Origin of the sequence: Streptomyces mobaraensis NBRC 13819 = DSM 40847, assembly GCF_017916255.1 — a bacterium.
GTDB classification, from domain to species: domain Bacteria; phylum Actinomycetota; class Actinomycetes; order Streptomycetales; family Streptomycetaceae; genus Streptomyces; species Streptomyces mobaraensis.
Map to the genome: position 1 here is coordinate 2,391,936 of NZ_CP072827.1, position 55,903 is coordinate 2,447,838.

Consider the following 55,903-nt stretch of genomic DNA (forward strand, 5'->3'; position numbering starts at 1 on the left):
CGGCGCTTGAGGACAACCGCGCGGAGCGCGGTTTCGGGGGTGCGGGGGCCGGCCCCCGCAAGAAACGGTGAAAGGGCGGGATCGGGGCACCAGCCGCCCGCAGGGCTAAAGCGCGGCAGCGCCCCGCTCCTGCAGCGCCTTCCCGTACTGCTGCAGCACCCACAACTCGTTCTGCACCGCAGCGAGATGATCCGGCGCCGACTGCGCGCCGAGCCGCACCAGACTCCCCTGCACCTCCTTCACCCGCCGCTCCACGGCCCGCAGCCGCACCTGGACCAGCTGCTGCCCGGCGTAGACCTCGTCCACCGTCTTGGCGTGGATCGCCTCGACGGCCAGCTCGGTGATCATGGAGCGGACGGTGTCGTCGGGGGCGGCGTCGCGGACGCGGGTGAGGTAGTCGGCGTCGGCCAGGGCGACGCCGCCGGCCTGCTCGATCGCGCGGCGGACGACGGCGTAGGGCGGGGCGGTGAACTCGTCCTCGCCGTAGGCGTCGAAGGCGGGGGCGACCAGCTCGGGCCGCTGGAGGGCGAGCTTGAGGAGCTCGCGCTCGGTGCGGTGGGCGGGGCTGCGCAGGTTGAGGGCGGGCCCGCGCGGGCCGGGGGGCGCGGCCGGTCCGGCCGGCTGGGCGGGGGCCGCCGCGCGGGGGGACGGCCGGCCCCGGCCGCCGTCGCCGCGCGACTCCCGCTCCCGCGCCCACCGCGCCAGCTGCCCCACCCGCATCACGACGAACTGCGTGTCGAGGATCCCCAGCAGCCCGGCCAGCCGCACGGCGTACTGGTGCCGGATGGAGCTGTCCTTGATGTGGGCGACGATCGGGGCGGCCTCCTCCAGGGCCGCCGCCTGGCCCTCGGGAGTGTCCACGTCGTGCCGGGCGACGACGGAGCGGAGGGCGAACTCGAAGAGGGGCGTGCTCTCCTCGATGAGCTGCCGGACCGCGTCGTCGCCCTTGTCGAGCCGGAGGTCGCAGGGGTCCATGCCGCCGGGCGAGACGGCGATGTTGGTGTGCGCGGCGAACTTCTGGTCGTCCTCGAAGGCGCGCAGGGCGGCCCGCTGCCCGGCCGCGTCCCCGTCGAAGGTGAAGATCACCTTGGCGCGGGAGTTGTCCATCAGCAGCCGGCGGAGGATCTTGACGTGCTCGCCGCCGAAGGCGGTGCCGCAGGTGGCGATGGCGGTGGTGACGCCGGCCAGGTGGCAGGCCATCACGTCGGTGTAGCCCTCGACGACGACCGCGCGGTTGCCCTTGGCGATGTCCTTCTTGGCGAGGTCGATGCCGTAGAGGACGTGGGACTTGCGGTAGATGGGCGTCTCGGGGGTGTTGAGGTACTTGGGGCCGTTGTCGTCGTCGCGGAGCTTGCGGGCGCCGAAGCCGACGACGTCGCCGGTGATGTCGCGGATGGGCCACATCAGCCGGCCGCGGAAGCGGTCGATGGGGCCGCGCCGGCCGTCCTGGGAGAGGCCGGAGAGGATCAGCTCCTTGTCGGTGAAGCCGCGGCCGCGCAGGAACCGGGTGAGGTGGTCCCAGCCGGCCGGGCTGTAGCCGACGCCGAAGTGCCGGGCCGCGGCCTGGTCGAAGCCGCGCCCGGCCAGGAAGGCCCGGCCGATCTCGGCCTCGGCGCCGTCGAGCTGCTCGGCGTAGAACTTCGCCGCGACCTTGTGCGCCTCGACCAGCCGGGTGCGCTCGCCCTGCTGGCGGCCGGGCGTGTAGCCGCCCTCCTCGTAGCGCAGGGTGATGCCGGCCTGGGCGGCGAGCCGCTCGATGGTCTCGGTGAACGACAGGTGGTCGACCTTCATCACGAAGTCGACCGTGTCCCCGCCCTCCTGGCAGCCGAAGCAGTGGTACAGCCCCTTGGACGGGCTGACGTGGAAGGACGGGGACTTCTCGTCGTGGAACGGGCAGAGGCCCTTGAGGTTGCCACCGCCCGCGTTGCGCAGCTGGAGGTATTCGGACACGACGGCGTCGATCGGGACGGCGTCCCGGACCGCCTTCACATCGTCATCGTTGATCCTGCCTGCCACGCGTGAAGTCTACTGGCGGCCGCCGACACGCCCGGCCCGCGGTCGGAAGACCGGGGAGATCTCCGGGTCGCCCCCGGGGGCAGCCCCTAGGGAACCAGCGAGTCCAGCGGCACCCCGGGGTCCGCCAGCGCCTCGGGGTCCGGGCGGGCGCCGGCCCGGATGAGCCGCTGGACGGACTCCGTGACGTCCCACACGTTGACGTTCATCCCCGCCAGCACCCGGCCCTCCCGCAGCCAGAAGGCGATGAACTCACGCTTGCCGACGTCCCCGCGGCACACCACCTGGTCGTAGGAACCGGGCGGCGCGTAGCCGGAGTACTCCATGCCGACGTCGTACTGGTCGGAGAAGAAGTAGGGGACCCGGTCGTAGACGACCTCCATGCCCAGCATGGACCGGGCCGCCGCCGGGCCGCTGTGCAGGGCGTTGGCCCAGTGCTCGACGCGCAGCCGGCCGGTCCCGTCCGGGCGGCCGATCGCGGCGACGTCGCCCGCGGCGAAGATCTCCGGGTCGGAGGTGCGCAGCGAGGCGTCGACGGCGATACCGCCACCGTCCGCGCGGTCGACGAGGGCGAGCCCGGCGGTCTCGGCGAGGGCGGTGCGCGGGGCCGCGCCGATGGCGGCGAGGACGCTGTGCGCGGGGTGCTCCTCGCCGTCGTCGGTGCGCACGGCGAGCACCATGCCGTCCTGTCCGGTGATCTCGGTGAGGCGGGCGCCGAAGTGGAAGCGGACGCCGTGCTCGGCGTGCAGGTCGGTGAAGACCTGCCCGAGCTCGGGTCCGAGGACCCGGTGCAGCGGGGTGGGCTCGGGCTCGACGACGGTCACCTCGGCGCCGTAGCCGCGGGCGGCGGCGGCCACCTCCAGGCCGATCCAGCCGGCGCCGGCGATGACCAGGTGGCCGTTGTCCCGGCCGAGGGAGGCGAGGACGGCGCGCAGCCGCTCGGCGTGGGCGAGGCGGCGCAGGTGGTGGACGCCGGCGAGGCCGGTGCCGGGGATGTCGAGGCGGCGCGGTTCGGCGCCGGTGGCGAGCAGCAGCCGGTCGTAGTGGACGCGGGTGCCGTCGCCCAGCCGGACCGTGCGGGCGGCGCGGTCGAGGTGGACGGCGGGCAGGCCGAGGTGGAGCTCGACGTCGGCGCGGGCGTACCAGGCGGGTTCGTGGACGAAGACGCTGTCCCGCTCGTCCTTCCCGATCAGGTACCCCTTGGAGAGCGGCGGGCGCTCGTAGGGGTGGTCGCGTTCGTCGCCGATGAGGATCACCCGCCCGGTGAATCCCTCCGCGCGGAGGGTCTCGGCCGCCTTCGCGCCGGCGAGCCCCCCTCCGACGATGACGAACGTCTGGTTCGCGTCCACCACTTGCTGCCTCCTCGCTCGATGAGCCACCAATTCGAGTCCCCGGTGCGTGCGCCGGAACGGCCAGTGCGAGCGTCCCGCACGCGGCGGGCCGCCGGAAGAGGGCCGCGCCGGGGACCGTCCGCGGCCCGGGCCCTCCGCTCCCTCGGGTCCGGGGTTCAGCCGGCGGACGGCGGGCGGCCTCCGGTGAGCCGGGCGTGCAGGGTGCGCGCCGAGGCGTCGGTGAGGGCGGCGATCTGGTCGACGACGGCGCGCAGCCGGCCCGCGTCGTCGGCCGCGGCCGTGTACAGGGAGCGGAACTGCGGGTCGAGGCCGTCGGGCGCGCGGGAGACCAGCGCCTCGGCCAGTTCGGCGATCACGATGCGCTGGTCGGCGCGGAGCTTCTCCTGGTCCTCGCGCTGGATGACGTACCGGTCGGCGACGGCCTTGAGGACGGCGCACTCCAGCCGGGTGCCGTGCGGGACGACGAGGCCGGCGCGGTGCCGGGTGAGCCGGCCGGGACCCCACGCCTCCCGGGTGGCGGTCTCGGCGGCGAGGCAGAACCGGCCGATGAGCTGGCTGGTGGCGTCCTTCAGCCGGGCCTGGGCGACGGCCGAGCCGTCGTAGCCGTGCGGCCACCACTCCTGGTCGAGCAGCCGGTCCAGGGCCTCGGCCAGCTCCTCGGGGTCCGCGCCGGGGGCGTAGCGGCGGGCGGCGACGGCGAAGATCTCGCGCCGCTCGGGCTCGGCGGCGAGGACGTTGGGGTCGAGGTGGCCGGCGTGCAGCCCGTCCTCGACGTCGTGGACGGAGTACGCGACGTCGTCGGCCCAGTCCATGACCTGGGCCTCGAAGCTCCTGCGGTGCGGGGGCGCGCCCTGCCGCAGCCAGTGGAAGACCGGCAGGTCGTCGGGGTAGACGCCGAACTTGGCGGAGGCCGGGTCGGTGGGGTGGCCGCCGCGCGGCCAGGGGTACTTGGTGGCGGCGTCGAGCGCGGCGCGGGTGAGGTTGAGGCCGACGCTGGCCGGTTCGCCGGTCCGGGGGTCGGTGGTGAAGCGCTTGGGCTCCAGCCGGGTCAGCAGCCGCAGGGACTGGGCGTTGCCCTCGAAACCGCCGCAGGGACCGGCGACTTCGTCGAGCGCCCGTTCCCCGTTGTGCCCGAACGGCGGGTGGCCGAGGTCGTGCGCGAGGCAGGCGGTCTCGACGAGGTCGGGGTCGCAGCCGAGGGCGGCGCCGAGCTCCCGGCCGACCTGGGCGCACTCCAGGGAGTGGGTGAGCCGGGTGCGCGGGCTGGCGTCCCACACCTGCCCGCTCACACCGGGGGTGACGACCTGTGTCTTCCCGGCGAGCCGGCGCAGCGCGGCGGAGTGCAGGACGCGGGCGCGGTCGCGCTGGAAGGCGGTGCGGCCCGGCCGCTTGTCGGGCTCGGGGGCCCAGCGCTCCAGGTCCGGGGCGTCGTAGCCGTCGAGGGCGGGCGCTTCCCCGCGGGCGGTTGCTGCTGAGCCGTTCATACCCCCGACGGTAGTCCCCGGGTCTGACAAGGGCATGGGGCCCCTCGGCCCGTTCCCGTCCCCGTCCCCGTCCCCCGTCCCCGTCCACCCGTACCCCGTCCGGTCCGCGCGGGCGTGGAACCGCGCCGCCCCGCACGGCGTTCTTTCCGTCCGGAGAGGGGGAGGCGAACGTGAGTGTGAAAAAGTGGGCGCGCCGATGGCTGCCCGCCACCCGCAAGGGCAGGCGCCGGGCCGTCCAGGCGGTGATGGCGGCCTGTGTGCTGGGCCTGCTGCCCGTCACCTGGGTGCACGCCGCCGCGGACGCGCGGCTGCGGCGGGTCGAGGACGTGCCGCCGGCGCCGGTGGCCGTCGTCTTCGGCGCGGGCCTGTGGCAGGGCAAGCCGTCCCCCTACCTGGCGCACCGGCTCGACACCGCGATCGACCTCTACCGCGCGGGCAAGGTCCGCGTCCTCCTGGTCACCGGCGACAACGGCCGCCAGCAGTACAACGAGCCGGACGCCATGCGCGCCTACCTCCACGAGCACGGCGTCCCCGACGACCGCGTGGTCGCCGACTACGCCGGCTTCGACACCTGGGACTCCTGCACCCGCGCCCGCCGCGTCTTCGGGGTGCGCAAGGCGGTGCTGGTCACCCAGGACTTCCACATCCGGCGGGCGGTGGCGCTGTGCGACGCGGCCGGGATCGACGTGTACGGGGTGGGCGTGGAGGCGAAGCGCGACCGCACCTGGTACGCGGCCGGGGCCCGGGAGATCCTGGCGGCCGGGAAGGCGGCCGTGAACGCGGCGGTGCGGCCGGGGCCGAGGTTCCTGGGCCCGCGCGAGCCGGGGGTGGACCGGGCACTGGAGGCGGCGGGGCGGTGATCCTCGGGGCGGGGCCCTCGCCGTCACCGGACTCGCGGCCACCCGCCGGCTTCCTCGGCTACCGCTTGGGTTCCCGGCCGTTTATGGCGTCGACGTACAGCCGGAAGATCTCGTCGTCGTTCAGGGGGCTGTACGACACCTGGGACGAGCGGTCGCCGTCCGGGCCGCCGCCGTTGAGCCCGCCCAGGACGCCGACCAGGTCGCCGGTCCGCGTCCGCTCGTTGAAGTGGACCAGCCAGGGGCTGCCGGAGGTGCCGGAGAAGAAGCCGTCGCACCGCATCTTCAGCTGGTTGTGGTTCTCCAGCTTGTTCGTCAGGGCGGTGCAGCGGATGGCCTCGTCGGCGGGGTCGTCGTCCGCGCTGGGATAGCCGATGACGGTCACCCGGTTGACGTAGCCGGGGGTGCGGGCCAGCCGGTTGGCGCCGGTGACCTGCTCGATCTGACGGCCCTTCGCGTCGGGCCGGACGGTGGCGAAGGCGAAGTCGAGGTCGGAGCCCTCACCGGTGTCGGTGCGTCTGGGATCGGTGAAGGTGCGGTCCACCGCCCACACGCCGTACGGCTGCTCCTTGGCGCCCGCCTGATAGTCCGGCACGAACGCGGCGTCCTCGCCGATCGAGCAGTGCCCGGCGGTGACCAGCAGGTTCCCCTTGGGGCTGTGGACGACGCTGGCCGTGCAGTGATGGCTCTTCATGTCGTCGCCGGTGTAGAAGAGGACGCCCACCGAGGGCACTCCGCCGAAGTGCCGCGCGCTGCCCGTGATGCGCTGCGCCTCGCTCCGGGCGTCGGCGTCCGCCGCGTCGTCGGACGCCGTCCCGGCGGACGGCCCGGCCGCGGACGCGGTGGGGTCGGGGCCCCAGAACCGCCGCGCCTGCTCGCTGGTCCAGCTGCGGTCCTTCCCGTGGCCGCCGGCCTGCGGGACGGCCGCCGCCAGCACGACGACATAGAGTCCCGCCAGCGTGGCCCGGCCCCATCGGGCCCGGCTCCACCGGGGAAAACGCACAGGCACCCCCACCACGTTCGGAAGGTCGTTCACAGGCTAACGGCACCATCCGGCGCGGACGGCCGCCGGACGGTTTTCCGTACCGTCGGACGACCGACGATCCGGTGTATGACCAGCGTACGAATGATCGTCAACCATCCACCACATCCGGTACGGGAAGTCTCGTCCCGCCCGCCCCGATCACACGAACGGCGTCCGCCCGGCACGGCCCATCGGTCGTACCCGGCCTACGCGGCCCACTGGTCGTAACCGAGCTTGCCGAGCAGCGCCAGCACCACGACGACCAGGACCACGCGCACGAACCCGCTCCCCCGCTTCAGCGCCATCCGGGCGCCCAGCGTCCCGCCCGCCAGGTTGAACACGGCCATCGGCAGCGCCACCGACCACAGCACCGCGCCCTGGAGCGAGAAGGTGACCAGGGCGCCGATGTTGGTGCAGACGTTGACGATTTTGGCGGTGCCGGAGGCGGCCACCAGGTCCATGTGGAGGATCCCGGCCAGCGCCAGGACGAGGAAGGTGCCGGTGCCGGGGCCGATCAGGCCGTCGTAGAAGCCGATGCCCAGACCGGCGACGAGGATCGCCGTCCACACCCGCCGCCGGCTCACCGGCCCGCCGGCCGCCGCGACGGCGCCGAAGCCCGGCCGCAGCAGGACGAAGGCCAGGACCATGACCAGGATCACCATGATCAGCGGCCGGAGCAGCGCACTGTCGATGCCGGAGGCGAACACCGCCCCGGCCAGCGACCCGCCGAGCGCGGCGAGTCCGGTGCGGAAGGCGGTGCGCAGGTCGAGGGGGGCGCGGCGGGCGTACGAGACCGCGGCCGCGGCGGTGCCCCAGATGGCGACGGCCTTGTTGGTGCCGAGCACGTGCGCGGGCGCGGCGTACGGGAGGCCGACCAGCAGGGCGGGGAGCTGGAGCAGGCCGCCCCCGCCCACGACGGCGTCGATCCAGCCGGCGGTGGCCGCGGCGAGGCAGAGCAGCAGCAGGGTGGTCAGGGATATGTCGGGGGTCACCACGGGATCGTACGGGCGGTGGACGCGCCAACTCCGCTCCCCGGGCGGGCTCCTGTCCCGGTACCGGCCGTGCGCGGGCCGTTGTCGGTGCCGTCCCCTACGCTGAGTGCGGCAAGTGGCGGTCATCCCTGATGTGCCTGGTGAGGCAGGGCGGAGGAGCAGATGACGAACGGCTGGACGCCGGACGACATGCCCGACCAGAAGGGCCGGACGGCCGTGGTGACCGGCGCCAACAGCGGCATCGGATTCGTCACCTCGCGCGAGCTGGCCCGGCGCGGCGCACGCGTGGTGCTGGCCTGCCGGGACGAGACGCGCGGCAGAGCCGCCGAGGACCTGCTGCGGCAGCAGGTGCCCGGCGCGGACGTCCGGCTGGCCCGGCTCGACCTCGCCGACCTGGCGTCGGTGCGCTCCTTCGCCGCGGAGCTGCCCGAGGAGCGGCTCGACCTGCTGATCGACAACGCCGGGGTGATGGCCCTGCCGCAGCGGCGCACGGTCGACGGCTTCGAGATGCAGTTCGGCACCAACCACCTGGGCCACTTCGCGCTGACCGGGCTGCTGCTGCCGCGGCTGCGGAACGCCGGGTACGGGGCCCGGGTGGTCGTCGTCTCCAGCTTCATGCACGTCATGGGCACGGTCGACCCGCGCGACCCACAGCTCGACCGGGGCTACCGCCGGTGGACCGCCTACGCCCGCTCCAAGAGCGCCAACCTCCTCTTCGTCCACGAACTCGCCCGCCGCCTCGCCGCCGACGGCTCCCCGGTCGTCGCCGCGGCGGCCCACCCCGGCTTCGCGGCGACCGGGCTCCAGACGGCCGCGGTGCGGATGGAGGGGCGGCAGCGCGCCGAGCGCATCGTGGCCGGCGCCACCCGGCTGGTCGCGCAGAGCGCGGAGCACGGTGCTCTGCCGACGCTGTACGCCGCGACGGCGGAGGGGATCCGGCAGGACGACTTCATCGGTCCCGGCGGCCCGCTGATGCGGGGTGCGCCCGCACGGTCGCCGCGCGCCCCCTGGACGCGGGACGCCGTGGCGTCGGCGGGGTTGTGGCGGTTGTCGGAGCGGCTGACGGGGGTGCGGTACGGGGGGCCGGCGGGGGTGTGATGCCCCGGGTTCCCCACCGGAGCGAAGGGCAACCTCCATGTGGACGTCTCCGAGCAGCCGGCCGGCCGCTACTGGACCTTCCAGTGGCTGGAGACCGCGGCCTGCACGGTGTCGGCCGGGCTGTCGGCCGCCCTGGGCTTCCGGCGGATCCGCGCCCGGCTCGCCTGACGCGGGCCTTTCCCCGGCGGGCTCCGCCGCGCGACGGGAGCGGGGCGCCCTCACTCCAACCCCGACGCCCGAAGCACCCCCCGCGCTCCCTCCCCGTCGATCCGGCTCGCCAGAGCCGCGAGCACCGGTGCGCCCTCCCGCAGCAGTCCCCGTTCCGACGCCCGTCGGGCACCGCGCTCCACCTGGTGCCAGAGCAGCGGGTTCGTCCACAGCACCCGCGGGTCGAGCTCCACCCGCCCCCCGCCCACGTCCTGGAGGACGAGCCGGGGCGCCATCCCGTCCAACTGCCGTACGCGGGTGAGCAGATCCGTCCGGACCCGCCGCTCGCGGAGGAGGCCGCGGGAGGCCAGCCAGCCGTCGCCGGCGGTGACGCGGGGTGGCCGCAGGACGGCCACCAGGGCCGTGCCGAGCGCGGCCCAGCAGCAGGCCCGTACCGCGTCGAGTTCGCCGCGCAGCAGGTCGACGAGGGTGAGGAGGCCGCCGAGCGCCATCCCCCAGCACCACGCCTCGCGGGCCTCGCGCCGCCAGCCGCGGTCCCGGGCGAGTACCCCGCCGGTGGCCGTGGCGGCGGGGCGCCCGGAGCGGGGTCCGTGTCTGCGCGTCCTTACGGTCGGTCGCCGTCCCATGGCGTGAGGTTAGGGCCGTCCGCGCGCCGATCCCGCGCCCATTGACGCCAAGCTGACGGAAACGTGTCCGAACCTGACGGCCTCCTGACGTCCTCTTGACAGAGGGGCGGTCAACATCCGTTAAAGAACCGCCAAGATGGCCACGGAAGGCGCCAAGAGACCGCCAAGGATCAGTGTCTTTCGGTCGCCTCCACCGCAGGCTGAGCCTCCCACGTCACGGAGGTACGAAGAGAGATGTCCACGCCGGCCCACACGGAAGAACGGCTCGACGGGACCGGCGAGGAACCGCCGGATACGAAGGCCGGGCACGAGGGCCTTCGGGAGGAACAGCACCGGCTCACCGCCCTCCAGGGCCTGGCCGCGCTGTCGCTCGACGCGATGGCCTCCGTCGCGTACGGCCCCGAGTCGATCGTCCTGGTGCTGGCCGCGGCCGGCGCCCACGGCCTGGGCTGCACCCTGCCCGTCACCCTCGCCATCGCGGCCCTGCTCGCCGTGCTCGTCGCCTCCTACCGGCAGGTCATCGCCGCCTTCCCGGACGGCGGCGGCTCGTACGCGGTGGCCAAGCGCCACCTCGGCCGCCGCACCTCCCTCGTCACGGCCGCCTCACTGGTCCTGGACTACGTGCTGAACGTGGCGGTCTCCGTCACCGCCGGCGTCGCCGCCCTCACCTCCGCCTTCCCCGGCCTCCACCCCCACCGGCTGTGGATCTGCCTGGGCGTCCTGGCGCTGGTCACGGGGGTGAACCTGCGGGGCATCGCGGAGTCGGCGAAGGCGTTCATCATCCCGACCGCCGTCTTCGTCGGCTCGATCCTCACCATGATCGTCGTCGGGCTGTTCCGGGACGCGCCCGCGAGCACCGAGGCCGCCGCCGGGCACGCGTCCGCGCTGGGCTCCGACGCGACCACGGTCGGCGCCCTGCTGCTGCTCAAGGCGTTCGCCGCCGGCTGCTCCGCCCTCACCGGCGTCGAGGCCGTGGCCAACGCCGTGCCCTCCTTCCGCGCCCCGCGCGCCCGCCGCGCCCAGCGCACGGAGGTGGCACTCGGCGCGCTCCTGGGCGCGATGCTGATCGGCCTGTCGGTCCTCATCGGGCGTTTCCACCTCCAGCCGGTGGAGGGCGTCACCGTGCTCGCCCAGCTGGCGGACGCCTCGCTCGGCCACAACTGGGCCTTCTACGTCGTGCAGTTCGCCACCGTCGTCCTGCTGGCGCTGGCCGCCAACACCTCCTTCGGCGGGCTGCCCGTCCTGATGAGCCTCCTCGCCCGGGACAACTACCTGCCCCACGTCTTCTCCCTCAAGGCCGACCGCCAGGTGCACCGGCACGGCGTCCTCGCGCTGGCCGCCGTCTCGGCGCTGCTGCTGGTCTTCTCCGGCGGCGACGTCAACACGCTGGTGCCGCTGTTCGCGATCGGCGTGTTCGTCGGCTTCACCGTCTGCCAGGTGGGGATGGTCCGGCACTGGCGGCTGGAACGGTCGTCCGGGTGGCGCGGCAAGGCCCTGCTGAACGGTTTCGGCGCGCTGCTCACCGGGGTGTCGGCGGTCGTCGTCACGGCGACGAAGTTCTCGGAGGGCGCCTGGCTCATCGTCCTGGCCCTCCCCCTGATGGTGCTGGTCTTCGAGGCCGTCCACCGCGCGTACACCCGGATCGGCGACGGGCTGGCGCTGGGCCGGGTGCCGGAGCCGCCCCGCCGCTGCCACTCCGTCGTCGTCGTGCCCGTCTCGTCCCTCTCGCGCCTCACCAGCAAGGCGCTGACCGCCGCCGTTTCTCTCGGCGACGAGGTCGTCGCCGTGACCGTCGCTCCGCCCGACGCGGAGGGGCGGCGTGCCGTCGAATCGCTGCGGCGCGACTGGGATCTGTGGAGGCCGGGCGTCGAGCTGGTCGAACTCCCCGCCCCGGACCGGGCGCTGGGGCGCCCTATCGTCGACTACGTTCAGGAGGTCGCCGACCGCCACCCCGACAACCGGGTCATCGTCCTCATCCCGGAGGTGGAACCGGCCCGGCTGTGGCAGCGGTTGCTGCAGAACCAGCGGGGGGCGGTGGTCGCGCACGCGGTGCGGCGGGATACGGACGCGGTGATCTGCCGGCTGCGGTTCCGGGTGGGCTGAGGCCGCCTGCGGCCGGGGCACAACCCCCGAGCGGCTACCGCCGCTTCAACCGTCCCCGCACCCCCTTCAAAAGCTCCACTCTCCCCACCCGCACCACCAACACATCCCGCCCCTCGACCACCTTCGCGTACCACGGCAACCCGAACCGCTGCCACCGCGCCGCGGCAAGCCGCCCCGGCGGGACCGGAACGGCCCACTCCCCGGCCCCGGCCGAAAGCCGCAGCTCGAAGCGCCACTCCCCCGGCGAGGCCGCGCAGTCGTACCGCACGGAGAAAGCGCCGTCCGAGCCCGGCGCGACGGGCACCGAGCGCACGGCGCCGGTCGACACCTCGGTGGCACGCAGCGTCAACGCCCCGGCCGGCCAGCCGGAAAGGGTGCAGCGGCCGGTCACGGCGAGGTCGGCCGAGCCCTCCTCGGCCCAGGACGCGCGGTCCACGGACAGGTGCGGCAGGACGCGGTGCCGCGTCTCCCCCACGTCGAGCGACAGGTTCCCGTACGGCTTGGTGGTGAAGAGGGCCGCCGCCGTGCCCTCTCCCGTCACCACCGTCACCGTCTCGGAGGTGACCGTCTCCGCGCGCCGGCTGCCGAGGCGCGCTTCCTTCCTGACGCCCTGGGCGTCCACCGCCAGGGTGAAGTCCCACAGGCCGGGGCCGAGCGGCGCCCCGCCGGCCGCCGTGGCGAGGTCCACGGTCACGTCGAAGCCCGCGTCCGGGTGGCGGAACTGCCCGCCGTCCTCGTCCGCGCCCAGGTCCGGCGTGGGAACGTGCCGCACGGGGAGGCGGTGCTCGACGGCGCTGCCGCGCTTGCGCACGAGCAGTTCGGCGGTGACCTCGCCGGCTATTCGGTGCACGTACGCGTGCCCGGCCAGCCGCAGCGTGCCGCCCTCGAACTCCGCGGTCTCCAGGAAGTGGCGGACGCGCAGTTCGGAGGTGATGTCGTAGCAGTCGTCGGGGATGTTGAGCGTGGAGTCGCGGAAGTAGGGGTACTCCGCGTACGCGCGGCCGTCCTCGGTGCGGATGTCGGGGCCCTGGGCGGCGGTGGCGGCGAGCGTGGTGATGCCGTAGCTGGCGGCGCCCCGGTCCAGCTCCCAGCGGACGACGGTGAGGAGCTCGTCGAGCAGCCCCTCACGGATGAGGTGGCAGCGCAGCCGGACCATGGCGGGCAGCCGGGCGGCCAGTCCCTCGTGGTAGTACGGCTCGATCAGCTCGCCGAGTTCCTTGAGGAGCGCGTCCTGTGTGTCGCGATAGGGCTCGCGGCAGAGCTGGAGGACGGCGTCGCGCAGCTCGACGGCGAAGTGACGGTGCATCAGGACGTCGCGCCGCTCGCCCGGTTCGGTGTGCTGTGCGACCAGCTCCGTCATCATCCGGAACAGGTCCATACGCATCCGGGTGCCGTGCGGCTGCGCGGTGATGTTGTTGCCGTCCTCGCGGGCCACCCAGTACAGGCAGTCGTAGTCGGCGACGACGGAGATCGCCGCGGCCTCCAGGTACGCGGTCGCGGTGAACGGCTGGTCCTCGCCGATCGACAGGCCGGTCTCGAAGCGCAGGCCGAGCCGGTCGATCAGCTCGCGCCGGAACAGCTTCATCGGGTTGAGCGTCCAGTAGACGCGGGACGAGAACACGTCGGTCTTCGGCTGGTTCCGGCCGAACATGGAGGTGGGCGCGCGGCGGCCGCCCTCGCCGACGATCCGGCCGAGGACGACGTCGGAGCCGTTCTTGTCGGCGGCGGCGACCATGCGTTCCAGGGCCTCAGGACCGAGGTGGTCGTCGGCGTCCAGGAAGAAGACGTGGCGGCCGGTGGCCCGGTCCAGGCCGAGGTTGCGCGGGCCGGCGGGGCCGCCGGAGTTCGGCTGGTGGATCACGCGCATGCAGGGCGCGCCGTCCGCGAGCCGGTCCAGCTCGGCGGCGGTGCCGTCGGTGGAACCGTCGTCGACGACGATCAGCTCGATCCGGTCGGCCCCCAGGGTCTGGTCGAGCACGGACGTGACACTGCGGGTCACGTACGGCATGGCGTTGTACGCGGCGATGATGACCGTGACGTCCGGGCCGGGCATGGGTGCGCGCTCCGTTCCTGCGGTCGGGGCGTGGCTCCCGGCCGGGTGGGCTGGTCGGTGCCGGCCGGGTCCCCGGCACGGGCCGTTTCAGGGTATACGAGGGTGATATCTCGAATAAGTGTCCGAAAATCGACCGCTCCCGGTGCGGGACCGGGCCGCTCCCGGTGGCCGGAACGATCGACATGCCGGTGCAACACCCCTGTCGTGATCGCACCGCATCGTTGATCGTTGACTTGTCGGGCCGCCACCCGGCCCGGCCACGGAACGGCCATCACACCGGCCGTACCACCCACCCCACCGGCCGCACCACCGCCGCGGAGCCGCACCACCGCACCGTCGCAGCGCGGGAACGCCGCAACGCCACAACTCCGCAACACCGCAACACCGCAGTACAGCCGACGCACCCAAGGGGGACAGCACCATGCCGATCACCCGCAGAAGACTCCTCGCCGCCGGCGGCGGCCTCGCGCTCGCCGGCGCGACCGCCGCCGCGTGCGGCTCCAACACCGGTCGCGGAGGCGGCGGTTCCGGCGGTGGCCTGTCGCACTGGTACCACCAGTACGGGGAGGCCGGCACCGAGCAGGCGGTCCGGCGCTACGCCGCCGCGTACAAGAAGACCCGGGTCTCCGTCCAGTGGCGGCCGGGCAACTACGACCAGCAGACCGCCGCCGCCCTGCTCTCCGGCTCCGGCCCGGACGTGTTCGAGGTCAACGGCCCGACCCTCGACCAGATCCTCGGCGGTCAGGTCGTCGACCTCACCGACCTGGTCAAGGACGTCAAGGACGACTTCCAGCAGTCCGTCCTGGCACCCAAGACGCACGGCGGCCGGATCTGGGGCATCCCGCAGACCGTCGACGCCCAGTTCCTCTACTACCGCAAGAGCCTGCTCGACAAGGCGGGCGTCCGGCCGCCGCGCTCCTTGGACGAGCTGGTGGACGCCGCCCGGCGGCTCACCGACCGGCGGATCAAGGGCCTCTTCCTCGGCAACGACGGCGGCGCGGGCGTCCTCGGCGCGACCCCGCTGTACGCCGCCGGCCTCTCCCCCGTCACCGCCGACGGCAAGGTCGGTTTCGACGACCCGGCCGCCGCCCGCGCCCTCGCCAAGATCCGCCGGCTGTACGAGGACAAGTCGCTGCTGCTGGGCGCCCCCGCCGACTGGTCCGACCCGTCCGCCTTCGTCCAGGGCCTCACGGCCATGCAGTGGTCCGGACTCTGGGCACTGCCGCAGATCACCAAGGCGCTCGGCGACGACGTGGGGGTGCTGCCGTTCCCCGCCGACGGCCCGGCGGGCAAGCCGGCCGTGCCGGTCGGGGCGTACGCGGCGGCGGTCAGCGCGCGGAGCGACAGGAAGGAGGAGGCCAAGGAGTACGTCCGCTGGCTGTGGGTCGAACAGACCCGCTACCAGGAGGACTTCGCCCTCTCCTACGGCCTGCACCTGCCGGCCCGGATCTCCCTCGCCCGCAAGGCGGACCGGCTGCGGCGGGGGCCCGCCGCGGAGGCGTCCCGGTACGCGGCCGAACACGGCCACGCCGACCCTCTGCTGTGGACGGTCGCGAGCAAGGTCGCCTACCAGGACGCGCTGAGCCGGATCATCAAGGACGGCGCCGACCCGGAGGGGCAGCTCAAGGCGGTGGTGCGGACGACGGAGGCCGAACTCGCCCGCGTCCGGAAGAGGTCCTGAATGCCGCCGGCCGTCCTCCGGTCGCCCAAGCCGAAGGCCACCCGCCGGCAGCGGAACCGTACCCTCTGGTTCTGGGTCTTCGTCGGCCCCTTCGCCGTCGGTCTGGCGCTGTTCACCTACGTCCCGCTCGGCTGGAGCGTCGTCCTCAGCTTCTTCGACGCGCACAACACGGTCACGCCCCGCGACTTCGCCGGCCTCGGCAACTACCGCCGGATCCTGTCCGACCCGGAGTTCCGCTCCTCGCTGACCACCTTCGCGGTCTTCTCCGCGATCATCGTCCCGGCCACCTTCGCGCTCTCCCTCGCCCTGGCGCTGGCGGTCAACCGGCTGCGGTGGGCCCAGGCGTTCTTCCGCTCGGTCTTCTTCCTGCCGACCGCCTGCTCATACGTGGTGGCCGCCCTCGTCTGGAAGATGTCGATCTTCAACGGGGTGCGCTTCGGGCTGGCCAACACCGTCCTCGGCTGGTTCGGCGCCGAGCCCGTCGCCTGGCTGGCGACCACCCATCCGCCCTGGTACTGGCTGGTCATCGGCACGGTACGGCTCTGGCTCCAGACCGGCTTCTACATGATCCTGTTCCTGGCCGGGCTGCAGCGCATCCCCGTCCGGCTGTACGAGGCGGCGGCGCTCGACGGGGCCCGCCCCGGCTGGCAGACGTTCCGGTACATCACGTTCCCCGCGCTGCGCGCCACCTCGGTGGCGGTGGCGCTGCTGCTCGTCATCAACGCCTTCCAGGCGTTCGACGAGTTCTTCAACCTGCTGTCGGACGCGCGCGGCTACCCGCCGTACGCCCGGCCGCCGTTGGTCTACCTGTACTACACCGCGCTCGGCCAGGGCCAGGACCTGGGTCTGGGCAGCGCGGGGGCCGTCGTGCTGGCGCTGGTGATCGCGGTGGTGACGGTCGTCCAGGCGCGCTGGTCCGGCCTCGGCCGGAAGGAGGAGTGACACCGTGCCCGCATCCCGTGAGAGCCGCGAGAACCCCGTCCACGACGCCCTCGTCCGCGCCGGCCGCGCGCTGCGGCTGACGCTGCTGATCGCGCTGGCCGCGCTGTTCCTGGTCCCGTTCTACCTGCTGCTGCGGAACGGGCTCGCCTCCGAGAGCGACATCACCGCCCCCGACTGGACGTTCTTCCCCCGCGCGCTGCACTGGTCGAACGTCCGGGAGCTGTTCGACGACCCGAACGTGCCGATGGCGCACGCGCTCCTCAACTCCACGCTGATCGCGGTCGCCACGACCGCCGGCACGCTGGTGCTCGCCTCGCTCGCGGGATACGGCCTGGCCCGCATCCCGTACCGGCACGCGAACGCCGTCTTCTACGCGATCCTGGGCACCCTGATGGTGCCGGCCGCCGTCACCTTCGTGCCCTCGTTCGTGCTGGTGTCGTCGCTGGGCTGGGTCTCCACGCTGCGCGGCCTGATCGTGCCCACCCTGTTCAGCGCCTTCGCCTGCTTCGTCTTCCGGCAGTACTTCCTGGGATTCCCGCGGGAGTTGGAGGACGCGGCCCAGGTGGACGGGCTGGGGTACTGGCGGACGTACTGGCGCGTCGTCGTCCCCAACTCGCGGCCGGTCTTCGCCGCCGTCGGCACGATCGTCTTCATCGGCGCCTGGAACGCGTTCCTGTGGCCGCTGGTCATCGGCCAGGACCGGGACGCGTGGACGGTCCAGGTGGCCCTGTCGACCCTGAACAACGCGCAGACGGTCAACCTGCACGAGCTGTTCGTGGCGGCGGCCGTCTCGATCGTGCCGCTGCTGGTGGTGTTCCTGTTCCTCCAGCGGTACATCGTGGCGGGCGTGGAACGGTCGGGGATCGACGACTGAGAGCGCGGCCGGCAGGCCCCGTTCAAACCGCCCAGGGCGACCGCTCCTGGAACGCCGGCCGCTCCCGCCGGGCCTGCGGCCGGTGCCCGCCGCGCAGCAGGGCCGCGCCGAGCGGGGTGAGGGTGTGCAGGACGGCGCTGCCGTGCCGCAGCGTGAGCACCAGGCCGGCCTCGCGCAGGACGCCCGCGTGCTGACTGGCCGAGGCCGCCGACACCCCGACGCGGCGGGCGAGTTCACTGGTGGTGCAGCCGCCGCCGATGGAGCCCAGCACCGCCGACCGGGTCTGCCCCACCAGCTTACCCAGCGAGCGCGGCGCGTCCTGCACCGGAGGCGCGGACTCCGCGCAGTGCCTGGCCGGGTAGACGAGGACGGGCGTCAGGTCCGGGTTCCGCAGGGTGACGGGGTTGCCACGGCAGAAGAAGGACGGCACCAGCAACAGGCCCCGCCCGTTCAGGCGCAGGTCGCGGTCGACCGGGTAGTCGCATTCCAGCACCGGCGCGTGCCAGCGCATGGTGGGCGGCAACGAGGACAGCAGCGCGTCCGCCCCGCCGTCGAGGAGGGCCCGGCCGCGGATGGCGCGGTCGGCCTCGATCCGCGCCTGGATGTGCGCCCAGTACGGCGCGATGGCCGCCTCGTGGTAGTCGTGCAGGGCGGTGATCAGCTTGCCGAACGCCCGGGCGTCGCCCTCGGCCAGCGATCGTATCCAAGCGGGCAGGGTGCGGACCGTGGACAGCCGGCCCAGCTCGTCGTGGATCCGGTCGGCCGGAGTCGCGCGCAGCGCCTCCACGCCGGTCTCCAGTCCGAGTACGCCTTCGGCCGGTGTCAGGAAGTCCGGGAAATAGCCCCGGGGCGGAACCAGCGGGGCCAGCAACCGAGTTTCACTATTCAACCGAGTGCGGGTTTCGGTGCGCCAATCGCCGTAGATCGACTCGCCTTGTTTGTCCCGCAGCCGGTGCAGACTCAATACGGTTTCCCAGAGCACGTCCGGGTCTCCGGCCAGGCGCAACCGGGCCAGATCGAGTCCAGTGAAATGGACACGCAGCACCAAACCCCCACATGAGACATCCGCCGTCACCCCCCGCCCACTGAGTATGCACACCGATACGTGCTGTTACCACGCCCTTTTGGCCACAGTTGAAAGGACTCGCGGCGAACACCCCGGGAGCGAAATCCTATTCACGCACTCAGGGCCGCCCCAGCTCGTTCCCGTGGGGGGTGGCGAGCGAAAAAGCGGTCGCTGAGTATGCGAGTTGCCGCCCGAGCCGATGCGGGCGGCAACAACTCCCGGTGGGGGAGTAAACGAGGGGCGGCGCTCCCGCACGAGCGCCGCCCCTCCGCCGTACCACGGGGACCGCGGCGGGCGCCCGGGACACGGGCTGTCACACGCCGGTTCCGCTCCGGTGATCTCCCGGTGGCCATCGCGTTACGCCCGGGTTAACCGCGTACCGGACGCGCGGTACCGCTCACGGCCGTACCGTCCGGGCAGGCGGAAGGGGCGGCCCCGTGCACGAGACCGCCCCTTCCTTGCTACCGGAGCCGCGCCAGGTCCGAGGGTCGAGGTCATCCCATCGGCGGCTCCGGAGTTCGTCCGGCCTGTCACCAGGCCGGTGTCATCCGGCCGGTGTCACCGGCTGTCGCTCACCGCCCCGGTCAGGGCGGCGGCGCGGCCGGCCTCCAGGCGGGCGACGGGGATGCGGAACGGGGAGCAGGAGACGTAGTCCAGGCCCACCTCGTGGAAGAAGTGCACCGACTCCGGGTCGCCGCCGTGCTCGCCGCAGACGCCGAGCTTGAGGTCGGGGCGGGTGGCCCGGCCGGCCTCGGCCGCGGCCCGCACCAGGGACCCGACGCCGTCCTTGTCGATCGTCTCGAACGGGCTGACGCCGAAAATGCCCTTCTCCAGGTACGCGGTGAAGAAGCTGGCCTCCACGTCGTCCCGGGAGAAGCCCCAGACCGTCTGCGTCAGGTCGTTGGTGCCGAACGAGAAGAACTCGGCGGCCTCCGCGATCTGACCGGCCGTCAGGGCGGCGCGCGGCAGCTCGATCATGGTGCCCAGGGTGAGCTTGAGGCTGGTGCCGGTGGCGGCCTCGACGTCGGCGATGACGCGCTCGGCCTCCTCGCGGACGATCTCCAGCTCCTGGACCGTGCCCACCAGCGGGATCATGATCTCGGCGCGCGGGTCGCCCTTGGCGTTCCGCCGCTCGGCCGCGGCCTCGGCGATCGCCCGGACCTGCATGGCGAACAGGCCGGGGATGACGAGCCCGAGGCGGACGCCGCGCAGACCGAGCATCGGGTTCTGCTCGTGCAGCTTGTGCACGGCCTGGAGCAGGCGCAGTTCGTTCTCGTGCGCCTCCTGGCGGGCCTCGGCGAGCGCGACGCGCACCGACAGCTCGGTGATGTCCGGGAGGAACTCGTGCAGCGGCGGGTCCAGCAGCCGGACGGTGACCGGGAGGCCGTCCATGGCCTCGAACAGCTCGACGAAGTCGGCCTTCTGGAGCGGCAGCAGGGCGCCGAGGGCCTCGTCGCGCTCGGTCTCGGTGTCGGCCAGGATCAGCCGCTCGACCAGCTCGCGGCGCTCGCCGAGGAACATGTGCTCGGTGCGGCAGAGGCCGATGCCCTGGGCGCCGAACCGGCGGGCGCGCGCGGCGTCCTCGGCGTTGTCGGCGTTGGCGCGGACGCGCAGCCGGCGCATCCGGTCCGCGTAGGCCATCATCCGGTGCACGGCCTGGACGAGCCCGTCGGCGTCGTCGGCGCCCGCGTGCATCCGGCCCTCGAAGTACTCGACGACCGGCGACGGGACGACGGGGACCTCGCCGAGGTAGACCTTGCCGGACGATCCGTCGATGGACACGACGTCGCCCTCCTCGATGACGATCCCGCCCGGAGCGGTCATCCGCCGCCGCTTGGTGTCGACTTCGAGCTCCTCGGCGCCGCAGACGCAGGTCTTGCCCATGCCGCGGGCGACGACGGCGGCGTGCGAGGTCTTGCCGCCGCGCGAGGTCAGGATGCCCTCGGCGGCGATCATGCCGTCGAGGTCGTCGGGGTTGGTCTCCCGGCGGATGAGGATGACCTTCTCACCCGAGCGGGACCACTTGACGGCGGTGTACGAGTCGAAGACCGCCTTGCCGACGGCGGCACCCGGCGAGGCGGCGATGCCCCGGCCGAGGAACTCGGTCTTCGCCTTCTCGTCGAAGCGCGGGAACATCAGCTGCGCGAGCTGGTTGCCGGTCACCCGCTGGAGCGCCTCGGCCTCGCTGATCAGGCCCTGGTCCACCAGCTGCGTCGCGATGCGGAAGGCGGCGCCCGCGGTGCGCTTGCCGACGCGGGTCTGGAGCATCCACAGCTTGCCGCGCTCGATCGTGAACTCGATGTCGCACAGGTCGCGGTAGTGCGTCTCCAGCGTCTCCATGATCTGCATCAGCTGGTCGTACGACGTCTTGTCGATGCGCTCCAGCTCGGCGAGCGGCATGGTGTTGCGGATGCCGGCGACGACGTCCTCGCCCTGCGCGTTCTGCAGGTAGTCGCCGTAGACGCCCTGGTGGCCGCTGGCGGGGTCGCGGGTGAAGGCGACGCCGGTGCCGGAGTCCGGGCCGAGGTTGCCGAAGACCATGGAGCAGATGTTGACGGCGGTGCCCAGGTCGCCGGGGATGCGCTCCTGGCGGCGGTAGAGCTTGGCGCGGTCGCCGTTCCAGGAGTCGAAGACGGCCCTTATGGCCAGGTCCATCTGCTCGCGCGGGTCCTGCGGGAACTCCCGGCCGGTCCGCTCGGCGACGATGCCCTTGAACCGCTCGACGAGGGCGCGGAGGTCGTCGGCGTCCAGCTCGACGTCGGTCGAGACGCCCTTCGCGTCCTTGGCCTCCTCCAGCGCCTCCTCGAAGAGGTCGCCGTCGACGCCCAGCACGGTCTTGCCGAACATCTGGATGAGGCGGCGGTACGAGTCCCACGCGAACCGCTCGTCACCGGCCTGCGCCGCGAGGCCCGCCACGGACTCGTCGGAGAGCCCGATGTTGAGGACGGTGTCCATCATGCCCGGCATCGAGAACTTGGCGCCGGAGCGGACGGAGACCAGCAGCGGGTCGTCGGCCTGCCCGAGCTTCTTGCCCATCCGGGCCTCCAGCGCGTCGAGGTGCGCCGTCACCTCGTCCCGCATCGCCGGCGGCTCCTGACCCTCGGCCAGGTAGACCTTGCACGCCTCGGTGGTGATGGTGAACCCGGGCGGCACCGGAAGGCCGAGGTTGGTCATCTCGGCGAGGTTGGCACCCTTGCCGCCGAGCAGATCCTTGAGGTCCTTGTTGCCCTCGGTGAAGTCGTAGACGAACTTCTGCTGATCTTCGGATACCGGCACGGAACTCGACTCCTTCACTGGACCTCCCTGGGAAAAGCGCTGCCGCAGTGGGGAGGGTTGCCCTGACGGCGGGGAGCGTACCCAGATCGAAGGCTTCTGAGGAGGTCCACTCCAACGACATGAGGGCGTAACCGCCCGTCTGCCAGCAGATCGAAAGTGGCTTGAGGGGTGCGGGTGTACGGGCTCCCTCTTCACATCTTGAACGCACTTTCGCGCTAAGGAGTCGCGACAGCACGGTGCGTCGATATTTAGGCCGTTCGGCCGTCAGTTTGTGAAGGCAGAGTGGGTGGCACTGAGTGCCACCCTTAGGAAGGTGGACACCCCGGTCTCGCGCTCATGTGAGCGCACCCTCTATCAGAGGTGGCGAGAATCACGCCGTAAGACGAACGCCGGACGGGCTACATCCAGCCCGTCCGGCGTTTGAGGACAACCGCGCGGAGCGCGGTTTCGGGGGTCTGGGGGGCTCCCCCAGGAATCGGCGAAAGGGCGGGACCGGGGCACCGGCCCGCCGCAGGCGCCCCCCGCCGGGGCAAGCGCCCTCACCCACCCGACGTGTCGAGCTCCGCGTCCGCGCCGACCACAGCGCAGTCGTACGGATCGTCCAGCCACCCGTCCGGCAGCACGACCCGACTACGCCCCGACGTCCGCCCCCGCGGCCCGTCCGCCCCCGCGGGCCACGCCTGATCCAGATCGAGCCCGCTCAGAAGAGCGTCCAGCTCCGCCAGCGACGACGTCACGGCCAGCTGCCTCCGCAGCTCGGACCCGATCGAGAACCCCTTCGTGTACCAGGCGACGTGCTTGCGGAAGTCGATGACTCCGCGCTCCTCGCTCTCCAGCCACTCCCCCAGCAGCTCCGCGTGGCGCAGCATGACCCGCGCCACCTCGCGCAGCGTGGGCGCGGCGGGCTCGCGCGGCCCGTCGGGGTCGAAGGCGGCGACCAGGTCGCCGAACAGCCAGGGCCGGCCGAGGCAGCCGCGTCCGACCACGACGCCGTCGCAGCCGGTCTCGCGCATCATCCGCACGGCGTCGTCGGCCGACCAGATGTCGCCGTTCCCGAGCACGGGGATCTCCGGGACGGCCTCCTTCAGCCGGGCGATGGAGTCCCAGTCGGCGGTGCCGCCGTAGTGCTGGGCGGCGGTGCGGCCGTGCAGGGCGATGGCGGTGACGCCCTCCTCGACGGCGATCCGGCCGGCGTCCAGGAAGGTGATGTGGTCGTCGTCGATGCCCTTGCGCATCTTCATGGTGACGGGCAGCGACCCGGCGTTGCCGACGGCCTCGCGGAGGATGGCGCGCAGCAGGTTCCGCTTGTAGGGGAGGGCGGAGCCGCCGCCCTTGCGGGTGACCTTGGGGACGGGGCAGCCGAAGTTGAGGTCGATGTGGTCGGCCAGGTCCTCGTCCACGATCATGCGGACGGCGCGGCCGACGTAGAGCGGGTCCACGCCGTAGAGCTGGATCGAGCGCGGCTTCTCGCTGCCGTCGAAGTGGATCAGCCGCATGGTCTTGGCGTCCCGCTCGACCAGCGCCCGGGTGGTGATCATCTCGCTGACGAAGAGCCCCTTGCCACCCGAGAACTCGCGGCACAGCGTGCGGAAGGGCGCGTTCGTGATGCCGGCCATCGGGGCCAGGACCACCGGCGGCTGCACGGTGTGCGGACCGATCTGGAGCTGCGTCATGGAGGGGCGCTTCCTCGTTCGTGCGGGGTACGGGCGGGCCGCCGGCCAGGGGTGGCCGAGGGAACGGCGACCGTCCATTGTCCCTCATCCGGCGGGGCGGATCCCGTGGCTCCGGTCACTCCGGCCCGCGCGTGGTGTGTGCGGCGCTCACCCCTCCTCGGCCCGCACCAGCTCCAGCAGCCGCCGCAGCCGCGCGTGCGTCTCCTCGTCGGCCGGGGTGAAGACCAGCAGCCGGGTGCCGGGGTGCGGTCCGGTCCAGAGGTTGGTGTGGTCGAGATTGAGGAGGCCCACCCGGGCCTGCCGGAAGACACGCTGCCGGTTGGCCGCGGGCGGGATCACCTCGTGCCGCTCCCACACCTCCCGGAACTCGGGCGACGCGTCCCGCAACCGCTTGAGCAGGCACTTCCAGGCCGGCTCGGCGAGGTGGTCGGCCATCGCGGCCCGGAACTTCGCCGCCATGGCCCGCTTGGCGTCCTCCCGGTCGAGGGCGTCGGCGTACCAGGTCTCGTTGGTGAAGTGCAGCCAGAGGCAGTTGCGCTCCTCGGGCGGCAGGGCGTCGAGGTCGCAGATGAGCTGCTTGTACGTGCGGTTGTACGCCAGGATGTCGTAGCGCGCGTTCTGTACGCAGGCCGGGAAGGGCTCCAGCTGTTCCAGCATCAGGCGCAGCCCCGCCGGGACGCCGACGGGCTCGGCGTTGGGGGCCGGGTCCGAGGCGTTGGCGAGGGCGAAGAGGTGGGCGCGCTCGGCGCGGTCGAGCAGCAGCGCGCGGGCGATGGCGTCGAGGACCTGGGCGGAGACCTGGATGTCCCGGCCCTGTTCGAGCCAGGTGTACCAGGTGACGCCCACGGCGGCGCGCAGCGCGACCTCCTCCCGGCGCAGCCCCGGGGTCCGCCGGCGGCTGCCGCGCGGCAGGCCGACCTGCTCGGGGGTGATGCGCTCGCGGCGGCTGCGGAGGAAGGCCGCGAGTTCGGCGCGGCGGGCCGCGTCGTCGATGCCGCGGGACCCGGTCCCGTCGCCCCGGGCGACGAGCGCGGCGGCCGGCGACTCCTGCACCATCGTGGTCATGCCTCCAGACTGCGGTACGGGCGGCCCGCTGTCAGGGCCGTTGCCGGGTAGTCGTTGTACCAGGATAGAAAGTCTCTGGTACCAGGTTGCGGAGTGCGTCATCGTCGTCGTGTGAACGAAGCAGCACGCACAGCCGGTGAGATACCCGCCCCATCCTCGACACCTCCCGCCCCCACCCGTTCCGACTCCCCTACCTCCTCGTCCCCCTCCTCGTCTTCCCCCTCGCCCGCCCGCCTGGCGACGCTGGGCACCGGGGGCCTCTTCACGGTGCTCCTCGGCGCCGCCCTGCCGATGGTGGACTTCTTCATCGTCAACGTCGCCCTGCCCGCCATCGACCGCGATCTGCACGCCGGTCCGGCCCTGCTGGAGATGGTCGTCGGCGGGTACGGCGTCGCGTACGCCGTGCTGCTGGTGCTCGGCGGCCGGCTGGGCGACATGGTGGGCCGGCGCCGGATGTTCCTCTGGGGAACGGCCGCGTTCGGAGTGACGTCCGTGGCGTGCGGTCTGGCGCCGGACGCCTGGACCCTGGTGGTCGCCCGTGTCGCGCAGGGCGCCGCCTCGGCGCTGTTGCTGCCGCAGGCGCTGGCGACGATCCAGGCGGCGACCCACGGCGAGCGGCGCACCCGGGCGATGAGCTTCTACAGCGCCACCGCCGGCGTGTCGAGCGTGGTCGGCCAGATGCTGGGCGGCTTCCTGGTCTCCGCCGACATCGCGGGCTCCGGCTGGCGCCCGATCTTCCTGGTCAACGCGCCGCTCTCGGTGATCGCGCTGCTGATGGCGGCACGGCTGATCCCGGAGACGCGCTCGGACCGGCCGACCAAGGTGGACGGCGCGGGCACGGTCCTGCTCTCGGTGGCCCTGGTCTCGCTGCTGGTGCCGCTGACGGAGGGGCGTTCGACCGGGTGGCCGGTGTGGGCCTGGGCGCTGCTGGTCCTCTTCCCGTTCGCCGCGGCGGCCTTCTGGGTGGTGGAACGGCGGCTGGAGGCCGCCGGACGGACCCCGCTGGTGCCGCCGTCCCTGCTGCGGATCCGCTCGGTCCGCAGCGGCCTCGCGGTGCTGGTGCCGTTCTCACTGGGCTGGGGCGGCTACATGTTCGTCGTGGCCGTGGTGCTGCAGGACGGGCTGCGGCTCGACCCGACCGAGGCCGGACTCGCCCTGGTGCCGCTGTGCGTCGCCTTCTTCGTGGGGTCCCTGCTCGGCCCCCGGCTGGGCGCCCGCTACGGCCGCCGCGCGGTGACCGCCGGAACGCTGGTGCAGGCCGCCGGCGTGCTGGGGATGGTCCTGACGTTCCACTGGGGCTGGGACGGCCTCGGCGTCTGGGGCCCGATGCCCGCGCTGGCCGTGCAGGGCCTGGGCCAGGGCCTGCTGCTGCCGCCCACGCTGCGGGCGGTGCTGAGCGAGGTCCCGGCGACGCAGGCGGGAGTGGGCAGCGGGGTGATGGTCACCACGCAGCAGTCGTTCATGGCGCTGGGCGTGGCGACGCTCGGTTCGCTGTTCCTGTCGCTGTCCTCCTCGATGGGCATGCGGGACGCGGTGGTGACGACGTTCGGGGTGCAGTTGGTGGCGGTGGCGGCGACGGTGGTACTGAGCACGCGGCTGCCGAGGGGAGTGAGCTGAGGGGGCGGTGAGTCGGGGGCGGTGAGTCGGGGGGCGGCGCGCGCATCACACCGGATGACGCCCGTGAATGACATCGAGCGAATGACAGATATTGAAATCTGTCATTCGGTGTGCCACTCTGGTGATGTCCTCCTCCGCCTCCCCTCATGAAGGAGTCCCCGTGCTGTACCGCACCCTCGGCGCCACCGGCCCCCAGGTCTCCGCCCTCGGCCTCGGCTGCATGGGCATGTCCGCCCTCTACGGCGAGGCCGACCGGACCGAGTCGATCGCCACCCTCCACGCCGCCCTGGACGCGGGTGTCACCCTGCTCGACACCGGTGACTTCTACGCCATGGGCCACAACGAGATGCTCATCGGCGAGGCGCTGCGCTCCGCCCCGGCCGCCCACCGCGAACGGGCGCTCACCAGCGTCAAGTTCGGCGCCCTGCGCGACCCGGACGGCGGCTGGTCGGGCTACGACGGCCGCCCGGCGGCGGTGCGGAACTTCGCCGCCTACTCGCTGCAGCGGCTGGGCGTCGACCACATCGACGTCTACCGGATCGCCCGCGTCGACCCCGACGTGCCGATCGAGGAGACCGTCGGCGCCATCGCCGAGCTGGTCCAGGCCGGGCACGTCCGCCACATCGGCCTGTCCGAAGTGGGCGCCGACACCCTGCGCCGGGCCGCCGCCGTCGCACCGATCTCCGACCTCCAGATCGAGTACTCGCTGATCTCGCGGGGCATCGAGGACCGCATCCTCCCGACCGCCCGCGAGCTGGGCATCGGCGTGACCGCCTACGGCGTCCTCTCCCGCGGCCTGATCAGCGGCCACTTCGGCCGCGACCGCCGGCTCGCCGCCGACGACTTCCGCGGGGTGAGCCCCCGCTTCCAGGGCGAGAACCTCCAGCGCAACCTGGACCTGGTCGACGCCCTGCGCAAGGTCGCCGAGCAGCGGGGCGCGACGGTCGCCCAGACGGCCATCGCCTGGGTCCTCGCCCAGGGCACCGACATCGTCCCCCTGGTGGGCGCCCGCACCCGCGAGCGGCTCGGGGAGGCGCTCGGCGCGCTGGACGTCACCCTGGGCCCCGACGACCTCGCCGCCATCGAGACGGCCATACCCGCGGACGCGGCGGCGGGCGAGCGCTACCCGGCGGACCAGATGGCACACCTGGACAGCGAGCGGTGAGCGGGGGCGGGCGGGCCGCCCCGCACCGGGCGCCGGCGGCCCCGGGCTCCCGCCCCGCACGTCCCGGACGCGCCCCTGGCCGGGTACGGTCGTCCCAGGCGCGCCGGCGCCTGAGGAAAGGACCCGTACCCACATGCCGCCCGAGCCCCTGACCCAAGACCGCATCCTCGAAGCCACCGAGGACGTCCTGCGCCGCTTCGGCCCGGCCAAGGCGACCGTCGTCGACGTCGCCCGCGCGCTCGGCGTCAGCCACGGCAGCGTCTACCGGCACTTCGGCAGCAAGGCCGCCCTCCGGGAGGCCGTCACGGAGCGCTGGCTCGACCAGTCCCACGCGGCCCTGTCCGCCATCGCCTCCGCCGACGCCCCCGCCGAGCGCCGCCTGCGCGACTGGCTGACCGCCCTCTTCGCCGCCAAGCGCCGCAAGGCGGGCGACGACCCGGAGCTGTTCGCCACGTACATGGTCCTGGTCGGCGAGAACAGCACCACGGTCGAACGGCACGTCGCGACGATGGTCGGCCAGCTCGCCGGCATCCTCCGGGACGGCACCGAGAGCGGCGAGTTCTCCCTCCCCGACCCCGACCGCACCGCCCGCGCGGTCTGGGACGCCACCAACCGCTTCCACGACCCGGCCTACGCGCCCGAGTGGTCCGACCCGGAGATCGACACGGCCTTCGACACGGTCTGCGGCCTGGTGCTGCACGGGCTGCGCGGGTAACACACCGATCCTGATGGCTCCTTGACACCTCGATAACGCGTCCTTGATGGACCGGCGCCACCGGCCTTCCTAGGCTGATCTTCTGCCTCAATTCATCGGCTCGGCAGGAGAGTTGCACCGTGAGTACCACCACGCTCGCCGACGAGGACATCGTCCTGGCGCCGGCGCGCCCCCGTCCGGCGGACGGCTGGCAGAGAACCGAGGACCAGGTCGTCTTCGAGGCGCGCCGCGCCGCCGACGGGGCCGACTGCGGGCTCGCCTTCACCACCGCGGAACGGCTCGTCGCCTGTCTCGGTCCGGAGCAGCCGTGGGTGGCCCTGCCGTTCGGCGCGCTGCGCCTCCTGCTCGGCGAGGCGGGCGTGCCCCGGGTGGTCGTGGACCCGCCGACCGCTCACCCTTCGGAGGAGGCCGCTTCCCCGGTCGAGTGGGAGGCCCACCGTGTCTGACCGGCTCAAGGCCACGGTCGAGCACATCGACGACGCGGGCAAGGGCTTCCACCGGGAGGCCCTGCACCTCGGGGAGTTCAGACAGCTCGCCGCACCGCCCACCCCCGGCGTCGGTGACATCGCCCTGAGTTCGGCCCTCTTCCGGCTCAGCGAGGCGTTCGGCATCGGCCACGAGCTGCTCACGAACCTGGTGGAGAAGCACGGGGGCAACCTACGGACCGCCGCGGGCGATTACCAGAACCAGGACATCGACACCCAGAAGATCCTCAGCGACCTGATGGGCAAGGTGTCCAAGTGATCGACGACGACATCGCCGGCCTCAAGAAGGTCGCGACGGACTACACGTCGGCCACCGAGAAGTACGACACGACCTGCAAAGTGCTCAACAAGAAGGTCAGCGGCGTCGTCCACGAGGCCGGCTGGACCGGCGACGGCGCGGACGCCTTCCAGACGGTGTGGGCACACGACGGCACGATCAGCGCGGCACTGGCCGAGGCCATGTCACAGGTGTCGGACGTCGTCACCGTCCTCTCGGAGGAGCTGGAGAAGGCGAAGAGCGACCTGGGCGACGTCCAGGACACGGCCCGCGCGGCCGGCCTGACCCTCGACAGCCAGGGCGGCGCCACGGGCAAGGAGGACCAGAAGGCGGCGCTGGATGCGTACCGGAAGGGACGGGACGCGGCGCTGAAGCGGGCGCAGGACGCGCGTCAGCTGGCGACCGGAAACCTGAACGCCGTGCTCGACCAGATGCTCGGCAAGGGCAACCCGAACCAGTACAACGGCGCCGACTACTGCACGCTGTCGGAGGTCCTGCGGGGGTTGTACACGACGCCCGCCGCGCTGACGCAGGAGAGCGCGAAGAAGCTGGAGGCGCTCAAGCAGAGCGCCAAGGACCTGAAGCGGGAAGCGCGGAAGCTGCCCAAGGGCAGTGCCGAGTGGAACGAGAAGCTCCAGCAGCGCCGGGCCGCCCGGGCCGCGCTGAGCGACCAGCGTCTCCGGGCCGCCTCCGTCGAAGGGTGGCAGAGCAAGGTCAAGGGCAGCGGCGCCGCGCGCGTCACGATCGGCGAGATCGCGGAGGACTACCGGGTGCGGGGGGCCGGGCCGGTGGGCAAGTTCGGCGCGGTGAGCACCGGTCTGACGGGCGCCATGGTCGGCCTTCAGATGTACGACGACCACCGGACGCGGGGCTGGTCGTACAAGGAGGCGTTCGTACGGGACGCGACTCCCGCGGCGGTGGGCATGGCCGCCGGGACCTACGCCGAAGGCGTGCTCGTCGGCGCGGCCACCTCCAACCCCGCGGTCGCCGCGGGCGTCGTCGCCGCCGTCGGCATCGGCTACGGCGTCGGCACCTTCGGCTACGAGCTGACCCACAACGCCCACTGGGGCAGCAACATCCACAAGTACGGTGTCGTCAGCGGCATCGGCCACAGCTTCGCCGACGCCGGGCAGGCGTGGGTGGACAACGACGTGAAGGCGATGTGGCACAAGGGCGAGGACACCGCGAAGGCCGCCTGGCACAAGGGGACGAGCGGTGTGAAGAAAGTCTGGCACGGCATCTTCGGGTAACCGACGCCGCTGACAAGTTCACGGCAGTGACGGTGGTGTTCGCGGGTTCTCGGTCACTGAGCACGAAAACGACGACGCGACGACGGAAGCGGCTACGGAAACGGCTGGCATGGCACACAGAACGCGCCCGCGCAGGCACCCGATCCCGGTGGTCGCACGCCGGCGGCCCGGTCCGGCGATACGGTTCGGCGGGGTGGTCCTCGTCCTGGTGGGGCTGCTGTTCGGGTCGTTCGCGGCCGGCATCTCCGGCCATGCGTCAGGTGCGCTGGGAGCGCGCGGGACCTTCGCCGTCGAGCGGTGCGAGCACAAGGCGACCACGCAGCGCGGCGGTGGGCGCGGTGCGGACACCGTCGAGTGTTCGGGCACCTTCCGCCCGTCGGACGGCGGCTCCCCGAGGACCGGCCTCGACATCGACCGCGACTACGAGCCGGGACGCCGTGTCACCGCCTCCTGCGACTTCATCGGCATCTGCTACAAGATCGACCGCGTCAACGCGTGCGGCTGGTTCTCCGGCCTCCTGGCCGCCCTGCTCCTGGTGTGCCTCGGCGGCCCGGGCGCCGTACGCGGCGCCGTGTGGCTGACGGAGCGGTACGCGCGGGGGCGCGCGATCCAAGGGCGGCTGGTCAAGGGCCTGTTCTGGGCGGCCCTCGGCGTCTTCGTGGTGTTCCTGGTGCTGCGCAACGCGCTGTGAGCGGCTGCGGCCGGCGCCGCTCAGCCCACCCCCAGGAACCGCAGGACCGCCAGCACCCGCCGGTGGTCCGCGTCCGCCCTCGGCAGGTCCAGCTTGGCGAGGATGTTGTTGATGTGCTTGGCCACCGCGCTCTCGCTGACGACCAGTTGGGCGGCGATGCCCGCGTTCGAGCGCCCCGACGCCATCAGTTCCAGCACCTCGCGCTCGCGCGGGGTGAGCCGGTCGAGGGGGTCGCTGTGCCGCCGGAGCAGGAGCTGGGAGACGACCTGGGGGTCCAGGGCCGTGCCGCCCGCCGCCACCCGCCGCAGCGCGTCGATGAACTCCTCGACGTCGGCGACCCGCTGCTTGAGCAGGTAGCCGACGCCGCGGGTGTCACCGGTCAGCAGGTCCGCCGCGTACCGCTCCTCCACGTACTGCGACAGCAGCAGCACCGCGGTCTCCGGCCACTGCCGGCGGATCACGAGGGCGGCCCGGACGCCCTCGTCCGTGAAGCCGGGCGGCATCCGGACGTCGCTGACCACCAGGTCCGGCCGGTGTTCCGCAACCGCCGCGAGCAGCGCCTCCGCGTCACCGGCCTCGGCGGCCACCTCGAAGCCCGCCGCTTCCAGGACCTTCACCAGCCCCACCCGCAGCAGTACGGAATCCTCGGCGATCACGGCGCGCACGGCAGCTCCACAGTCACAACGGTCGGGCCCCCCACGGGGCTGCTGATCGAGAAGGTGCCGTCCACCGACGCGACCCGCTTGACCAGCCCCGCCAGGCCCGTACCGCCCGACTCGTCCGCCCCGCCCACGCCGTCGTCGGAGACGACCACGAGCAGTATCCCCCCGATCCGTTCGACGGTGACCTCCGCCCGGGACGCCCGCGCGTGCTTGACGACGTTGGCGAGCGCCTCGGAGACGACGAAGTAGGCCACGGCCTCGATCGCGGGCGCGGGCCGGGACTCCAGGTCCACCCGGACGCGGACGGGCAGCGGGGCGCGGTCGGCGATCCCGGACAGGGCCGCGTCCAGGCCGCGGTCCTCCAGGACCGCCGGGTGCAGGCCCCGGACGAGGTCGCTCAGCTCCTGGATCGCCGCCTTCGCCTCGCGGTGCGCCTCGTCGATGACCTTCCGCGCGTCCTCGGGCAGGTCGGTCAGCGTCACCTTCGCCAGCCCCAGGTTGACGGCCATCGACACCAGCCGCTGCTGGGCGCCGTCGTGCAGGTCGCGTTCGATGCGCCGCCGCTCGGCGTCGGCCGCGTCCACCACGCCGGCCCTGCTCTCCGTGACCTCCTCGACCCGCCGCGCCAACCGCTCGGCGGGGGTGGGGCCGAGCCGGCTCAGGGCGACGCGCGTGTCGAGCCGGGCGAGGGCCTTCACCGCCCAGACCGCCGCGTACAGCCCGCCCGCACCCCCGGCGGTCACATAGGCGGCCAGCGTCGAGTAGCCGGCCTGGGACAGCCGGACCTCGACCGGCAGCGCCCAGATCCAGACGTAGATCGTGACGGCCGCCACGGACACCACCGCGAGGACCAGCGCGCCCAGCGCGGCAGCGGCTGTCAGCGGCCCGAACACCAGGTGGTACCGCGCCTGCGGCCAGAAGCGCTCGGCGCGCGGTCCCGCCAGGAGCTGCTCCCACAGCGGCGCGGCCCCCCGCCCGGGCCGGGCGATGCCCGGTATGTCCACTCCCAGCCGGTCCCGGAACCGTGTCCGCTGCATTCCCGTGAGCACCGGCGACAACACCGCCACCACGGCCGCCATCCCGAACACCGCCAACAGGACGCTCAGCGCCCGCGTCGGCCCGCCGTTCAGCCAGGGCACCGCGAACAGCAGCAGGGAGCAGCACTGGATCAGGGCGCCGTGGAGGTGGAAGGCGGCGGGCCGGCCCACGCCCTGGAGAGGGCGCAGCAGAGGCCGGGTGAGCGGGGTGAGGTGCATGGACGAAACCGTACGGCCGTCGGCCGGCGCCGGACCATGGCGTTGCCGTCCGCTCCGAGGGTGCAACCAGTGCCACCCCGAGACGGCAAACAACGCCAGTGACCAGCGGCTTCCCCGCGGCGATCGTGGAACACGCCACCCCGTCCCGCCGAAGGAGCCGATCGATGAACGTCCTCCGACTCCCCGCCCGCGCGCCGTCTCCGAACGTCGCGACGCACCGGGGCGGGGCGGCCGAGGTCATCCCGCTCCCCACGCCCGAACACCCCGCGCCCGCAAGGTCCCGCATATCCCCCGCGCCTCTCGGACCCCACACGCCCCGGCCGCGCCCCCGCCTCCTCGGCTACGTCCTGGCCGCCTGCGGTGTCGCCCTCCTCCCCTGGCTGTTCGTCCTCGCCACGAGCCTGCCGGCCGAGACCACGGCCGCGAAATGGTCGGCGGCCTGGGTCGGGCTGGACGCGCTGGAGGCCCTCGCCCTCATCACGACGGGCGTCCTGGCCGTACGCCGCCACGCCCTCCACGCGCTCACGGCGGCGGTCGCCGCGACCCTGCTCGTCGCCGATGCCTGGTTCGACGTGATGACGGCCGCCCCGGGCGCCGACCTGGCCTCCGCGCTGGTCATGGCCGCCGCGGCGGAACTGCCGCTGGCGGCGGTATGCGCGGTGGCGGCATCCCGCGGCCACCGCGGCGGCACCGGCTAACGTGCGCCCATGACACCGACGGACGACCGCCGCCTTCCCCCTCCCCTCCAGGCCCTGACGGGCGTCGAGTTCGAGTACGGCACGGAGGGCGACGGCATCGAGTTCGAGCTCTACCCCGCATTCCTGTCCACCGAGGAGACCGCCGCGTGGTTCCGCGCCTGGACGGGCAACCGCGAGGTGACGGGCGACGCGTTCCGCGTCTTCGGGCAGGACGGGACGGGCGGTCTCACGGCCGCTTGGCTCGTCCGGCCCGCCGCGCCGCTCACCGCGCAGCCGATCGTCCACCTCGGTTCGGAGGGCGAGATGGGCGTCGTCGCCCGCGACCTGTCGGCCTTCCTCTGGCTGCTGGCCGACGGTTTCGGCCCGTACGAGGCCGTCGACCCGCGCGAACGCGCCCGCCCAGCCCGCCGCGTACCCGAACTCGCGGCGGTCGCGGCACGGTTCGCCCCGGAGGGGCGGCAGTCCGCGAAGACGGTCATGGACGAGGCGGCACGGGAGCTCCCGGGCTTCGAGGACGAGATCCTGCGCCTCTGTGCCTGACGCCCGGCGCACACCCCCGAGTCACCGCGCGAACTTCTCCTTGGCCGCCGGGGTCACAGGAGTGAAGAAGTTGAGGAGGTTGCCGTCAGGGTCGCGGAAGAGCAGCGACCGGTTCCCCCACGGCATCGTGGTGGGCTCACTGACGACGTCCGTGACGAAGCCGGCCAGCTCCCGGTACACGCGGTCCACGTCCTCGACGAGGAACTCGGTGATCACGCTGTGGTTCTCCGCCGGACGGGCGGAGCCCGGGGCGAACAGCGGGACCGTCCGGGTGCTCGCGATCGCGAGGGTCGCGCCCGCCGTCCTGAGCTCCGCGAAGTCCTCGGTGGCCCAGGCCGCCCGCGCCCCCGTGGCCCGCTCGTAGAACGCGACGAGGCGCGCCACGTCGTCGGTGATGATGCGGATCGAGACGAGGTCCAAGTCCATGGGGATCTCCCTTGAGGGCCGTGCGGAAGCGTGCACCGCGCAGGCTAGGAGCAATAGCGGACAGAACCGGTCCTGTATGCGCATTAGGTTGATGCTCATGTCCCGACCCACCGGCCGCGTGCTGACCCTCCTGGAACTCCTGCAGTCGGGCGGCACCCGCACCGTTGCCGAACTCGCCGACCGGCTCGGCGTCGAAGGCCGCACCGTCCGGCGGTACGTGGCCCAGCTCGTCGACCTGGGCGTGGCCGTGGAGTCGGTACGCGGTCGCCACGGCGGCTACCGCCTCGCCCCCGGATACCGCCTTCCCCCGCTCATGCTCGGCGACGACGAGGCGCTGGCCGTGCTCCTCGGCCTGGTCGCCGGCCGCCGGACGGGGCTGACGACCACCGAGCGCGCGGCGAACGAGACGGCGTCGGCGAAGATCCGGCGGGTCCTGCCCCGCCACCTCGTCCGCCGGCTCGACATCCTGCTGGAGGCCCTCCACTTCACCGACCGGCCCGGGGAGTTCGCCGCCCCGGACGCCGGGACGCTGCTCACCCTCGCCGACGCGGTGCGCCACCGCCGGCCGGTCACCCTCCGCTACACCGACCGCGACGGGCGGACCGCCGAACGCACCCTGCACGCGTACGGGATCGTCGCCCACGCGGGCCGGTGGTACGTCACGGGCGAGGACGCCCGGATCGGCGAGAACCGGACCCTCCGGCTCGACCGCGTCACGGCCGCGCGGGCCCTGCCCGGCTCGTTCCCGGCGCCCTCGGGCCCCGGCCCGGCGGAACGGGTCCTGTCGGGGTTCGCCACGGCCGCGTACCGGCACGAGGTGGCCTTGCGGATCCACGGAACGGTCGAGCGGATCCGCGCCCGCCTCCCCGCCTCCATCGCCGTCCTGGACGAGGCGGATGGGTCTCACACGGCCGAGCGTTGGCGGCGCGTCGAGCTACGCGTGGAGCGGCTCGACTGGCTGCCACCGGTCCTCGCCTCGCTCGACCGGCCGTTCGTCGTCGAACGCCCCGACGCACTGCGCGATCTCGTCGCCGCGTTCGCGGACCGCCTGGCGTCGTACGCGCGCGGAACCTGACGCCGCTGCGGGCGGCGGGACCGGCGGACCGGCCGGTACACCGCGTACGAGGCCACCGCACCGCGCAAACGGGCCCGGCTCGCGCGCCCGCATCCGAACCCGCGCCGCCACTCGCTCAGTTCGCCCCGAGCCGCGCGCCCCTCACTCCCCCTGCGCCCACGCCGCGACCGGCAGCGACAGATAGACACCCACGTCCCGCAGCCCGCTCGCCGACCGGATGCCGGCGCACAGCCGGTCGGCCCGCTCCTGGCGGTCGGCGGCCCGGCTCGCGAACCACTTCGACCGCACCTCGACGACGACGTCCATTCCGCCGCTGTCCAGCGGCCCGAGCGGCCGGAAGCGCAACTCGACGTCACCCGGCCGCAGATCGCCGTCGTACGGCTCCTCGGGGCACTCCACCGCGAGGGACACCAAGTGCGGGAGCTTTTCGCGCAGTTCTCGGAGGGTGTCCTCGAGGACGTGGGGCGCGTAGGTGATCTCCACGAGTGGCATCGGGCCACCCTACGCCGAGGGCGGCCGCATCCCCCACGTCACAGTCGCCTCCCCCCTCCCCGGGCTCCCACCCGACCGCGCGAGCAGCGCACGCACCTCCACGGCCCCGGCCAGCACCTCGTCCGCATGCGGCGCCGGCAGCAGCCAGAAGTCACCCGGCCCCTCGCGGCGGCCGGGGTGCGGCGCACGCAGATACCGCAGGTGGTCGTCGATCCCGACGGCCCGCGTCCCCTTCCCGGCGACCCACGTCCGCGCCGTACCCGCCCGCACCAGAACGCTGTAGGCGTCCCGCCGACGGGTCACCACCACGCCGTACGCGATCCCCGCTTCCCGGAACGCCGCCTCGATCACATCGTCCGTCCGCACCCCGCCGATGCCGCCCTCCACGGCCTCCGCCGGGAGGTGGACCACGTCGAAGCGCCGCCCGATCTCGATCGCGGACGTCCGGCCCTCCGCCCAGTCCTCGTGGATCTCGCGCGGTCGCGGGACCCTCGAGACGAGCCACAGCGCGCCGGGGTGGCGCTGCGTGGGGTACGTGAGGGGCAGCGGCGCGTGCGTCACCGGGCCACCTCCTCGGGAGCCGCGGCTCCGGAATCCGGATCCACCCGCCAGAACGAGGTCGTCACCGCGCAGTACGTACGGTGCTCCGGGTGCAGCCGCGTGTGCTTCAGCGCCCACACCTCGGCGCCCAGGGGGTCGCCCTCGCCCGCCCGGGACGTCTTCCGGCAGGACCGGCACTGGAACTCGTACACCGGCTCGACGGGCAGCCCCCGCCCACCGTCGCGCGCCAGCACGAACGCGGGCACCACGCTGTCCACTTGCGTCACCGCCGCCTCCCGTGCGGGTGCCTCCGCAACTCGACGTCGCAGTCGACGACGCGCGAGAAGTCACCGTCCCGCCGCGCGACGACCCGCTGCCGCGCGAGCGCTGCACAGACGTCGCAACCGGGCGCGGGCGCGGGCCCGTTGCCGTCCGCCCCGGGCGGCTCCGCCGAAACGCCGCCCACAGCGGCATCCGCCAGCGCGGCCCTGCGGGCGCGGTCCTGTGGTGTTCGTTGGTGTGGCATGTTCGGCTCCACGCACAGACGATGTGTTGGTCGTCACATCGTGCTGGCGCGCAAGAGCCGGAACTGTCATAGCCCGCTGATAGCCAGGGCCATGCATTGACGCTCAGTCATGCACTCAGCCAGGCACCGAAGCTGATGAAGTCCTCCGGCATGCGCCGCTTCGCCGACTCCAGGCCGGAGTACGTCTCACGGACGACCGGGTGGTAGCGGGTCTGCTGGGGCGCCAGCCTGCGCGCCTCCAGCAGGTTGCCGAAGGCCGCTTCCGTGCGGCCGGTCCACATCTGTGCGCGCGCCACCTCGGCGTAGTGGTGGGACATCCGGGACCGCGGCCAGTCGGCGGGCAGCCGGATGCCGCGTGCCACGTCGACGGCCGCTCCGTACTCGTCCAGCTCGGCCAGCACGCTCACCCGGTGCACACCGACGTTGGCCGGCCCGAACGCCAGCCAGTGGACCTTCTCAGCCGGGCCCGTGTGCGCGGCGATCCGGGCCGCCTCGGCCAAGTGGCTCTCGGCCGTGTCACCGTCCTTGGCCCGGCCGGCCAGCACCGCTGCCCCCAGGTGCAGTTGCCCGGTGACGATGTCGCGTTCGCGACCGGGGTCGGCCTGTTCCAGCCGGTCCATCCCGAAGCCGATCAGCCGCTCCCCCATGCGGTAGTCACTGGCCCGGAGGCAGGCCAGGGCCCGCATGTACTGCCGCATGCCGCCGAGCACCGGGTCGGAGGCGCGTTCCGCGGCCCACTCCAACCGGTCCAGGGCGATCGCCGCCAGGTCGATGAACCCCAGCTTCGTGGCGACGTCGTACGCGGTCCGGTAGCCGCTGGCCAGCGTCCGCCACGCCTCGGTCGTCCCCTCCGTGTGCGCGACCGTGGTCGCCTCGCAGATCAGGGAGGGCAGCTCGGACGCCGCCCGCTTGATGTCGGTGGCCCGGATCAGCATGCACAACTCGTCGGCCTTGGACGCCAGCTCGGCCGGACCGCGCGGGGTGAGGTCCGGATCCACACCGAGGTCGTACACGTTCAGGGCCTCACGGATCGGGTTGATCAGCCCGTCGAGGTGGTCCTGCCGCAATTCCTCAAGGTACGGCTGCCCCGTCAACTCGACGACGGGCACCGAAAGAACGCGCGCGAGGGCGCCGATCACGGACGGGCTGGCCGGCATCTGGCCCTGCTCGACCTTGGTGAGGGTGCTGTACGAGACGTTGCTCCGGTAGGCCAGTTCGCGCTGAGTCAGTCGGCGACGCTTCCGCGTCTTCGCGATCCGCGCACCGGTGTGCTCCGACATGCTGAACTCCGATCTGCTCTCGACACCAGGACGATACCCATCCCGATCCCCGCAGCACCCGTCTTCATCACCCGCGCATCTGGAGCCACACCTGTACCGGCATTCCACACACCCCACCAGACATGGGCACCAATCTGCCGTGGCGCCAGCGCACTTGGACGCGTCGTCGCGAAGAATGAACACACGGCAGTCGCCTCACCCTCTCCGAAGGAGACGCATGCACATCAGCGAGCTGGTCGGCGCCGACGAGTGGCACACCGTCGAGGGGCGCCCCTACGTCGTCTACAAATACGCCGCCACGCTGGACGGCCGCATCGCCGCGGCGGACGGCACCAGCCAGTGGATCACCAGCGCGGAGTCCCGCGCCGAGGTGCACGCGCTGCGCGCCGCCTGCCAGGCGACCGTCGTGGGGTCGGGCACACAGCAGGCCGACGACCCGCACCTGGCCGTGCGGTCGGCGAAGGACGACCCGAACCTCAAGGTCACCGCACCGGCCGGGCGCCAACCGTGGCGCGTCGTCGTGGACACCCACGCCCGGACGCCGCGCAGCGCCCGCGTGCTCGACGATGCCGCGCCGACGCTGATCGCCGTGGCCGACGGTGCGGACGCGTCGCACTTGGAGGGCCGGGCGACCGTCGTCCGGCTGCCGAAGGCGGCGGAGGGCCTGGGCATCACGTCCCTGTTGCGCGCACTGCACGAGCGCGACGTGCGCGGCGTGTTCCTGGAGGGCGGGCCCACCCTCGCCGCCTCGTTCGTGTCGGCGGGGCTTGTCGACCGCGTCATCGCGTACATCGCGCCCGCCCTCCTGGGCCGGGGCAAGAGCGCCCTCCAGGGCGGAACGATCGGCACGATCGGCGACACGCTGCGCTGCGACCTGATCGACGTGGCCCGTTCGGGCCCGGACGTCCGTTTGGTGGCGCGACCGCGTTAAGCGGTGGCGGGGCAGCCGGCCGATCGCCACGCTGGGGGCATGGAGTACCACCCCAGAGACGTTCCGGACCCCGCGTGGCTCGGCGCCCCGATCGACGCCCGTTCGCTGTTCGCTCCCGAACACGCCGCGCTGATGGCCACGCTGCGCGGCCTGGCGCCCGCCGAGTGGGAAAGGGAAGCGGTGCCGGGCTGGACCGTGCGCGATCTCGCCGCACACGTGCTGGGTGATTGCTACGGACGTCTGGCTCGCGACCGCGACCACCACGGCGGAGGGCCCGTCCCGCGCCGGGCGAGACCCTCGAAACGTTCATCCACCGCATCAACCGGGAGTGGGTGGCCGCCTTCTCCCGGGTCAGCCCCGCCGCGCTCACCGAGACGCTGGACGTGATCGGCGCGCAGACCGCGCGCTTCTTCGAGAGCGTCGGCCTCGACGCACCCTCGCTGGGAGTGGCCTGGGCCGGGATCGACCCGGCGCCGATGTGGCTGGACAGCGCCCGGGACTTCACGGAGTTCTGGACGCACCGCCAGCAGATCCGCCACGCCGTCGGCCTGCCGACCGACCAGGACCCGACGTCGCTGTCGGTCGTCCTGGACACGTTCATGCGGGCCGTGCCCCACACCCTGCGCACGGTCGACGTGCCGCCCGGCACACAGGTCCGGCTGGAGGTCGACGGTCCGGCGGGCGGCGCGTGGACGGTCACGGCCACCGGGACCCACTGGTCGCCGGCCGAACCGGACGCCGACCGTCCGGCCGCGTTGCTCCGCCTGGACACGGAGACGGCCTGGCGCCTGTGCACCCGGGGCATCCAACCGGGCACGGCCCTGGCCCGCGCCGGCATCGAAGGTGACCGCGCTTTGGCCGAGGCCGCCTGCCACGTCGTGTCGATCGTCTACTGACGGCTGCCGCCGGCGCCACGGTCCCGGGCTCGCCGAGGCCGCCCGGGAAGTCCGGCGCGCGGCCAACGCGCCACCCACCCGTCCCCGGATCCGTCACGGCGTGAACGGGATGTCACACTCTGCCGATGACCAACGCCAAGGACACCGTCCGCCAGTTCCTCCTCCAGGTGCGATCGGGCCTGCACCCCGACCGGGCCGGCCGCTTCATGGCCGGCCTGGTCCGGGCCCACCAGGTCGTCTCGGAGGCGCCGGTGGTCGTGGAGCGGACCCCGCGACAGTACACCGAGCACGTCCAGGAGATGCTCGACGCGTACGGAGCCTTCACGCTGACCGTGGACGAACTCATCGCCGAGGGCGATCGGGTCTACGCCCGCTGGACGCAGACCGGACGGCACGTCGGACCGGTCGGCGACCACGCGCCGACCGGTGCGCGGGTCACGGCGACGACCAGTGCGGTCTACCGCGTCGAGGACGGGCTGATCGTCGAGTACTGGATCCAGATCGACCGGCAGGGCATCACGGCCCAGTTGGAGCGAGCCGCCGCGCGCGCGGAGTACTGACGCTCCCGACTACCGGCCGGCGTCGGCCGTTCCGTTTCGTTCGGTGTCCGGGCGGGGCTCCGGGCCCCGGTCCGGACCGGTCCGGATCCAGAACCGCAGCTTGCCGGACCGTTCGTCCTCGAAAGCGCCACCGCACGCCTCGATGACCTTGCGGGAGCCGGTGTTGTCCGGGTCGCAGGTGACCAGGACCGGGTCCAGGCCCAGGCCCAGGCCCGCGGCGACGGGCAGGACGGCACGCAGCATCGCCGTGGCGTATCCGCGCCGCCGCGCGGAGGGCCGGACGTCGTAACCGATATGGCCTCCCCACGCCAACAGGCTCGTAAGGGATCACGCGCCCTTCGGGCTGAACACGCGGACGGTCGGCTCCAGGTCCGGATCCTCGTCGGGTATCACTCCCACCAGGCAGGCGTCCCCGGGAAGGTGCGTCTGCGCGTCGGTGCGGTCGACCCATGCGGCCGTCGCCGGTACGCGAGCTGCGGCATGTCCGCAGGCTGCCACGACTCCGCGCCGGAGTCCCGCGAGTTTCGGTGCGCGCAATCGCGGAAAACCGGCAGGACCCCGGTGACGCGCGCGATTCCGCGTCTGGAATTCTTGAACTGTTCCGGGAATTCGGGGATACAGGGGGGACGTCATGCGCCTGCGTGCGCTTGGTCTGATATGCGGTCTGATCGCGGCCGTATCCGTCACCAACACCGGATGCGCACGCGTCTTCGCCTGCGGTGACGAGGGCGACCGCCCGGCCGGGCTCATCCGTCAGGACATGGTCGGCACTTATCGCGCCGATCCCTTCGGCACCCTGACGCTGAAAAGCGACGGAACGTTCGAGGTCAGCGACTGGCCGGAGTTCGACTACCCGAAGAACCCCAAGCACACGGGCCGGGCCGCCGGCACCTGGACACTCCAGCCGGAACGGAAAACCAGGGGGACGCGCGATGACCTCGAGCTCTCTTTCACCGGAAATCGGTACTGGGACTCCGATTTCTCCGAGTGGAGGAACCATTTCTCCTTCGACGTCACGGGCAACCGGCAGAAACCGCGCCTGTACCGCTTCACCACGGATCCGGACGTCTGCGAACTCCACACCTTCCGCCACGGCTGACGCGGCCGGGCGGGTTCATCACGGCGCGAGGCGCCGGACCGCCCAAGCGCTCCCCCCACCCGGAAGCTTCGCGGTCACCGAGCCGAACGAACCCCGGACTGTCAGTGGGGGCCGCTACGGTGTGTAGTGCACGGCTTACTCATCAGGGGAGGCGCATGATGGCAATCATGGTGGACATTCCGCGCGAGGCGCTCCAGTCGATACACGGCGGTGGGGACGGGGACGAACCGAAGGCCGATTTCGAGCAGCTCTGCCGCGATCTGGAGCAGGTCAACGACACCCTGCCCGACGGGTACCGCGTGGAGATCATCGGGGGGAAGATCATCATGTCGCCGTGGTCCCAGGGCCGCTACCTGCGCGCCATGCGGAGTCTTGAGCGACAGCTCAGGCCGCACGCCCCGGAGGGGCACGAGGTGGGCACCGAGCCCTGCCTGTTCCGCTTTCCCGCACAGGAGCGAGGCTACGGGCCCGACCTGCACGTCGCCGACGAAGCCCTCGTCGACGTCGAGAGCATCTTCCTGCCGGGCGAGGCCCTGTCCCTGGTCGGCGAGGTGACCTCCTCGTCCACACGGGCTTTCGACCTCACTGACAAGGTGGACGTCTACGGCCGGGGCGGCGTCCCGGTCTACGTCCTGATCGACATGGCCGTCAAAGCGGTCACCGTGTACCACGACCCCACCCCCGACCGCGGCTACCGGGCCCACACCCAGGTCAAGTTCGGCGACAAGGTGCGGATCCCCGCCCCCTTCGACTGCGAGGTGGACACTGCCGCTTGGTGAACCCGACGGGCATCAGGCGCGGCGGCCCGCCCGCGTCAAAATCCCGTGACGGCGGGCCGCGCCCCGCCTAGGATCAGCTGCCGTGCTCTCCCGACCCTCCTTCATCGACGACCACACCGTCACCGACGCGATCACCGCGCACTGGCCGCTGCCCGACGTGACGGAAGTCGCCTACCTCCCTTGGGGGTTCGGCGCCTACCACTGGCGGGTGTCGGCCGCCGACGGCACGACGCTGTTCGTCACGCTGGACGAGCTGGAGCCGCGCCATACCGCCGCGTCGCTGGAGGCCGCCTACGCGGGAGCCGCCGCCCTGGCCGCCGCCGGGCTGGAGGTGGTGTGCGCGCCGCTGCCCGCGCGCGGCGGGCGGTTCACCGTGGCCGTGGACGGCGGTGCGCTGAGCGCGTCGCCGTGGCTGGACGGCCGGTCGCCCACCGAGGAGGAGGCGGCCCGCCCGGAGCACGTCGGGGAGGTCGTCGAGGCGCTCGCCGCGCTGCACGCCGCCGCGCCGCCGGAAGGGCTGCGGCCCTGGGCCCCGCGGGTGGCGCCCGGGTTCGCCGGGGACGTGCGGGACCGTACGGCCCGGCCCTGGACGTCCGGGCCGCTGGCGGAGGAGGCCAGGACGGCGATCGCCGCGCGCGGGACGGCCATCGCGCGCTGGACGGAGCGCTATCACGAGCTGGCGGACCTCGCCCGTACCCGCCGCGCCGACTGGGTGCCGACGCACGGCGAGCCGCACAACGACAACCAGGTCGTCACCCCGTCCGGTCTCCGCCTGGTCGACTGGGAGTCGCTGGCCCTCGCCCCGCGCGAGCGGGACTACGCGGACCTGCCGGACGACCGCCGCCCGGACGCCGACCCGGCCATGCTCGAACTCTTCGCCCTCGACTGGCGCCTCTCCGAGATCGACGAGTACGTCCGCTGGTTCGCGGCCCCGCACACCGGCACCGAGGACGACCGCACCGCCCTCGCCGACCTCCACGAGGAGCTGGCGGCGGAGTAGGGCCGAACCTCCGACCCGTACGGTGGCCCGATGGGCCTTCTCGACAGACTCAACGGCACCCGGCACCCCGCCCCCGGTACCGTTCCGCGTCCCGCCGACGACGTCCGGGCCGCGCTGCTCGCCGTCGCCACGGCCGACACCCCGTACGACGTCCGCGACGGCGCCCCGGAGGGCGTCGACGTGGTGGCGGAGTGGCGCGTCCGCGAACCCGGCGTCGGCCGGGCCGGGAGCGGCCGTGTCGACCGGCGGCTTCAGATCCGGATGAGACTGGTCCCGGCCGACCACGAGGTGCGCGCCCTGGACCTGCTGTGGGAGGTCACGTCGGTGGGCGGCGGGAAGCGCCGCACGACGGGGGCCGGGCACTCCTGGGGCAACGTGACCGCGGTCTCCCGGCAGTGGACCCTCGAACGGGGACCCACGGGCCGCCTCCGGCTGACCGAGACGTTCGGCTTCGACAGCTCGGCGCTCAAGAACCCCCTCCGCGACGCCGTCCTCGCGGCGGGCTGGACATGGCGCGGAACGCTCCGCCGCAAGCTCCGGTAAGCCCGGAGGCCCCGCCCCCGCGCCGAGGAGCGCGGGGCCGGGGCCTCCGGTACGAGACGGGCCGCGGGACGGACCCGGTCAGCAGCCGAGCAGACGGCCGCCCAGGTACGCCTCGATCTGGTCGAGGGAGACGCGCTCCTGCTTCATCGTGTCGCGCTCGCGCACGGTCACCGCGTTGTCGTCGAGGGTGTCGAAGTCGACGGTGACGCAGAACGGCGTGCCGATCTCGTCCTGGCGGCGGTAGCGGCGGCCGATGGCGCCGGCGTCGTCGAACTCGATGTTCCAGTGCTTGCGCAGGTCCGCCGCGAGGCCCTTGGCCTTCGGGGAGAGCTGCGGGTTGCGGGACAGCGGGAGGACGGCGACCTTGACCGGGGCCAGGCGCGGGTCGAGGCGCATGACGACGCGCTTCTCCATGACGCCCTTGGCGTTGGGCGCCTCGTCCTCGACGTACGCGTCGAGCATGAAGGCGAGCATGGCGCGGTTCAGACCGGCCGCCGGCTCGATGACGTACGGGAAGTAGCGCTCGCCGGCCTCCTGGTCGAAGTACGACAGGTCCTGGCCGGAGGCGGCGGAGTGGGCCTTGAGGTCGTAGTCGGTGCGGTTGGCGAGGCCCTCCAGCTCCGAGAACTCGGTGCCGCCGAAGTTGAAGCGGTACTCGATGTCAACGGTGCGCTTGGAGTAGTGCGAGAGCTTCTCCGCGGCGTGCTCGTACCACCGCATGTTCTCCTCGCGCATGCCGAGGCCGGTGTACCAGTTCCAGCGCTGCTCCATCCAGTACTCGTGCCACTGCTCGTCCTCGCCCGGCTTGACGAAGAACTCCATCTCCATCTGCTCGAACTCGCGGGTGCGGAAGATGAAGTTGCCCGGCGTGATCTCGTTGCGGAACGACTTGCCGGTCTGGGCGATGCCGAACGGGGGCTTGCGGCGCGAGGTCTGCTGCACCTGGGCGAAGTTGGTGAAGATGCCCTGCGCGGTCTCGGGGCGCAGGTAGCTCACCGAACCGCTGTCCTGCGTCGGGCCGAGGTGGGTGGAGAGCAGGCCGGAGAACTGCTTGGGCTCGGTGAAGCCGCCCTTGTTGCCGCAGTGCGGGCAGTTGAGGTCGGCGAGGCCGTTCTCGGGGAGGCGGCCGTGCTTGGCCTCGTACGCCTCCTCCAGGTGGTCGGCGCGGAAGCGCTTGTGGCAGGAGGTGCACTCGGTCAGCGGGTCGGTGAAGGTGGCGACGTGACCGGACGCCTCCCACACCTCGCGGGCCAGGATCACCGACGAGTCGAGACCGACCACGTCGTCGCGCGAGGTGACCATGGAACGCCACCACTGGCGCTTGATGTTCTCCTTGAGCTCCACACCGAGCGGTCCGTAGTCCCAGGCGGCACGCTGACCGCCGTAGATCTCACTGCACGGATAGACGAAGCCACGGCGCTTGCTCAGGCTGACGATGGTGTCGATCTTCTCGGCGGCCACGGTGCTCTCTTCATTGCGACGATGAACAGCGAATGCTTCAGGTTACCGGCGCGGCACCCCCTCTCATCAAATCGGTCCCGCCCCGAACGCTCGCCAACCGGCCACCGGCCCCTCCGGCCCTCGCCCGGACCGTCCCGCGATCCCTCTTGTTGACAATCGTTTCCATTTTCGTTGAAAATGAGTGTCATGAACGACAACCCTCGCCGCCCCGCCAGCCGGTCCCCCCGAATAACCGGGATCGCCGTCGCCCTGGCGGCGGCGCTCGGCCTCGGCACGCTCTCCGCCTGCGCCTCCGACGAGCAGACGAGAGGCGAGGACGGCAAGCTGGACGTCGTGGCGTCGTTCTACCCGATGGAGTTCCTCGTCCGGCAGATCGGCGGGGACCACGTCCACGTCACCGGCCTCACCAAGCCCGGACAGGAACCGCACGACCTGGAGCTCAAGCCCCGGCAGGTCGCCTCCCTGGAGAAGGCGGACGCCGTCGTCTACCTCAAGGGGCTCCAGCCCGCCGTGGACGAGGCGATCAAGCAGTCCGGCGCGAAGAACGTCGCCGACGCGGCCTCCCTCACCCGCCTGGAGAGCCACGGCGACGAGGTCGACGGCCACGACCACGGCGACCACGAGAGCCACGACGCCCACGGCGAAGGCGCCGCCGACCCCCACATCTGGCTCGACCCCGTGAAGTACGCCGAGGTCGCCCAGGGCGTGAACAAGGTCCTCGCCAAGGCCGCCCCGGACCACCGGGAGATCTTCCAGAAGAACACCGACATCCTGGTGAACCGCCTCAAGGACCTGAACGCGAAGTTCGCGGACGGCCTGCGGAACCGCGCCTCCGACACCTTCATCACCACCCACGCCGCCTTCGGCTACCTCGCCGAGCGCTACGGGCTGACCGAGGAGGCCGTCAGCGGCGTCGACCCGGAGGCCGAGCCCAGCGCGGCGCGGATCAAGGACCTGCACAAGCTGGCGAAGGACCACCACGTCAACACGGTCTTCTTCGAGACCATCGCCAGCCCGGCCACCGCCAAGACCATCGCCGGCGACCTCGACCTGCGGACCGACGTCCTGGACCCGCTGGAGGGCATCACGGACCACTCCAAGGGACACGATTACTTCGAGGTCATGGAGTCCAACCTGGCGGCCCTGCGGAAAGCGCTCGGTGCGAAGTGAGCACGCGCACGGAGACCGGCACAGAGAGCACTTCGGCGCCCGGTGCGCGCGCACCCGAGGAGGCGGACATGGAACAGACCGAACGGACCGAGCAGCCCGTCATATCCCTGCGCGGGGCGACCGCGTCGCTCGGCGCGCGGCCCGTCCTGCGCGGGGTCGACCTGGAGGTCCGGCGCGGCGAGGTCGTCGCGCTGCTCGGTGCCAACGGCTCCGGGAAGTCCACGGCGGTCCGGGCGATCGTCGGCCAGGTCCCGCTGACCGGCGGCGAACTGGAGCTGTTCGGGACGCCGAAGCGCCGCTTCCGCGACTGGGCGCGGATCGGGTACGTACCGCAGCGCACCACCGCCGCGGCCGGCGTCCCGGCGACCGTGCGCGAGGTGGTCTCGGCCGGTCGGCTGGCCCGGACGAAGCTGGGGTTCAGCCGCCGCGCCGACCGCGACGCCGTGGTGAAGGCGCTGGAGCTGGTCGGCATGGCGGACCGGCTCAAGGACTCGGTGAACGCGCTCTCCGGCGGCCAGCACCAGCGGGTGCTGATCGCCCGCGCGCTCGCCGTCGAACCCGAACTGCTGATCATGGACGAGCCGATGGCCGGCGTGGACCTCGCCAGCCAGGAGGTGCTGGCGAACGCCCTCCGCGAGGAGGTCGCCCGGGGCACCACCGTCCTCCTCGTCCTGCACGAACTGGGGCCGCTGGAGCCCCTCATCGACCGGGCGATCGTCCTGCGCGACGGCTGCGTCGTGCACGACGGGCCGCCGCCCGAGGCCGTGGGCCAGCACGCGCTCCCCGGCCACGACCACGTACACCCGCATGCCGACCCGGCCGCGGAACCGACTCGGACAGGTTTGCTGAGCTGATGGAGATCCTCGACGCCGCGTTCATGCAGCGCGCACTGCTCGCCGCGCTCCTCGTGGGCATCACCGCCCCCGCGATCGGCATCTACCTCGTCCAGCGCCACCAGGCGCTGATGGGCGACGGCATCGGCCATGTCGCCCTCACCGGCGTGGGCCTGGGCTTCCTGCTCCACACCAGCCCGGTGTGGGTGGCCGCCACGGTCTGCGTGCTGGGCGCCGTCGTGATGGAGCTGATCCGCTCCTACGGCAAGGCCCGCGGCGACATCGCCCTCGCCATGCTGTTCTACGGCGGCATGGCCGGGGGCGTGATGCTGATCAACCTCTCGGACAACGGCTCCAACGCCAACCTGGTCACCTACCTCTTCGGTTCGCTGACCACGGTCTCGCAGCAGGACATCGTCGCGATCTGCATCCTGGCGGCCTTTGTGATCCTCGCCGCACTGGGCCTGCGACGGCAGCTTTTCGCCATCTGCCAGGACGAGGAGTTCGCCCGCGTCACAGGTCTCCCGGTGCGCCTGCTCAACCTGCTGGTCGCCGTCACGGCCGCGCTGACGGTCACCGTCGCCATGCGGGTGGTCGGCCTGCTGCTGGTCAGCGCCCTGATGGTGATCCCGGTGGCCGCGTCCCAGCAGATCGCCCGCAGCTTCGCGAGCACGCTGGCGCTGTCCGTGGGCATCGGGGTGCTGGTCACCCTCTCCGGCACCACGACCTCGTACTACGTGGACGTCCCGCCGGGCGCCACCATCGTGCTGATGGCGATCGGCGTCTTCGTCGCCCTCACGGCCATCGCCGCGCCACTGGCCGGATCCCGCGCCCGGAAGAAGGCGCTCGACGAGGAGCGGTGCACGCTGACGGAGCCCGGCGCACCGGGCGCTCCCGGTTCCCCGGACGACGTACGCGTCTGAGGCCCCGCTCACCCGCGTGCGACGGCGGTCACATCGGCGATCACAACTGCTGCGGCGACCGCGGGGTGCAGGTTAGGCTAACCAAACCTGTACTCCGCAGGTCGTCCGGAACGCATGGATCATGGCAAACGACCGGTACGCGGGGCCTGGCACAATTGGCCCGCACGCCGCCGAAATCCGTGCGTGGGTGTGTCAGCCGAGCTTGAGGAGGCAACTGTGGCGACCGCCGGTCCCCCGGTACGCGGCCGAGCCACCAAGCAGCGCGCCGCCGTCGCGGCGGCGCTCGACGAGGTGGACGAGTTCCGCAGCGCTCAGGAACTCCACGACATGCTCAGGCACCGCGGCGCGTCCGTGGGGCTGACCACCGTCTACCGCACCCTGCAGTCCCTCGCCGACGCCGGCGAGGTGGACGTCCTGCGCACCAGCGAGGGCGAGGCGGTCTACCGCCGCTGCTCCAGCGGACACCACCACCACCTGGTCTGCCGGATGTGCGGCAAGGCGGTCGAGGTCGAGGGACCGGCCGTCGAGACGTGGGCCGACACCATCGCCCGCGAGCACGGCTTCGTGGACGTGGCGCACACGGTCGAGGTCTTCGGCACCTGCGGGGACTGCGCCCGCGCGGCCGCCGGCGCCTGAGCCCCTCCCGACGTACGACGGAACGCCCGGCCCGTGCGGGCCGGGCGTTCCGTCGTTCCCCGCTCAGGCCGGCGCGCCGTCCTCCTCCACCGCGTTGGGGATCGCTCCGCCGAACCGCCGGTCCCGCTGCGCGTACTCCAGGCAGGCGCGCCACAGGTCGCGGCGGTCGAAGTCCGGCCAGAGCACGTCCTGGAACACCATCTCCGCGTAGGCGCTCTGCCAGAGCAGGTAGTTGGACGTGCGCTGCTCGCCGGACGGGCGCAGGAACAGGTCCACGTCCGGCATGTCCGGGTAGTAGAGGTACTTCGCGAAGGTCTTCTCGGTGACCTTCGACGGGTCGAGCCGACCGGCCCGGACGTCCTCGGCCAGCGCCTGGGCGGCGTCCGCGATCTCCGCGCGCCCGCCGTAGTTCATGCAGAAGTACAGCGTGAGCAGGTCGTTGTCCTTGGTCTGCTCCTGGGCGACCTGGAGCTCCTTGGCGACCGAACGCCACAGCTTGGGCATCCGGCCCACCCAGCGCACCCGGATGCCGAGCGCGTCGAGCTGGTCCCGGGTCTTGCGGATGAAGTCCCGGTTGAAGTTCATCAGGAAGCGCACCTCGTCCGGGGAGCGCCGCCAGTTCTCGGTGGAGAAGGCGTACAGGGAGATGCTTCCGACGCCCATCTCGATCGCGCCCTGGAGGACGTCCAGCACCCGCTCGGCGCCGACCTTGTGCCCCTCGGTGCGCGGCAGCCCGCGCTCCTTGGCCCAGCGGCCGTTGCCGTCCATGACGATCGCGACGTGCTCGGGGACGAGCTCACCGGGGATCTTCGGCGGCCGCGCGCCCGAGGGGTGCGGCTCGGGGGTGCGGTACTCGCGACGTGAACGGCCCAGAAGCCCGCGTCGTGCCATGGCTGCCACTACTCCTATTTACTTCTCCACGTAGCGGAGCGAACGAAGCCCCCGCTCGAGGTGCCAGTGCAGATATGCGGCGACGAGGCCGCTGCCCTCCCGGACGTACCGCGCCTCGCACGCGTCCGCCGTGGCCCAGTCCCCGGACAGCAGGGCGGCGAGGAGCCCGATCGCCTCCGAGGAGGGTACGACGCTTCCGGGCACCCGGCAGTCACCGCAGACCACACCGCCGGCCGCCGTCGAGAAGAACCGGTTGGGACCCGGCATCCCGCAGCGGGCGCACGCGTCGAAACTCGGCGCGTACCCGTTGACGGCGAGCGAGCGCAGCAGGAACGCGTCGAGGATCAGATGCGGCGCGTGCTCCCCGGCCGCGAGCGTCCGCAGCCCGCCGACGAGCAGCAGGTACTGCTGGACGGCCGGCTCGCCCTCGTGGTCCGTGAACCGCTCGGCGGTCTCCAGCATGGCCGTCCCGGCGGTGTACCGGGCGTAGTCCGCGACGATCGGCCCGCCGTACGGCGCGATCGTCTCGCTCTGCGTGCACAGTGGCAGGCTCCGGCCCACCAGCTCCCCGCCGCGGGCGAAGAACTGCACGTCCACGTGCGAGAAGGGTTCGAGGCGGGCCCCGAACTTCGACTTCGTCCGGCGCACACCGCGGGCCACGGCGCGGACGCGGCCGTGGGCGCGGGTGAGGAGGGTGATGATGCGGTCCGCTTCGCCGAGCTTTTGCGTGCGGAGCACGATGCCGTCGTCGCGGAAGAGGGTCATGGGGGCATTGTCCCGCACACGCGGAACGCTTGCGGCAGGGGCTGCGCCCCCGCACCCCCGAAACCGCGCTCCGCGCGGTTCTCCTCAAGCGCCGGACGGGCTGATTTCAGCCCGTCCGGCGCTTGAGGACGAGCGGCGAAGCCGCGAAAGCGGGGTCTGGGGCGCAGCCCCAGGAAACGGCGAAGGGGAGGGGCCGGGGCAAACCCCCCGCCGTCTACGACGGCGTCCGCGCCGCCGCCGCCAGCAACCGGTCCGTGTCCTCCGGACAGATCATCAACGCCCGCCCCACCGTCGCCAGCACCTCCCGCTCCGCGGGCCGGTAAGGCCCGTCCGCGAGCGCGATCCGGGCCCCCTGCAACAAGATCGACTCCCGCCCGGCGGGCGCGAGGTGCGGGGCCAGCGGCTCCAGCGCCTCGTGCAGCTCGATGGCGAGCGCCGTGCCGCACGGATCGAAGCCGTCCCGCCCGGACACGGCGGAGCCCGCGGGGAATCTGCCGGGCCCGGGCAGCCGGCCCGTGTCGGCGGCCAGCGCCTCGATCAGCGTGACGAGCTGCTCCTCGCTGCAGTCGGCGAAGCCGGCCGCGCGCACCGCCCCCACCGCCGCCCGGCGGACCGTACGGGCCTCCGTGCCGCCCGCCGCGAGCACCGCGAGCGCGACCGTGTGCACGGCGTCCCGCAACATCGCGGAGAACCGGGTGGTCGTGGGGTGGTCGAGGACGTCCATCGGGTACCGCTCGCGGCACGCCGTGCACTCGACGACCGGCCCCACCGGCCCGCGCGGCAGCAGCGGCAGCCCCAGGACGACGAGGCGCCGGCGGCCGGTGCGCCGGTGGTAGTTCCGGTCGCCGCCGCAGCCGGGGCAGAAGAACTCGCCGTCGCCGACGGTGCGCCATACGGTGCGCACGCCCAGCACACACCGGTCGGGGCTCGGTCGGCCTTGCGCGTGCTTCACGGCGCACACCTCCTAACGCCACGGCCTCGTCGCCGCGTTGACGTGATGTTAGCCACATCGTCGACGTGCCGTCAGCACCCCGTGCGCAGACTCGGGGCGGTCCGGGGCGCCCAGGTACCGAACGCGCCCCCGAGCCCACCGGATGCGGTGGTTTCGGGGGCGCGTCCTTGACGATCGCGGCGCGACGCCCGTGGACCGGGCGTCAACTCCCGCTTCCGTCAGGGCCGGTACGCGCGGTTCACCGCGGACACGACCGCCTTGATGGCGGCGCGGGTGGTGTTGGCGTCGATGCCGATGCCCCACAGCACCTTGCCGTCGATCACGCACTCGATGTACGAGGCGGCCTGGGCGCTGGCGCCCTCGCTCATGGTGTGCTCGGTGTAGTCCAGCAGGCGGGCGTCGATGCCGGTGGCGGCGAGCGCGTCGAAGAAGGCGGAGATCGGGCCGTTGCCGGTACCGGTCAGGACCGTCTCCTCGCCGTCCACGACGGCCTCGACGGTGAGGACGTCGGCGCCCTCCCCGGCCGTGGTGGTCTGGGCGGCGCGCAGTTCGACGCGTCCCCAGGGGTTCTCGTCGGTGGGCAGGTACTCGTCCCGGAAGACGGACCAGATCTCCTGCGGGGTGACCTCGCCGCCGTCCGCGTCGGTCCGCGCCTGGATGATCTTCGAGAACTCGATCTGCATCCGGCGCGGCAGGTCCAGCTTGTGGTCGTTCTTCAGGACGTAGGCGATACCGCCCTTGCCGGACTGCGAGTTGACGCGGATGACGGCCTCGTACGACCGTCCGACGTCCTTGGGGTCGATGGGCAGGTACGGGACCGCCCACTCGATCTCGTCCACGCTCCGGCCCTCGGCGGCGGCGGTGGCCTCCATCGCCTCGAAGCCCTTCTTGATGGCGTCCTGGTGGGAGCCGGAGAAGGCGGTGTAGACCAGGTCGCCCGCGTAGGGGTGGCGCGGGTGGACCTCCATCTGGTTGCAGTACTCGGCGGTGCGGCGGATGTCGTCGATCCGGGAGAAGTCGATCTCGGGGTCGACGCCCTGGGAGAACAGGTTCATGCCCAGCGTGACCAGGTCGACGTTGCCCGTCCGCTCGCCCTGCCCGAACAGGCAGCCCTCGACACGGTCGGCACCGGCCATCACGGCCAGCTCGGCGGCGGCGACGGCGGTGCCGCGGTCGTTGTGCGGGTGGGCGGAGAGGCAGACGAACTCGCGGCGGGACAGGTGGCGGCCCATCCACTCGAAGCGGTCGGCGTGGGTGGAGGGGGTCGAACGCTCCACCGTGGCGGGCAGGTTGAGGATGATCTCCCGGCCCGCCTCCGGCTGCCAGACGTCCATGACGCCCTCGCAGACCTCCAGGGCGAAGTCCAGCTCGGTGTCGGTGAAGATCTCCGGGCTGTACTGGTACCCGAAGACGGTCTCGTCCCCGAGGATCTTCTCCGCGTACTCCATGACCAGCCGCGTCCCGTCCACCGCGATCTGCTTCACCTGCTCGCGCGAGCCGCGGAAGACGACGCGGCGGAAGACGGGCGCGGTGGCGTTGTAGAGGTGGACGGTGGCCCGGTGGGCACCGCGCAGCGACTCCACGGTCCGTTCGATCAGCTCCTCACGGGCCTGGGTGAGGACGGAGATCGTCACGTCCTCGGGGATCGCGCCCTCCTCGATGATCGAGCGGACGAACGCGAAGTCGGTGGCGCCGGAGGAGGGGAAGCCGACCTCGATCTCCTTGTAGCCCATGCGGACCAGCAGGTCGAACATCTCACGCTTGCGGGCCGGCGACATGGGGTCGATCAGGGCCTGGTTGCCGTCGCGCAGATCGGTGGAGAGCCAGCGCGGTGCCTTGGTGATGCGGCGGTCCGGCCAGGTGCGGTCGGGCAGGTCCACGGCCTCGTACCGGCCGTACTTGTGCACCGGCATCCCGGACGGGCGCTGGGTGAGGGTGGCGGCGGTGAGGGGGGTGGGACGGCCTACGGAGTCGGGGATCCGGATCGTCCGGGGCGGCTGCGGGGACGACTGCTGGGACATCTGCGAAGGTCTCCTCGGGTGCTCCACGTGGGTCCCGGGCTCCGTCACGGCGGAGCCGGGGGGGCCGACGGGGCGGGCGGTGTTCCCAGGGGCTCCCGAGGAGGGATCCCGGGCCGGGCACCGCAACACCGGTCTCCGCGGGGAGGGGGTCGGCCGACGACTACGGACCCTCGCCGCGGCAGCTAAGGAGAAGCAGCCCACAACGCATGATGCGTCGCACAGTAGCGGAATGCGGCGGAATGCGGTCCGCCCGTATCAGCATGCGGGACGCCTGTCCGGCGACCACGGTCCGTTACCAGAACGGACGCACCTCGACCGGTCAAAGAATCTCCAAGCACACTTTTTCGTTAAATCATGACGCCGGGGAGTGACAAGTGCGTGACTCTGTGCGACATTCCGGCCATGAATGGCGACCCCACCGGGACCGTGCCCGCACGCCGTCCCTTCTGCACGATCGTCCCCCCACACGTTCTGGACCGGCTGGCCTCCTCCGAGGACCCCCGTCACTTCGAACCCGCCCGCCGCACCCTGGAGCACGACGGCGCCCTGCGCACCCGCCGCCGCGTCACCGCCCTCCGCGGTGCCGCCGCCGGCGCCGGCACCCCGTCCGACACCCCCCGGCGCACGATCTACGACGCGGGCCACCGCACCGTCCTGCCCGGCGGCAAGGTACGGGGCGAGGGCGACGCCCCCAGCAAGGACGCCACCGTCAACCGGGCCCACGCGGGCCTCGGCGCCACCTTCGACCTCTACCTCAAGGTCTACGGCCGGCACTCCATCGACGACGCCGGCCTGCCGCTGAACGCCTCCGTCCACTACGGCCGGGAGTACAACAACGCCTTCTGGGACGGCGAACAGATGGTCTTCGGCGACGGCGACGGCGAGATCTTCCTCGACTTCACCCTCCCCGTGGACGTCATCGGCCACGAACTGACCCACGGCGTCACCCAGCACACCGCCAACCTGGAGTACTACGGCCAGTCCGGAGCGCTCAACGAGTCCCTGTCGGACGTCTTCGGCTCCCTGATCAAGCAGTACGCCCTCGGCCAGAGCACCGCCCAGGCGGACTGGCTCATCGGCGAGGGCCTCCTCGGCCCTGACGTCCACGGCGCCGCCCTCCGCTCCATGAAGCAGCCCGGCACCGCCTACGACGACCCCCGCCTGGGCAAGGACCCCCAGCCGGCCGTCATGGACGACTACGTCCGCACCTCCCGCGACAACGGCGGGGTGCACATCAACTCCGGCATCCCCAACCACGCCTTCTACCTGCTGGCCAACGAACTCGGCGGCAACGCCTGGGAACGCGCGGGCAAGGTCTGGTACGCCACCCTCACCGGCGGCGAGCTCTCCTCCGACGCCGACTTCGCCACGTTCGCCCGCCTCACCGCCGCCACGGCCCGCACCCTCTTCGGCGAAGGCGACGAGACCCGCGCCGTCCTCAAGGCCTGGGCCCAGGTGGGCGTCCCCACCTCGTAAGGCGGTCCCCGGCGGGCCACAATGACGCCATGCGGATCGTCATCACACGAACCGGCGGCTTCGCCGGGATCGAGCGCCGGGCCGAACTGGACACCACAGGCCGGCCCGACGCCACCCACCTGGAAGCCCTCGCCCACCGCGCCCTGGCCCCCGGCCGCGAATCCCCCACCCGCGGCGTCCCCGACGGCTTCCACTACGAGATCACGGTCGACAACCGCAAGGTCCACCTGGCGGACCCCCATCTCACGGAGGATCAGCGGGAACTGATCCGGACGGTGCTGCGGGAAGGGGCGTGAGGCGGACGCACCGCTTGCCGTTCACAGAGCGTTAACCTGTTCGAGCACATCGGCTCAAACAGGGGGAATCGCTCATGGGATGGCCTGATCTCGGCGTACAGGACGGCAGACCGAGGAGCGTCGCCGCCGAATTCCACACGGCCAGCTCCGAGGGACAGGGCACCGCCAAGCTCGACGACCCCGTCAAGGCGGCGAAGGCGCACTCCGGCTGGTCGGTGTCCGGAGTGAGCGACGAGTGCGTCACCGCCTGGAGCAAGCGCCTCCACGAACTCGGCGCCTCCGCCCGTACCGCGGCCTCCTCCATCACCAAGGCCATGGACGAGTACAGCGGCACGGACCACTCCATCGAGGCCGAGCTCCGCAAGGGCGCGCAGGCCCTGGAGGGCGCCTGATGGTGACCGTCCCCGACCTCCACGACGCCAAGCCGCAGCTGTGGCGTGACGCCGCCGACGACGTGCTCCGCGCCGCCAAGCACTGCGAGGAGATCGGCGGCCTGGCGCGCGACCGCGTCGCGGCGACGCTCCGGCAGTGCTGGATCGGTGACGGCGGCGAGGCCGCTCGCAAGACGTTCGTCCAGCACGCCGGTGACTACGAGGCCGCGGCCCTGTCGCTGCGCGCGCTCACCAAGG

Annotated in this window: 53 protein-coding genes and 3 pseudogenes (1 of these 56 running past the window's edge); 32 read left to right on the forward strand and 24 right to left on the reverse strand. The window is 72.5% G+C overall.

The window, feature by feature from the left end; all coding sequences use genetic code 11:
• Positions 1-105 precede the first annotated feature (105 nt).
• The 3 genes from dnaG to J7W19_RS09990 form a co-directional block, all read right to left on the reverse strand.
• Positions 106-2,016, reverse strand: a complete 1,911-nt coding sequence (dnaG, locus tag J7W19_RS09980; protein ID WP_004945294.1) for a DNA primase — start codon at positions 2,014-2,016, stop codon at positions 106-108.
• Positions 2,017-2,102: 86 nt separating this feature from the next.
• Positions 2,103-3,365, reverse strand: coding sequence for an NAD(P)/FAD-dependent oxidoreductase (locus J7W19_RS09985; protein ID WP_004945291.1), 1,263 nt, complete (start codon positions 3,363-3,365; stop codon positions 2,103-2,105).
• Between the two features lie 155 nt (positions 3,366-3,520).
• Complete coding sequence (locus tag J7W19_RS09990; protein ID WP_004945290.1) at positions 3,521-4,849, reverse strand: deoxyguanosinetriphosphate triphosphohydrolase; 1,329 nt, start codon at positions 4,847-4,849, stop codon at positions 3,521-3,523.
• 176 nt (positions 4,850-5,025) lie between these two features.
• Here J7W19_RS09990 and J7W19_RS09995 point away from each other — a divergent pair, with 176 nt between their 5' ends.
• The gene (locus J7W19_RS09995) at positions 5,026-5,709 is read left to right on the forward strand and encodes a SanA/YdcF family protein (protein ID WP_004945287.1); all 684 of its coding nucleotides are present in this window, start codon (positions 5,026-5,028) and stop codon (positions 5,707-5,709) included.
• Between the two features lie 58 nt (positions 5,710-5,767).
• On the opposite strand, the gene J7W19_RS10000 is transcribed toward J7W19_RS09995, so the two are convergent.
• On the reverse strand, positions 5,768-6,715 hold the full coding sequence (locus J7W19_RS10000; protein ID WP_063825794.1) for a trypsin-like serine peptidase: 948 nt from the start codon (positions 6,713-6,715) through the stop codon (positions 5,768-5,770).
• 221 nt (positions 6,716-6,936) lie between these two features.
• The gene (locus tag J7W19_RS10005) at positions 6,937-7,722 is read right to left on the reverse strand and encodes a TSUP family transporter (RefSeq protein WP_004945280.1); all 786 of its coding nucleotides are present in this window, start codon (positions 7,720-7,722) and stop codon (positions 6,937-6,939) included.
• 162 nt (positions 7,723-7,884) lie between these two features.
• On the opposite strand from J7W19_RS10005, the gene J7W19_RS10010 reads away from it, so the two are divergent.
• Together J7W19_RS10010 and J7W19_RS33450 are read left to right on the forward strand one after the other, a co-directional pair.
• A complete protein-coding gene (locus tag J7W19_RS10010; protein WP_004945278.1) occupies positions 7,885-8,820 on the forward strand; it encodes an oxidoreductase in 936 nt (311 codons plus the stop codon).
• A 39-nt stretch (positions 8,821-8,859) separates the two neighbouring features.
• Positions 8,860-8,988: a hypothetical protein gene (locus J7W19_RS33450; protein ID WP_267939126.1), complete on the forward strand. Its 129-nt coding sequence runs from the start codon at positions 8,860-8,862 to the stop codon at positions 8,986-8,988.
• Between the two features lie 50 nt (positions 8,989-9,038).
• On the opposite strand, the gene J7W19_RS10015 is transcribed toward J7W19_RS33450, so the two are convergent.
• Positions 9,039-9,614 (reverse strand): hypothetical protein, encoded by a 576-nt coding sequence (locus J7W19_RS10015; RefSeq protein WP_233478085.1) that lies wholly within the window; start codon positions 9,612-9,614, stop codon positions 9,039-9,041.
• A gap of 234 nt (positions 9,615-9,848) precedes the next feature.
• On the opposite strand from J7W19_RS10015, the gene J7W19_RS10020 reads away from it, so the two are divergent.
• Complete coding sequence (locus tag J7W19_RS10020) at positions 9,849-11,717, forward strand: APC family permease (RefSeq protein WP_004945274.1); 1,869 nt, start codon at positions 9,849-9,851, stop codon at positions 11,715-11,717.
• 34 nt (positions 11,718-11,751) lie between these two features.
• On the opposite strand, the gene J7W19_RS10025 is transcribed toward J7W19_RS10020, so the two are convergent.
• A complete protein-coding gene (locus tag J7W19_RS10025) occupies positions 11,752-13,770 on the reverse strand; it encodes a glycosyltransferase family 2 protein (protein WP_004945271.1) in 2,019 nt (672 codons plus the stop codon).
• Between the two features lie 421 nt (positions 13,771-14,191).
• Here J7W19_RS10025 and J7W19_RS10030 point away from each other — a divergent pair, with 421 nt between their 5' ends.
• Genes J7W19_RS10030 through J7W19_RS10040 form a run of 3 tightly spaced genes read left to right on the forward strand, consistent with a single transcriptional unit; the run spans position 14,192 to position 17,267 of the window.
• Positions 14,192-15,451, forward strand: a complete 1,260-nt coding sequence (locus J7W19_RS10030; RefSeq protein ID WP_004945268.1) for an ABC transporter substrate-binding protein — start codon at positions 14,192-14,194, stop codon at positions 15,449-15,451.
• Positions 15,452-16,393 carry a carbohydrate ABC transporter permease gene (locus tag J7W19_RS10035; protein ID WP_004945266.1) on the forward strand — a complete coding sequence of 314 codons (942 nt, stop codon included), beginning with the start codon at positions 15,452-15,454 and terminating at the stop codon, positions 16,391-16,393.
• Positions 16,394-16,397: 4 nt separating this feature from the next.
• Positions 16,398-17,267, forward strand: a complete 870-nt coding sequence (locus J7W19_RS10040; RefSeq protein ID WP_004945262.1) for a carbohydrate ABC transporter permease — start codon at positions 16,398-16,400, stop codon at positions 17,265-17,267.
• A gap of 22 nt (positions 17,268-17,289) precedes the next feature.
• Here the strand turns inward: J7W19_RS10040 and J7W19_RS10045 are convergent, their stop codons facing one another.
• From J7W19_RS10045 to J7W19_RS10060, 4 genes are all read right to left on the reverse strand, one after another.
• Entirely contained in the window at positions 17,290-18,312 is a 1,023-nt protein-coding gene (locus tag J7W19_RS10045; RefSeq protein ID WP_078588038.1) for an ArsR/SmtB family transcription factor, read from the reverse strand.
• Positions 18,313-18,891: 579 nt separating this feature from the next.
• A complete protein-coding gene (ppdK, locus tag J7W19_RS10050) occupies positions 18,892-21,609 on the reverse strand; it encodes a pyruvate, phosphate dikinase (protein ID WP_040889906.1) in 2,718 nt (905 codons plus the stop codon).
• A 539-nt stretch (positions 21,610-22,148) separates the two neighbouring features.
• Positions 22,149-23,282 carry a tRNA dihydrouridine synthase DusB gene (gene dusB / locus J7W19_RS10055; protein WP_004945254.1) on the reverse strand — a complete coding sequence of 378 codons (1,134 nt, stop codon included), beginning with the start codon at positions 23,280-23,282 and terminating at the stop codon, positions 22,149-22,151.
• Positions 23,283-23,429: 147 nt separating this feature from the next.
• A complete protein-coding gene (locus tag J7W19_RS10060; RefSeq protein WP_106429626.1) occupies positions 23,430-24,347 on the reverse strand; it encodes a helix-turn-helix transcriptional regulator in 918 nt (305 codons plus the stop codon).
• Positions 24,348-24,638: 291 nt separating this feature from the next.
• On the opposite strand from J7W19_RS10060, the gene J7W19_RS10065 reads away from it, so the two are divergent.
• From J7W19_RS10065 to J7W19_RS10095, 7 genes are all read left to right on the forward strand, one after another.
• Complete coding sequence (locus J7W19_RS10065) at positions 24,639-25,964, forward strand: MFS transporter (protein ID WP_233478250.1); 1,326 nt, start codon at positions 24,639-24,641, stop codon at positions 25,962-25,964.
• Between the two features lie 160 nt (positions 25,965-26,124).
• A complete protein-coding gene (locus J7W19_RS10070; protein ID WP_004945246.1) occupies positions 26,125-27,129 on the forward strand; it encodes an aldo/keto reductase in 1,005 nt (334 codons plus the stop codon).
• Positions 27,130-27,262: 133 nt separating this feature from the next.
• On the forward strand, positions 27,263-27,844 hold the full coding sequence (locus J7W19_RS10075; protein ID WP_004945244.1) for a TetR family transcriptional regulator: 582 nt from the start codon (positions 27,263-27,265) through the stop codon (positions 27,842-27,844).
• Between the two features lie 119 nt (positions 27,845-27,963).
• Positions 27,964-28,290 carry an SAV_915 family protein gene (locus J7W19_RS10080; protein WP_004945241.1) on the forward strand — a complete coding sequence of 109 codons (327 nt, stop codon included), beginning with the start codon at positions 27,964-27,966 and terminating at the stop codon, positions 28,288-28,290.
• Positions 28,283-28,588, forward strand: a complete 306-nt coding sequence (locus J7W19_RS10085; RefSeq protein WP_004945237.1) for a DUF6317 family protein — start codon at positions 28,283-28,285, stop codon at positions 28,586-28,588. Before J7W19_RS10080 ends, J7W19_RS10085 begins: the two co-directional genes overlap by 8 nt.
• Positions 28,585-29,856 (forward strand): GumC domain-containing protein, encoded by a 1,272-nt coding sequence (locus J7W19_RS10090; RefSeq protein ID WP_004945234.1) that lies wholly within the window; start codon positions 28,585-28,587, stop codon positions 29,854-29,856. Before J7W19_RS10085 ends, J7W19_RS10090 begins: the two co-directional genes overlap by 4 nt.
• Before the next feature lie 109 nt (positions 29,857-29,965).
• Positions 29,966-30,547, forward strand: coding sequence for a hypothetical protein (locus tag J7W19_RS10095; RefSeq protein ID WP_040889890.1), 582 nt, complete (start codon positions 29,966-29,968; stop codon positions 30,545-30,547).
• A 20-nt stretch (positions 30,548-30,567) separates the two neighbouring features.
• On the opposite strand, the gene J7W19_RS10100 is transcribed toward J7W19_RS10095, so the two are convergent.
• Positions 30,568-31,212 carry a response regulator gene (locus J7W19_RS10100; protein WP_004945229.1) on the reverse strand — a complete coding sequence of 215 codons (645 nt, stop codon included), beginning with the start codon at positions 31,210-31,212 and terminating at the stop codon, positions 30,568-30,570.
• A complete protein-coding gene (locus tag J7W19_RS10105) occupies positions 31,200-32,465 on the reverse strand; it encodes a sensor histidine kinase (RefSeq protein ID WP_004945226.1) in 1,266 nt (421 codons plus the stop codon). The genes J7W19_RS10100 and J7W19_RS10105 overlap by 13 nt, the downstream gene beginning before the upstream one ends.
• A 164-nt stretch (positions 32,466-32,629) precedes the next feature.
• Between J7W19_RS10105 and J7W19_RS10110 the strand changes: the two genes are divergently transcribed.
• Both J7W19_RS10110 and J7W19_RS10115 read left to right on the forward strand, forming a co-directional pair.
• Positions 32,630-33,163, forward strand: coding sequence for a hypothetical protein (locus tag J7W19_RS10110; RefSeq protein ID WP_004945223.1), 534 nt, complete (start codon positions 32,630-32,632; stop codon positions 33,161-33,163).
• Between the two features lie 9 nt (positions 33,164-33,172).
• On the forward strand, positions 33,173-33,703 hold the full coding sequence (locus J7W19_RS10115) for a hypothetical protein (protein WP_004945220.1): 531 nt from the start codon (positions 33,173-33,175) through the stop codon (positions 33,701-33,703).
• A 21-nt stretch (positions 33,704-33,724) separates the two neighbouring features.
• Here the strand turns inward: J7W19_RS10115 and J7W19_RS10120 are convergent, their stop codons facing one another.
• On the reverse strand, positions 33,725-34,123 hold the full coding sequence (locus J7W19_RS10120) for a VOC family protein (RefSeq protein WP_040889901.1): 399 nt from the start codon (positions 34,121-34,123) through the stop codon (positions 33,725-33,727).
• A gap of 103 nt (positions 34,124-34,226) precedes the next feature.
• On the opposite strand from J7W19_RS10120, the gene J7W19_RS10125 reads away from it, so the two are divergent.
• Positions 34,227-35,204: a helix-turn-helix transcriptional regulator gene (locus J7W19_RS10125; RefSeq protein ID WP_040889899.1), complete on the forward strand. Its 978-nt coding sequence runs from the start codon at positions 34,227-34,229 to the stop codon at positions 35,202-35,204.
• A gap of 141 nt (positions 35,205-35,345) precedes the next feature.
• On the opposite strand, the gene J7W19_RS10130 is transcribed toward J7W19_RS10125, so the two are convergent.
• The 4 genes from J7W19_RS10130 to J7W19_RS10145 all read right to left on the reverse strand — a co-directional run bounded on the left by J7W19_RS10130 (position 35,346) and on the right by J7W19_RS10145 (position 38,042).
• Complete coding sequence (locus tag J7W19_RS10130) at positions 35,346-35,696, reverse strand: hypothetical protein (protein ID WP_004945210.1); 351 nt, start codon at positions 35,694-35,696, stop codon at positions 35,346-35,348.
• A 9-nt stretch (positions 35,697-35,705) separates the two neighbouring features.
• Positions 35,706-36,257, reverse strand: a complete 552-nt coding sequence (locus J7W19_RS10135) for a hypothetical protein (RefSeq protein WP_004945207.1) — start codon at positions 36,255-36,257, stop codon at positions 35,706-35,708.
• A complete protein-coding gene (locus J7W19_RS10140) occupies positions 36,254-36,523 on the reverse strand; it encodes a DUF7848 domain-containing protein (protein WP_158688776.1) in 270 nt (89 codons plus the stop codon). Before J7W19_RS10140 ends, J7W19_RS10135 begins: the two co-directional genes overlap by 4 nt.
• Positions 36,524-36,869: 346 nt before the next feature.
• Entirely contained in the window at positions 36,870-38,042 is a 1,173-nt protein-coding gene (locus J7W19_RS10145; protein ID WP_004945201.1) for a helix-turn-helix domain-containing protein, read from the reverse strand.
• Positions 38,043-38,307: 265 nt separating this feature from the next.
• Here J7W19_RS10145 and J7W19_RS10150 point away from each other — a divergent pair.
• The 3 genes and pseudogenes from J7W19_RS10150 to J7W19_RS10160 all read left to right on the forward strand — a co-directional run.
• Positions 38,308-38,973 (forward strand): annotated as a pseudogene (locus J7W19_RS10150) (RibD family protein); the annotation flags it as partial.
• Positions 38,974-39,012: 39 nt separating this feature from the next.
• A pseudogene (locus tag J7W19_RS10155) lies at positions 39,013-39,869 on the forward strand (maleylpyruvate isomerase family mycothiol-dependent enzyme).
• 125 nt (positions 39,870-39,994) lie between these two features.
• A complete protein-coding gene (locus tag J7W19_RS10160) occupies positions 39,995-40,429 on the forward strand; it encodes an ester cyclase (protein WP_004945193.1) in 435 nt (144 codons plus the stop codon).
• Between the two features lie 9 nt (positions 40,430-40,438).
• On the opposite strand, the pseudogene J7W19_RS10165 reads toward J7W19_RS10160, so the two are convergent.
• Positions 40,439-40,747 (reverse strand): annotated as a pseudogene (locus tag J7W19_RS10165) (GNAT family N-acetyltransferase); the annotation flags it as partial.
• 313 nt (positions 40,748-41,060) lie between these two features.
• On the opposite strand from J7W19_RS10165, the gene J7W19_RS10170 reads away from it, so the two are divergent.
• The 4 genes from J7W19_RS10170 (at position 41,061) to J7W19_RS10185 (ending at position 43,850) form a co-directional block, all read left to right on the forward strand.
• A complete protein-coding gene (locus J7W19_RS10170; protein ID WP_004945189.1) occupies positions 41,061-41,528 on the forward strand; it encodes a hypothetical protein in 468 nt (155 codons plus the stop codon).
• A gap of 167 nt (positions 41,529-41,695) precedes the next feature.
• Positions 41,696-42,307, forward strand: a complete 612-nt coding sequence (locus J7W19_RS10175) for a Uma2 family endonuclease (protein WP_004945187.1) — start codon at positions 41,696-41,698, stop codon at positions 42,305-42,307.
• Positions 42,308-42,389: 82 nt separating this feature from the next.
• The gene (locus J7W19_RS10180; RefSeq protein ID WP_004945186.1) at positions 42,390-43,307 is read left to right on the forward strand and encodes a phosphotransferase family protein; all 918 of its coding nucleotides are present in this window, start codon (positions 42,390-42,392) and stop codon (positions 43,305-43,307) included.
• A 30-nt stretch (positions 43,308-43,337) separates the two neighbouring features.
• Positions 43,338-43,850, forward strand: coding sequence for a hypothetical protein (locus J7W19_RS10185; RefSeq protein ID WP_004945184.1), 513 nt, complete (start codon positions 43,338-43,340; stop codon positions 43,848-43,850).
• 78 nt (positions 43,851-43,928) lie between these two features.
• Here J7W19_RS10185 and J7W19_RS10190 read toward each other — a convergent pair whose 3' ends face one another.
• Positions 43,929-45,311 (reverse strand): glycine--tRNA ligase, encoded by a 1,383-nt coding sequence (locus J7W19_RS10190; protein WP_004945183.1) that lies wholly within the window; start codon positions 45,309-45,311, stop codon positions 43,929-43,931.
• A gap of 186 nt (positions 45,312-45,497) precedes the next feature.
• Between J7W19_RS10190 and J7W19_RS10195 the strand changes: the two genes are divergently transcribed.
• The 4 genes from J7W19_RS10195 to J7W19_RS10210 all read left to right on the forward strand — a co-directional run bounded on the left by J7W19_RS10195 (position 45,498) and on the right by J7W19_RS10210 (position 48,873).
• Complete coding sequence (locus J7W19_RS10195; RefSeq protein WP_004945181.1) at positions 45,498-46,481, forward strand: metal ABC transporter substrate-binding protein; 984 nt, start codon at positions 45,498-45,500, stop codon at positions 46,479-46,481.
• Between the two features lie 68 nt (positions 46,482-46,549).
• The gene (locus J7W19_RS10200; RefSeq protein ID WP_004945177.1) at positions 46,550-47,335 is read left to right on the forward strand and encodes a metal ABC transporter ATP-binding protein; all 786 of its coding nucleotides are present in this window, start codon (positions 46,550-46,552) and stop codon (positions 47,333-47,335) included.
• Complete coding sequence (locus J7W19_RS10205; protein WP_004945174.1) at positions 47,335-48,237, forward strand: metal ABC transporter permease; 903 nt, start codon at positions 47,335-47,337, stop codon at positions 48,235-48,237. The genes J7W19_RS10200 and J7W19_RS10205 overlap by 1 nt, the downstream gene beginning before the upstream one ends.
• Positions 48,238-48,453: 216 nt before the next feature.
• Complete coding sequence (locus J7W19_RS10210; protein WP_004945173.1) at positions 48,454-48,873, forward strand: Fur family transcriptional regulator; 420 nt, start codon at positions 48,454-48,456, stop codon at positions 48,871-48,873.
• 63 nt (positions 48,874-48,936) lie between these two features.
• Here the strand turns inward: J7W19_RS10210 and J7W19_RS10215 are convergent, their stop codons facing one another.
• The 4 genes from J7W19_RS10215 to leuA all read right to left on the reverse strand — a co-directional run bounded on the left by J7W19_RS10215 (position 48,937) and on the right by leuA (position 53,502).
• Complete coding sequence (locus J7W19_RS10215; RefSeq protein ID WP_004945171.1) at positions 48,937-49,764, reverse strand: isoprenyl transferase; 828 nt, start codon at positions 49,762-49,764, stop codon at positions 48,937-48,939.
• Positions 49,765-49,782: 18 nt separating this feature from the next.
• Positions 49,783-50,529 (reverse strand): DNA repair protein RecO, encoded by a 747-nt coding sequence (gene recO, locus J7W19_RS10220; RefSeq protein WP_004945168.1) that lies wholly within the window; start codon positions 50,527-50,529, stop codon positions 49,783-49,785.
• 214 nt (positions 50,530-50,743) lie between these two features.
• Positions 50,744-51,481 (reverse strand): tellurite resistance TerB family protein, encoded by a 738-nt coding sequence (locus J7W19_RS10225; RefSeq protein ID WP_051072773.1) that lies wholly within the window; start codon positions 51,479-51,481, stop codon positions 50,744-50,746.
• A gap of 218 nt (positions 51,482-51,699) precedes the next feature.
• Positions 51,700-53,502: a 2-isopropylmalate synthase gene (gene leuA / locus J7W19_RS10230; RefSeq protein WP_004954836.1), complete on the reverse strand. Its 1,803-nt coding sequence runs from the start codon at positions 53,500-53,502 to the stop codon at positions 51,700-51,702.
• A 402-nt stretch (positions 53,503-53,904) separates the two neighbouring features.
• Here leuA and J7W19_RS10235 point away from each other — a divergent pair, with 402 nt between their 5' ends.
• The 4 genes from J7W19_RS10235 to J7W19_RS10250 form a co-directional block, all read left to right on the forward strand.
• The gene (locus J7W19_RS10235; RefSeq protein WP_051072772.1) at positions 53,905-54,978 is read left to right on the forward strand and encodes a M4 family metallopeptidase; all 1,074 of its coding nucleotides are present in this window, start codon (positions 53,905-53,907) and stop codon (positions 54,976-54,978) included.
• A gap of 29 nt (positions 54,979-55,007) precedes the next feature.
• Positions 55,008-55,274, forward strand: a complete 267-nt coding sequence (locus tag J7W19_RS10240; protein WP_004954832.1) for a protealysin inhibitor emfourin — start codon at positions 55,008-55,010, stop codon at positions 55,272-55,274.
• A gap of 74 nt (positions 55,275-55,348) precedes the next feature.
• Positions 55,349-55,666: a hypothetical protein gene (locus tag J7W19_RS10245; protein ID WP_004954826.1), complete on the forward strand. Its 318-nt coding sequence runs from the start codon at positions 55,349-55,351 to the stop codon at positions 55,664-55,666.
• Positions 55,666-55,903 carry the beginning of a hypothetical protein gene (locus tag J7W19_RS10250; RefSeq protein WP_004954821.1) on the forward strand. The gene runs 1,112 nt beyond the window's last position, so 238 of the gene's 1,350 nt are visible here — the first part of the coding sequence; it begins with the start codon at positions 55,666-55,668; the stop codon falls past the right edge of the window. The genes J7W19_RS10245 and J7W19_RS10250 overlap by 1 nt, the downstream gene beginning before the upstream one ends.

What these genes read in the sequence shown, in the direction of transcription:
- J7W19_RS10110 (WP_004945223.1), top strand. Translation starts at nt 32,630, where the DNA reads ATGAACGTCCTCCGACTCCCCGCCCGCGCGCCGTCTCCGAACGTCGCG.
- J7W19_RS10235 (WP_051072772.1), top strand. Translation starts at nt 53,905, where the DNA reads ATGAATGGCGACCCCACCGGGACCGTGCCCGCACGCCGTCCCTTCTGC.
- J7W19_RS10030 (WP_004945268.1), top strand. Translation starts at nt 14,192, where the DNA reads ATGCCGATCACCCGCAGAAGACTCCTCGCCGCCGGCGGCGGCCTCGCG.
- J7W19_RS10195 (WP_004945181.1), top strand. Translation starts at nt 45,498, where the DNA reads ATGAACGACAACCCTCGCCGCCCCGCCAGCCGGTCCCCCCGAATAACC.
- recO (WP_004945168.1), bottom strand. Translation starts at nt 50,529, where the DNA reads ATGACCCTCTTCCGCGACGACGGCATCGTGCTCCGCACGCAAAAGCTC.
- J7W19_RS10170 (WP_004945189.1), top strand. Translation starts at nt 41,061, where the DNA reads ATGCGCCTGCGTGCGCTTGGTCTGATATGCGGTCTGATCGCGGCCGTA.
- J7W19_RS10035 (WP_004945266.1), top strand. Translation starts at nt 15,452, where the DNA reads ATGCCGCCGGCCGTCCTCCGGTCGCCCAAGCCGAAGGCCACCCGCCGG.
- J7W19_RS10065 (WP_233478250.1), top strand. Translation starts at nt 24,639, where the DNA reads ATGGTGGACTTCTTCATCGTCAACGTCGCCCTGCCCGCCATCGACCGC.
- J7W19_RS10215 (WP_004945171.1), bottom strand. Translation starts at nt 49,764, where the DNA reads ATGGCACGACGCGGGCTTCTGGGCCGTTCACGTCGCGAGTACCGCACC.
- J7W19_RS10160 (WP_004945193.1), top strand. Translation starts at nt 39,995, where the DNA reads ATGACCAACGCCAAGGACACCGTCCGCCAGTTCCTCCTCCAGGTGCGA.
- J7W19_RS10175 (WP_004945187.1), top strand. Translation starts at nt 41,696, where the DNA reads ATGGTGGACATTCCGCGCGAGGCGCTCCAGTCGATACACGGCGGTGGG.
- leuA (WP_004954836.1), bottom strand. Translation starts at nt 53,502, where the DNA reads ATGTCCCAGCAGTCGTCCCCGCAGCCGCCCCGGACGATCCGGATCCCC.
- J7W19_RS10130 (WP_004945210.1), bottom strand. Translation starts at nt 35,696, where the DNA reads ATGCCACTCGTGGAGATCACCTACGCGCCCCACGTCCTCGAGGACACC.
- J7W19_RS10095 (WP_040889890.1), top strand. Translation starts at nt 29,966, where the DNA reads ATGGCACACAGAACGCGCCCGCGCAGGCACCCGATCCCGGTGGTCGCA.
- J7W19_RS10125 (WP_040889899.1), top strand. Translation starts at nt 34,227, where the DNA reads ATGTCCCGACCCACCGGCCGCGTGCTGACCCTCCTGGAACTCCTGCAG.
- J7W19_RS10015 (WP_233478085.1), bottom strand. Translation starts at nt 9,614, where the DNA reads ATGGGACGGCGACCGACCGTAAGGACGCGCAGACACGGACCCCGCTCC.
- J7W19_RS10145 (WP_004945201.1), bottom strand. Translation starts at nt 38,042, where the DNA reads ATGTCGGAGCACACCGGTGCGCGGATCGCGAAGACGCGGAAGCGTCGC.
- J7W19_RS10105 (WP_004945226.1), bottom strand. Translation starts at nt 32,465, where the DNA reads ATGCACCTCACCCCGCTCACCCGGCCTCTGCTGCGCCCTCTCCAGGGC.
- J7W19_RS10205 (WP_004945174.1), top strand. Translation starts at nt 47,335, where the DNA reads ATGGAGATCCTCGACGCCGCGTTCATGCAGCGCGCACTGCTCGCCGCG.
- J7W19_RS10200 (WP_004945177.1), top strand. Translation starts at nt 46,550, where the DNA reads ATGGAACAGACCGAACGGACCGAGCAGCCCGTCATATCCCTGCGCGGG.
- J7W19_RS10060 (WP_106429626.1), bottom strand. Translation starts at nt 24,347, where the DNA reads ATGACCACGATGGTGCAGGAGTCGCCGGCCGCCGCGCTCGTCGCCCGG.
- J7W19_RS10020 (WP_004945274.1), top strand. Translation starts at nt 9,849, where the DNA reads ATGTCCACGCCGGCCCACACGGAAGAACGGCTCGACGGGACCGGCGAG.
- J7W19_RS10025 (WP_004945271.1), bottom strand. Translation starts at nt 13,770, where the DNA reads ATGCCCGGCCCGGACGTCACGGTCATCATCGCCGCGTACAACGCCATG.
- J7W19_RS10240 (WP_004954832.1), top strand. Translation starts at nt 55,008, where the DNA reads ATGCGGATCGTCATCACACGAACCGGCGGCTTCGCCGGGATCGAGCGC.
- J7W19_RS10075 (WP_004945244.1), top strand. Translation starts at nt 27,263, where the DNA reads ATGCCGCCCGAGCCCCTGACCCAAGACCGCATCCTCGAAGCCACCGAG.
- J7W19_RS09990 (WP_004945290.1), bottom strand. Translation starts at nt 4,849, where the DNA reads ATGAACGGCTCAGCAGCAACCGCCCGCGGGGAAGCGCCCGCCCTCGAC.
- J7W19_RS10115 (WP_004945220.1), top strand. Translation starts at nt 33,173, where the DNA reads ATGACACCGACGGACGACCGCCGCCTTCCCCCTCCCCTCCAGGCCCTG.
- J7W19_RS10185 (WP_004945184.1), top strand. Translation starts at nt 43,338, where the DNA reads ATGGGCCTTCTCGACAGACTCAACGGCACCCGGCACCCCGCCCCCGGT.
- J7W19_RS10010 (WP_004945278.1), top strand. Translation starts at nt 7,885, where the DNA reads ATGACGAACGGCTGGACGCCGGACGACATGCCCGACCAGAAGGGCCGG.
- dusB (WP_004945254.1), bottom strand. Translation starts at nt 23,282, where the DNA reads ATGACGCAGCTCCAGATCGGTCCGCACACCGTGCAGCCGCCGGTGGTC.
- J7W19_RS10245 (WP_004954826.1), top strand. Translation starts at nt 55,349, where the DNA reads ATGGGATGGCCTGATCTCGGCGTACAGGACGGCAGACCGAGGAGCGTC.